The organism is Pseudomonas sp. KU43P, assembly GCF_033095865.1.
In the GTDB taxonomy this organism is placed as follows: domain Bacteria; phylum Pseudomonadota; class Gammaproteobacteria; order Pseudomonadales; family Pseudomonadaceae; genus Aquipseudomonas.
Window position 1 is genome coordinate 1,562,904 of the sequence record NZ_AP019365.1, and the last position, 57,112, is coordinate 1,620,015.

The 57,112-nt window shown below is 63.6% G+C and carries 51 protein-coding genes (2 of these 51 only partly in view); 26 read left to right on the forward strand and 25 right to left on the reverse strand.

The window, feature by feature from the left end; genetic code table 11:
* The 4 genes from KU43P_RS07185 to KU43P_RS07200 form a co-directional block, all read right to left on the reverse strand.
* Positions 1-150, reverse strand: partial view of an ABC transporter ATP-binding protein gene (locus KU43P_RS07185; RefSeq protein ID WP_317661856.1) — the beginning only. 1,683 nt of this gene lie to the left of the window's left edge; only the first 150 of its 1,833 coding nucleotides appear in the window; its start codon is at positions 148-150; the stop codon falls past the left edge of the window.
* Between the two features lie 62 nt (positions 151-212).
* The gene (locus KU43P_RS07190) at positions 213-770 is read right to left on the reverse strand and encodes a peptidylprolyl isomerase (protein ID WP_317661857.1); all 558 of its coding nucleotides are present in this window, start codon (positions 768-770) and stop codon (positions 213-215) included.
* The gene (locus KU43P_RS07195; protein ID WP_317661859.1) at positions 764-1,576 is read right to left on the reverse strand and encodes an alpha/beta fold hydrolase; all 813 of its coding nucleotides are present in this window, start codon (positions 1,574-1,576) and stop codon (positions 764-766) included. The genes KU43P_RS07190 and KU43P_RS07195 overlap by 7 nt, the downstream gene beginning before the upstream one ends.
* 13 nt (positions 1,577-1,589) lie before the next feature.
* Positions 1,590-2,513 carry a LysR family transcriptional regulator gene (locus tag KU43P_RS07200; protein ID WP_176517752.1) on the reverse strand — a complete coding sequence of 308 codons (924 nt, stop codon included), beginning with the start codon at positions 2,511-2,513 and terminating at the stop codon, positions 1,590-1,592.
* Between the two features lie 48 nt (positions 2,514-2,561).
* On the opposite strand from KU43P_RS07200, the gene KU43P_RS07205 reads away from it, so the two are divergent.
* From KU43P_RS07205 to KU43P_RS07220, 4 genes are all read left to right on the forward strand, one after another.
* Entirely contained in the window at positions 2,562-2,876 is a 315-nt protein-coding gene (locus KU43P_RS07205; protein WP_317661861.1) for a 3-phosphoglycerate kinase, read from the forward strand.
* A 109-nt stretch (positions 2,877-2,985) separates the two neighbouring features.
* Complete coding sequence (locus tag KU43P_RS07210) at positions 2,986-3,585, forward strand: FMN-dependent NADH-azoreductase (RefSeq protein WP_317661862.1); 600 nt, start codon at positions 2,986-2,988, stop codon at positions 3,583-3,585.
* A gap of 267 nt (positions 3,586-3,852) precedes the next feature.
* Positions 3,853-4,728, forward strand: coding sequence for a carboxylate/amino acid/amine transporter (locus KU43P_RS07215; protein WP_317661864.1), 876 nt, complete (start codon positions 3,853-3,855; stop codon positions 4,726-4,728).
* A 1-nt stretch (position 4,729) separates the two neighbouring features.
* The gene (locus KU43P_RS07220; RefSeq protein WP_317661866.1) at positions 4,730-5,665 is read left to right on the forward strand and encodes an AEC family transporter; all 936 of its coding nucleotides are present in this window, start codon (positions 4,730-4,732) and stop codon (positions 5,663-5,665) included.
* 120 nt (positions 5,666-5,785) lie between these two features.
* Here the strand turns inward: KU43P_RS07220 and KU43P_RS07225 are convergent, their stop codons facing one another.
* A complete protein-coding gene (locus KU43P_RS07225) occupies positions 5,786-7,063 on the reverse strand; it encodes a mechanosensitive ion channel family protein (protein WP_317661867.1) in 1,278 nt (425 codons plus the stop codon).
* Between the two features lie 145 nt (positions 7,064-7,208).
* Here KU43P_RS07225 and KU43P_RS07230 point away from each other — a divergent pair, with 145 nt between their 5' ends.
* Entirely contained in the window at positions 7,209-8,531 is a 1,323-nt protein-coding gene (locus KU43P_RS07230) for a DEAD/DEAH box helicase (RefSeq protein WP_317661869.1), read from the forward strand.
* 82 nt (positions 8,532-8,613) lie between these two features.
* Here KU43P_RS07230 and KU43P_RS07235 read toward each other — a convergent pair whose 3' ends face one another.
* A complete protein-coding gene (locus KU43P_RS07235) occupies positions 8,614-8,886 on the reverse strand; it encodes a hypothetical protein (protein ID WP_176517759.1) in 273 nt (90 codons plus the stop codon).
* A 202-nt stretch (positions 8,887-9,088) separates the two neighbouring features.
* Between KU43P_RS07235 and KU43P_RS07240 the strand changes: the two genes are divergently transcribed.
* Positions 9,089-9,484, forward strand: a complete 396-nt coding sequence (locus KU43P_RS07240) for a transcriptional regulator (protein ID WP_317661872.1) — start codon at positions 9,089-9,091, stop codon at positions 9,482-9,484.
* A gap of 105 nt (positions 9,485-9,589) precedes the next feature.
* Positions 9,590-10,516, forward strand: a complete 927-nt coding sequence (locus KU43P_RS07245) for a DMT family transporter (RefSeq protein ID WP_317661874.1) — start codon at positions 9,590-9,592, stop codon at positions 10,514-10,516.
* Positions 10,517-10,643: 127 nt separating this feature from the next.
* Here the strand turns inward: KU43P_RS07245 and KU43P_RS07250 are convergent, their stop codons facing one another.
* Positions 10,644-11,816 (reverse strand): MFS transporter, encoded by a 1,173-nt coding sequence (locus tag KU43P_RS07250; protein WP_317661876.1) that lies wholly within the window; start codon positions 11,814-11,816, stop codon positions 10,644-10,646.
* Between the two features lie 108 nt (positions 11,817-11,924).
* On the opposite strand from KU43P_RS07250, the gene ptrR reads away from it, so the two are divergent.
* Both ptrR and KU43P_RS07260 read left to right on the forward strand, forming a co-directional pair.
* Positions 11,925-12,818 carry a putrescine utilization regulator PtrR gene (ptrR, locus tag KU43P_RS07255; RefSeq protein WP_317661878.1) on the forward strand — a complete coding sequence of 298 codons (894 nt, stop codon included), beginning with the start codon at positions 11,925-11,927 and terminating at the stop codon, positions 12,816-12,818.
* Positions 12,819-12,942: 124 nt separating this feature from the next.
* Complete coding sequence (locus KU43P_RS07260; protein ID WP_008090807.1) at positions 12,943-13,071, forward strand: PA1414 family protein; 129 nt, start codon at positions 12,943-12,945, stop codon at positions 13,069-13,071.
* 137 nt (positions 13,072-13,208) lie between these two features.
* Here KU43P_RS07260 and KU43P_RS07265 read toward each other — a convergent pair whose 3' ends face one another.
* Positions 13,209-14,588 (reverse strand): sodium:solute symporter, encoded by a 1,380-nt coding sequence (locus tag KU43P_RS07265; protein ID WP_317661881.1) that lies wholly within the window; start codon positions 14,586-14,588, stop codon positions 13,209-13,211.
* A gap of 212 nt (positions 14,589-14,800) precedes the next feature.
* The gene (gene speB / locus KU43P_RS07270; RefSeq protein ID WP_016391836.1) at positions 14,801-15,751 is read right to left on the reverse strand and encodes an agmatinase; all 951 of its coding nucleotides are present in this window, start codon (positions 15,749-15,751) and stop codon (positions 14,801-14,803) included.
* Positions 15,752-15,974: 223 nt separating this feature from the next.
* Between speB and KU43P_RS07275 the strand changes: the two genes are divergently transcribed.
* The 3 genes from KU43P_RS07275 to KU43P_RS07285 all read left to right on the forward strand — a co-directional run bounded on the left by KU43P_RS07275 (position 15,975) and on the right by KU43P_RS07285 (position 19,343).
* Positions 15,975-16,868, forward strand: coding sequence for a LysR family transcriptional regulator (locus KU43P_RS07275; RefSeq protein WP_317661883.1), 894 nt, complete (start codon positions 15,975-15,977; stop codon positions 16,866-16,868).
* Positions 16,869-17,006: 138 nt separating this feature from the next.
* The gene (locus KU43P_RS07280) at positions 17,007-18,572 is read left to right on the forward strand and encodes a methyl-accepting chemotaxis protein (RefSeq protein ID WP_317661885.1); all 1,566 of its coding nucleotides are present in this window, start codon (positions 17,007-17,009) and stop codon (positions 18,570-18,572) included.
* A 171-nt stretch (positions 18,573-18,743) separates the two neighbouring features.
* Entirely contained in the window at positions 18,744-19,343 is a 600-nt protein-coding gene (locus KU43P_RS07285; RefSeq protein WP_317661886.1) for a tRNA-uridine aminocarboxypropyltransferase, read from the forward strand.
* 388 nt (positions 19,344-19,731) lie between these two features.
* On the opposite strand, the gene KU43P_RS07290 is transcribed toward KU43P_RS07285, so the two are convergent.
* The 3 genes from KU43P_RS07290 to KU43P_RS07300 all read right to left on the reverse strand — a co-directional run bounded on the left by KU43P_RS07290 (position 19,732) and on the right by KU43P_RS07300 (position 24,833).
* The gene (locus KU43P_RS07290) at positions 19,732-21,087 is read right to left on the reverse strand and encodes an HlyD family type I secretion periplasmic adaptor subunit (protein WP_317661888.1); all 1,356 of its coding nucleotides are present in this window, start codon (positions 21,085-21,087) and stop codon (positions 19,732-19,734) included.
* Between the two features lie 162 nt (positions 21,088-21,249).
* Complete coding sequence (locus tag KU43P_RS07295; RefSeq protein WP_317663759.1) at positions 21,250-23,385, reverse strand: type I secretion system permease/ATPase; 2,136 nt, start codon at positions 23,383-23,385, stop codon at positions 21,250-21,252.
* 74 nt (positions 23,386-23,459) lie between these two features.
* Complete coding sequence (locus KU43P_RS07300; RefSeq protein ID WP_317661889.1) at positions 23,460-24,833, reverse strand: TolC family outer membrane protein; 1,374 nt, start codon at positions 24,831-24,833, stop codon at positions 23,460-23,462.
* A gap of 461 nt (positions 24,834-25,294) precedes the next feature.
* Here KU43P_RS07300 and KU43P_RS07305 point away from each other — a divergent pair, with 461 nt between their 5' ends.
* Entirely contained in the window at positions 25,295-32,245 is a 6,951-nt protein-coding gene (locus KU43P_RS07305; RefSeq protein ID WP_317661891.1) for a retention module-containing protein, read from the forward strand.
* 121 nt (positions 32,246-32,366) lie between these two features.
* Here KU43P_RS07305 and KU43P_RS07310 read toward each other — a convergent pair whose 3' ends face one another.
* Both KU43P_RS07310 and KU43P_RS07315 read right to left on the reverse strand, forming a co-directional pair.
* Entirely contained in the window at positions 32,367-32,732 is a 366-nt protein-coding gene (locus KU43P_RS07310) for a YbaN family protein (RefSeq protein WP_317661893.1), read from the reverse strand.
* Positions 32,733-32,739: 7 nt separating this feature from the next.
* Entirely contained in the window at positions 32,740-33,327 is a 588-nt protein-coding gene (locus KU43P_RS07315) for a YecA family protein (RefSeq protein ID WP_039602166.1), read from the reverse strand.
* A gap of 244 nt (positions 33,328-33,571) precedes the next feature.
* Here KU43P_RS07315 and recQ point away from each other — a divergent pair, with 244 nt between their 5' ends.
* A complete protein-coding gene (recQ, locus tag KU43P_RS07320; protein WP_317661895.1) occupies positions 33,572-35,716 on the forward strand; it encodes a DNA helicase RecQ in 2,145 nt (714 codons plus the stop codon).
* Positions 35,717-35,854: 138 nt separating this feature from the next.
* Complete coding sequence (locus KU43P_RS07325; protein ID WP_176511333.1) at positions 35,855-36,292, forward strand: MarR family transcriptional regulator; 438 nt, start codon at positions 35,855-35,857, stop codon at positions 36,290-36,292.
* Positions 36,293-36,323: 31 nt separating this feature from the next.
* Here the strand turns inward: KU43P_RS07325 and KU43P_RS07330 are convergent, their stop codons facing one another.
* Positions 36,324-38,510, reverse strand: coding sequence for a patatin-like phospholipase family protein (locus KU43P_RS07330; RefSeq protein ID WP_317661897.1), 2,187 nt, complete (start codon positions 38,508-38,510; stop codon positions 36,324-36,326).
* A 67-nt stretch (positions 38,511-38,577) separates the two neighbouring features.
* On the opposite strand from KU43P_RS07330, the gene KU43P_RS07335 reads away from it, so the two are divergent.
* Positions 38,578-38,859, forward strand: coding sequence for a SelT/SelW/SelH family protein (locus tag KU43P_RS07335; RefSeq protein ID WP_317661898.1), 282 nt, complete (start codon positions 38,578-38,580; stop codon positions 38,857-38,859).
* Here the strand turns inward: KU43P_RS07335 and KU43P_RS07340 are convergent, their stop codons facing one another.
* Entirely contained in the window at positions 38,860-39,750 is an 891-nt protein-coding gene (locus KU43P_RS07340; RefSeq protein WP_317661899.1) for a DMT family transporter, read from the reverse strand.
* Positions 39,751-39,922: 172 nt separating this feature from the next.
* Complete coding sequence (locus KU43P_RS07345; protein WP_317661900.1) at positions 39,923-40,696, reverse strand: helix-turn-helix transcriptional regulator; 774 nt, start codon at positions 40,694-40,696, stop codon at positions 39,923-39,925.
* 126 nt (positions 40,697-40,822) lie between these two features.
* On the opposite strand from KU43P_RS07345, the gene KU43P_RS07350 reads away from it, so the two are divergent.
* Positions 40,823-41,635, forward strand: a complete 813-nt coding sequence (locus tag KU43P_RS07350; RefSeq protein WP_317661901.1) for a UDP-2,3-diacylglucosamine diphosphatase — start codon at positions 40,823-40,825, stop codon at positions 41,633-41,635.
* A gap of 6 nt (positions 41,636-41,641) precedes the next feature.
* Here the strand turns inward: KU43P_RS07350 and KU43P_RS07355 are convergent, their stop codons facing one another.
* Positions 41,642-41,953 (reverse strand): DUF962 domain-containing protein, encoded by a 312-nt coding sequence (locus tag KU43P_RS07355; RefSeq protein WP_317661902.1) that lies wholly within the window; start codon positions 41,951-41,953, stop codon positions 41,642-41,644.
* Positions 41,954-42,106: 153 nt separating this feature from the next.
* On the opposite strand from KU43P_RS07355, the gene KU43P_RS07360 reads away from it, so the two are divergent.
* Positions 42,107-43,171, forward strand: coding sequence for an AraC family transcriptional regulator (locus KU43P_RS07360; RefSeq protein WP_317661903.1), 1,065 nt, complete (start codon positions 42,107-42,109; stop codon positions 43,169-43,171).
* Here the strand turns inward: KU43P_RS07360 and KU43P_RS07365 are convergent.
* Positions 43,128-44,582 carry a TrkH family potassium uptake protein gene (locus KU43P_RS07365; RefSeq protein WP_317661905.1) on the reverse strand — a complete coding sequence of 485 codons (1,455 nt, stop codon included), beginning with the start codon at positions 44,580-44,582 and terminating at the stop codon, positions 43,128-43,130. The genes KU43P_RS07360 and KU43P_RS07365 overlap by 44 nt on opposite strands.
* A gap of 102 nt (positions 44,583-44,684) precedes the next feature.
* Here KU43P_RS07365 and KU43P_RS07370 point away from each other — a divergent pair, with 102 nt between their 5' ends.
* The gene (locus tag KU43P_RS07370) at positions 44,685-45,242 is read left to right on the forward strand and encodes an NAD(P)H nitroreductase (protein ID WP_317661906.1); all 558 of its coding nucleotides are present in this window, start codon (positions 44,685-44,687) and stop codon (positions 45,240-45,242) included.
* 193 nt (positions 45,243-45,435) lie between these two features.
* On the opposite strand, the gene KU43P_RS07375 is transcribed toward KU43P_RS07370, so the two are convergent.
* The 5 genes from KU43P_RS07375 to KU43P_RS07395 form a co-directional block, all read right to left on the reverse strand.
* On the reverse strand, positions 45,436-46,773 hold the full coding sequence (locus KU43P_RS07375; RefSeq protein WP_317661908.1) for a HAMP domain-containing sensor histidine kinase: 1,338 nt from the start codon (positions 46,771-46,773) through the stop codon (positions 45,436-45,438).
* A 65-nt stretch (positions 46,774-46,838) separates the two neighbouring features.
* Positions 46,839-47,255, reverse strand: a complete 417-nt coding sequence (locus KU43P_RS07380) for a Spy/CpxP family protein refolding chaperone (protein ID WP_317661910.1) — start codon at positions 47,253-47,255, stop codon at positions 46,839-46,841.
* Between the two features lie 116 nt (positions 47,256-47,371).
* Positions 47,372-48,049: a response regulator transcription factor gene (locus KU43P_RS07385; protein ID WP_317661911.1), complete on the reverse strand. Its 678-nt coding sequence runs from the start codon at positions 48,047-48,049 to the stop codon at positions 47,372-47,374.
* Positions 48,050-48,129: 80 nt separating this feature from the next.
* Complete coding sequence (locus tag KU43P_RS07390) at positions 48,130-48,429, reverse strand: YciI family protein (protein WP_317661913.1); 300 nt, start codon at positions 48,427-48,429, stop codon at positions 48,130-48,132.
* 1 nt (position 48,430) lies between these two features.
* Entirely contained in the window at positions 48,431-49,024 is a 594-nt protein-coding gene (locus KU43P_RS07395) for a septation protein A (protein ID WP_317661915.1), read from the reverse strand.
* A 67-nt stretch (positions 49,025-49,091) separates the two neighbouring features.
* On the opposite strand from KU43P_RS07395, the gene KU43P_RS07400 reads away from it, so the two are divergent.
* The 6 genes from KU43P_RS07400 (at position 49,092) to KU43P_RS07425 (ending at position 55,600) form a co-directional block, all read left to right on the forward strand.
* Complete coding sequence (locus tag KU43P_RS07400; RefSeq protein ID WP_317661916.1) at positions 49,092-49,952, forward strand: PHP domain-containing protein; 861 nt, start codon at positions 49,092-49,094, stop codon at positions 49,950-49,952.
* A 13-nt stretch (positions 49,953-49,965) separates the two neighbouring features.
* Complete coding sequence (locus tag KU43P_RS07405; RefSeq protein WP_317661918.1) at positions 49,966-50,595, forward strand: L-threonylcarbamoyladenylate synthase; 630 nt, start codon at positions 49,966-49,968, stop codon at positions 50,593-50,595.
* Between the two features lie 125 nt (positions 50,596-50,720).
* Complete coding sequence (locus tag KU43P_RS07410; protein ID WP_317663761.1) at positions 50,721-51,446, forward strand: ScpA family protein; 726 nt, start codon at positions 50,721-50,723, stop codon at positions 51,444-51,446.
* Entirely contained in the window at positions 51,433-52,203 is a 771-nt protein-coding gene (gene scpB, locus KU43P_RS07415) for an SMC-Scp complex subunit ScpB (RefSeq protein WP_317661920.1), read from the forward strand. Before KU43P_RS07410 ends, scpB begins: the two co-directional genes overlap by 14 nt.
* A gap of 276 nt (positions 52,204-52,479) precedes the next feature.
* A complete protein-coding gene (gene rluB / locus KU43P_RS07420) occupies positions 52,480-53,544 on the forward strand; it encodes a 23S rRNA pseudouridine(2605) synthase RluB (RefSeq protein WP_317661922.1) in 1,065 nt (354 codons plus the stop codon).
* A 637-nt stretch (positions 53,545-54,181) separates the two neighbouring features.
* Positions 54,182-55,600 (forward strand): amino acid permease, encoded by a 1,419-nt coding sequence (locus KU43P_RS07425; protein WP_317661924.1) that lies wholly within the window; start codon positions 54,182-54,184, stop codon positions 55,598-55,600.
* A gap of 162 nt (positions 55,601-55,762) precedes the next feature.
* On the opposite strand, the gene KU43P_RS07430 is transcribed toward KU43P_RS07425, so the two are convergent.
* The gene (locus KU43P_RS07430; protein WP_317661925.1) at positions 55,763-56,647 is read right to left on the reverse strand and encodes a LysR substrate-binding domain-containing protein; all 885 of its coding nucleotides are present in this window, start codon (positions 56,645-56,647) and stop codon (positions 55,763-55,765) included.
* A 152-nt stretch (positions 56,648-56,799) separates the two neighbouring features.
* Here KU43P_RS07430 and KU43P_RS07435 point away from each other — a divergent pair, with 152 nt between their 5' ends.
* On the forward strand, positions 56,800-57,112 hold the 5' end (the start) of the coding sequence (locus KU43P_RS07435; RefSeq protein ID WP_317661926.1) for an FAD-binding and (Fe-S)-binding domain-containing protein. Its footprint extends 2,708 nt past the window's final position; 313 of the gene's 3,021 nt are visible here — the first part of the coding sequence; it begins with the start codon at positions 56,800-56,802; its stop codon lies beyond the right edge, outside the window.

Genomic DNA, 57,112 nt, shown 5'->3' on the forward strand with positions numbered 1-57,112 from the left:
GGCGAACAGGCCGACCACCAGCAAGGCAAGGAAGCTCGGCCACACCTGGCGCAGGTAATACAGGTAGAACGGCCACACTCGGGTGGGCGGCGATTCGCTCGGGGCGTCGCGGAAGATGTCGATCAGTTGCTCGAAGCGGCGGTACAGCATGGGTGACGAGACTCCTGTGCTACCCGACCTCAGAAGGTTTCACGTCCTTGTGAAACCTGCGGTCAGTCGATGCGTTTGGCAGACTTGATGAAGACCGGATCGGCCGGTACATCGCGCATGCCTTTCTTGACGGTGGTCGGCGAATTGACGATCTGGTCGACCACCTCCATGCCCTTGGTGACCTTGCCGAACACGGCGTAGCCACGGTCACGGCCCGGGTTGAGGAAGTCATTGTCGTTCACGTTGATGAAGAACTGGCTGGTGGCCGAATTCGGATCGGAAGTGCGCGCCATCGACAGGGTGCCGCGGGTGTTCTGCAGGCCGTTGCTGGCCTCGTTACGGATCGGGTCACGGGTCTGCTTCTGCACCATCTGTTCGGTGAAGCCACCGCCCTGGACCATGAAGCCCGGGATCACGCGATGGAAAATGGTGTTGTTGTAGAAACCGCTGTCGACGTACTCGAGGAAGTTCTTGGTACTGATCGGTGCCTTCTCGGCGTTGAGCTCGATTTCGACCTGGCCGAAGCTGGTGTCCAGCAAGACGTGCGGGGTCTTGTCGGAAGCCATGACGCTGGTGGCGAAGGCGACCGAGCAGGCGGTGAGCAGAAGTTTTTTCAGCATGGGCTCAAAGATCCTTGAGAGGTGGAAGCGGCTGCGAGGAACTGCAGCAATGTCTGGTTGAAGACCTCGGGTTGGTCGAGGGGGGTAGCGTGCCGGGAATCGTCGATGACTACCAGCTTTGCCTGGGGCATCAGGGCGACGTAGCGTTCTTTAAGTTGTACCGGGGTGTAATCGTGGTCGGCGGCGATCACCAGCGTGGGACAGTGGATCTGCCCGATGCGTTCCTGCACGCCCCAGTCGACGATGGCGTCGAAACTCTTGAGGTAGGCACGTTTGTCGTTGCGGGCCCAGCGCTGGGCCATCTTGTGCCGCAGCTCGGTTTGTTCAGGTTTGGGGAACAGGCGTTCGGCCAGGCCCTTGCCGACCGTCTCGACACTGAGGATGCGTGCCAGGCCCCAGCGCTTGGCCCACCAGATCCAGTCGCTGCGGGTGCGGCGCTTGACCTCGGGGGCGCTGTTGACGATGCACAGGCTGCGCAGCCAGTGAGGGTGGTCGACGGCGAACTGGAAACCGACCATGCCACCCATGGACAGCCCCACGAAATGCACAGGGCCTGTCTGCAGGTGTTCCAACAGGGCCAGCAGGTCTTCGCTGAAGGTGGCGATCTGGTAACCGTCGCGGGGTTTGTCGGAGCGGCCGTGACCACGGATGTCCATCAGGATTACCCGGTAGTGGCGGCTCAGCGCCGGTAGCTGCAGTTCCCAGTCCTGGCTGCTGGAGCCCAGGCCGTGCAGCAGTACCAGGGGTTCGCCCTGGCCGTATTCCTGATAATGCAGTGAGCATCCTTCATGTTCGAAATAGGCCATGGGCGCGGTCCTCTCAGGCTTGCGGGGGGGCTGCGAAGGGCACGTCCAGCGGCGCGGTGTCGAAATTGCGCAGCAGGTCGATGAGAATCTGCGTGGCCGGGCCCAGGGTCTTCTCTTTGCTCGAATAAAGGTAGAACAGTGGGTGGCGGCTGCCACCCTGATCCAGCGGCAATGGCTTGAGCACGCCTTCGCGCAGCTCGCGTTCGATCATGTGCCGCGGCAGCCAGGCGAAGCCCAGGCCGCTGCTGACGAAGGTGGTGGCGGTGCCCAGGCTGCCCACTGTCCAGCGCTGCTCGGCACCGAGCCAGCCGACATCGCGTGGCTGCGCGCGGCCGGAGTCGCGAATTACCACTTGCAGTTGGCTCTCCAGGTCCTGGAAGGTCAGTTCGCGGCCCAGGCGGTGCAGGCTGTGTTCGGGGTGGGCGACGGCGACGAATTCCACCGCGCTCAATTCGGCGCCCAGGTAGCCACCGATGCTGTAGCTACTGATGGCCAGGTCCGCGATGCCCTCATGCATCACTTCCTCGACGCCCGACAGCACCTCTTCGCGCAGGCGCACCCGGCAACCGCGGCTTTGCGGCATGAACGCGGCCAAGGCGCGCACCAGGCGGGCACTGGGGTAGGCGGCGTCGACGACCACGCGTACCTCGGCTTCCCAGCCCTGTTCCATGTGATGGGCCAGGTCTTCGAGCTGGCTGGCCTGCTTGACCAAGTGCCGCGAGCGACGCAGCAGCACATTGCCAGCTTCGGTGAGCACGGCCTTGCGCCCGTCGATGCGCAGCAGGGGTACGCCCAGTTGCTCCTGCATGCGCGCCACGGTGTAGCTCACCGACGACTGCGACCGGTGCAAGGCATCGGCGGCCTGGGCAAACCCTCCGTGATCGACCACTGCCTGCAGGGTTCGCCACTGATCCAGGGTTACGCGCGGCGCTTTCATCTTTGGCTCCTGTTGTCCTAAGCTGCGCTCTTTCAAGGAGAGCGCCCCATGAAGAAATGTTGTGCGGCAATATTGATGTGCCTGCCCCTGGGGGCCATGGCTTACCCCATCGATGTGGAGAAGGAACTGGCCGGGGTCAAGCTGGACTACACCGCCTATGACACCGCCTACGACATCGGTGCCATTACCCTGAACAACTATGGGCAAGTGCCAGCAGCCTGCAAGGTGACGTTCCGCAATGGCCCGGAAGCGCCCCGGGTACGCCGGGTCAACGTGCCGGCGGGCAAAAGCGTGGATGTGACGGCCAAGTTCAACCGGCAGATCATCAAACTGCGTATCGCGCTGGACTGTAAAACGGAATAAAACGGATAAATCGATAGGTTGAACCGACTTTTTACGCTTTTTTATCGATAGGTCAAGCCTTAATCTCACCTCCATCGAATCGCAACCTTTTTTGCCGATGGAGGCATCCATGTCCCGCGTACTCATCATCGAAAGCAGCGCCCGCCAGCAGGATTCCGTTTCCCGTCAACTGACCCGCGACTTCATCCAGCAATGGCAGGCGGCGCATCCGGCAGACGAGATCACTGTGCGCGACCTCGCCGTGACCCCGGTGCCCCACCTGGACGCCAACCTGCTTGGTGGCTGGATGAAGCCTGAAGATCAGCGTAGCGCCGCCGAACTGGATGCCCTGGCCCGTTCTAACGAACTGACCGATGAATTGCTGGCCGCCGATGTGCTGGTGATGGCTGCGCCGATGTACAACTTCACCATCCCCAGCACGCTGAAGGCCTGGCTCGATCACGTGCTGCGTGCTGGTATCACCTTCAAGTACACCCCCACCGGCCCGCAAGGTTTGTTGACCGGCAAACGCGCCATCGTCCTGACGGCCCGTGGCGGCATCCATGCCGGCGCCACCAGCGACCATCAGGAGCCGTACCTGCGTCAGGTGATGGCGTTCATCGGCATTCATGATGTGAACTTCATCCATGCCGAAGGCCTGAACATGAGCGGTGACTTCCACGAGAAAGGCATCAACCAGGCCAAGGCCAAGCTGGCTGCGGTGGCATGAGCGGTAACGAATTCCCAACCTTGACACCTTGTTTGCTCCTTTGGGTGTACCTGCCCGGCCTTCATGGCCGGGCTTTTTTGTGTCTGTTCCGGCCCTGTCGCCGGCAGGCCGGCTCCCACAGGTACAGCGCAAGCCTTGAAGGCTGAGGTGTCTCTGTGGGAGCTGGCTTGCCAGCGATGGGCTGCAAAGCAGCCCCCACATTCATCATGGTTGAACACCCCACCCGCAACCCGCTAAGGTCGCCGCCTTGATCCACGAGAGGCAACCATGGGCTACCTGATAATCGTCGCGCTGATCCAGGCGTTTTCCTTCAGCCTGATTGGCGAGTACCTGGCCGGGCACGTCGACAGCTATTTCGCCGTGCTTGCGCGCGTGGTGCTGGCTGGCCTGGTATTTCTGCCGCTGACCCGCTGGCGCCAGGTCGAGCCGCGTTTCATGCGTTCGATGCTGCTGATCGGCGCGCTGCAGTACGGCATCACCTATGTCTGCCTGTACCTGAGCTTCCGCGTGCTGACGGTGCCGGAAGTACTGCTGTTCACCATCCTCACCCCCCTGCATGTGACGCTGATCGAAGACGCTCTCAACCGGCGTTTCAACCCCTGGGCACTGCTTGCCGCGCTGGTGGCGGTGGCGGGCGCCGGAGTGATTCGCTTCGACAGCATCAGTGGCGACTTCTTCATTGGCTTCCTGCTGCTGCAACTGGCCAACTTCACCTACGCTGCCGGCCAGGTGCTGTATCGCCATCTGATCGCCCGCCACCCCAGCGACCTGCCGCACTACAAGCGCTTCGGCTACTTCTACCTGGGTGCCTTGATCGTCGTGCTGCCGGCCTTCCTGCTGTTCGGTAATGCCCAGCACCTGCCGAGCACCGAGGTGCAGTGGCTGGTGCTACTATTCCTCGGCCTGTGCCCGACGGCGCTGGGGCTGTACTGGTGGAACAAGGGCGCCTGCCTGGTTTCCGGAGGCACGCTGGCGGTGATGAACAACCTGCACGTGCCGGTGGGCTTGCTGCTCAACCTGCTGATCTGGAACCAGCACGAGCCCCTCGGCCGGCTGTTCATTGGCGGCGCGATCATCCTCGCGTCGGTGTGGCTGAGCCGCCTGGGCAGCCGCGCTGAAGCACCGCTGACGCACAAGGCCTGACATGCACACCATCTTCGTCATCGTGGCGCCGATCTTCGCCCTGATCCTGGTCGGTTATCTGTGCCGGCGCAGCAACAAGCTCGGCGACAAGGCCGCTGCCGAGATCAACAAGATGGTGGTGTGGCTGTGCCTGCCGGCCTTGCTGTTCAAGGTCACAGCCACCGCGACCTGGAGCGAGATCTGGCATCCCGGCTTCATCGTCGCGTTCGGCGCGGGGGCGCTGGCGATGTTCCTCGCGACCCTGGCCTGGCGCCTGTACAGCGGCCACGGCCTGGTGGCGGCGAGCATCGATGGCTTGAGCGCGGGGTATGCCAATACCGGTTACATCGGTATTCCGCTGTGCCTGTTGCTGTTTGGCCAGCCGGGTTTGCAGCCGGCGTTGATCTCGTCGCTGATCGTGGTGTGCCTGGTGTTTGCGATCTCGCTGACACTGATCGAGATCGGCCTGCAAGAGGAGCGGCAGATTGGCCGTGCAATCGTCGTGGTGGGCAAGGCGCTGGCGAAGAACCCGCTGGTGATCTCGCCGGTGGCGGGGGCGGGCTGGGCGATGTCCGGGTTGGGGTTGGCCGAGCCGGTGATGCATTTTCTCGACATGCTGGCGCTGGCCACCACGCCTTGCGCGCTGGTGTCGCTGGGGGCGTTTCTGGCCGAAAAACGCACGGGCGCGCAAGCCAGCCCTTGGCCGTTGGTGGCCATGAAGCTGGTGGGGCAGCCGGCGCTGACCTGGGTGCTGGCGTTCAAGGTGTTCAGCCTGCCGAGCATGTGGGCGGCGTCGGCGGTGTTGCTGGCGGCGCTGCCGACCGGGACCGGGCCGTTCATGCTGGCGGAGTATTACAACCGCGAGGCGGGGCTGATTTCGCGGACGATCCTGTTGTCGACGGTGGCTTCGTTGGTGACTTTGACGGGGTTGTTGTACTTGCTGGGTTATGCGGGGTAATTGAGGGCCCTATCGCCGGCAAGCCGGCTCCTACAGATACACCACAGTATTCGAAACTTGTGGTGTCTCTGTGGGAGCTGGCTTGCCGGCGATAGGGCCGCAAAGCGGCCCCCGGCAATCTCAAACCTCGCTCAACTCCTCAAGACGACGCCCCGCCAACCCCACGCGCATGTCACTGCCACTCGGCTGCTGATACAGGCTCAAGCCAAATTCCGGCAACACCGCCAGCAGGTAATCGAAGATATCCCCCTGGATCCGCTCGTAATCCGCCCACACCGTGGTGGTGGTGAAGCAGTAGATCTCCAGCGGCACGCCTTCGGCGGTGGTCTGCATCTGCCGGACCATGCAGGTCATGCCCGCATGCACATCGGGATGATTCTTCAGGTAGGCCAGGGCAAAGGCGCGGAAGGTGCCGATATTGGTCAGCTTGCGGCGGTTGGCCGCCAGCTCTGGCAGCGGCCCCAGCGCCTCGTTCCAGGCTTGCAGCTCCTGGCGCTTGGTGGCCAGGTAGTCGCCCAGCAGGCGCACCTGGCCCAGGCGGTGTTCCTCTTCCTGGGTCAGGAAGCGCACGCCCGCCGCATCGATGAACAGGCTGCGCTTGATCCGTCGCCCGCCCGACTGCTGCATGCCGCGGTAGTTGCGGAACGACTCGCTCATCAGGCGCCAGGTGGGGATGGAGACGATGGTCTTGTCGAAGTTCTGTACCTTCACCGTGTGCAGGGTGATGTCCACCACATCGCCATCGGCCCCGACCTGGGGCATCTCGATCCAGTCACCCACGTGCAGCATGTCATTGCTGGTCAGCTGCACACTGGCGACGAACGACAGCAGGGTGTCCTTGTACACCAACAGCAGCACCGCCGACATGGCACCCAGACCCGAGAGCAGCAACAGCGGCGAGCGGTCGATGAGGGTGGCGACGATGACGATCGAGGCGAAGATCCACAGCATCATCTTGGCCAGCTGCACATAGCCCTTGATCGAGCGGGTGCGGGCATGCTCGGTGCGCGCGTAGATGGCCAGCAGGCCATCGAGCAGGCACGACAGCGCCAGGGTCATGAACAGCAGGGTGAAGGCCAGGGCGACATTACCGAGGAAGTGCTGGGCGGTATCGGACAGCTCCGGCACCAGTTTCAGGCCGAACTGGATGACCAGCGAGGGCGTGGTCTGCGCCAAACGGTGAAAAACCTTGTTGTGACGCAGGTCATCGAGCCATTTGAGCGCCGGCTGACGGGCCAGCAGGCGGGTACCGTGAAGGATCAGAAAGCGCGCCAGGCGGCCGACCAGCAAGGAGATCAGCAGCAGAACGGCCAGGCCGAGGGCGGCGTGAAGCATGGGGTGTTGGTCGAGGGTGCCCCACAGGTCGAGGCTGTCACGCCAGATTTTTTGCATATCCATGAGCTTGAAAACTGTCTTTTCTTACGAAATGAAGGGCTATTAGAGCGCGGATGGTGACAAAGTTGCCAAAAGAAATTCGGCTCTTGCGGCAGAAAACGTTACCCTATGCAACTGAATTTCCCCGCACTTGCCTGAGGTTACCTCCGTGTTCTCCCAATTCGCCCTGCATGAACGCCTGCTTAAAGCCGTGGCCGAGCTTAAATTTGTCGAGCCAACCCCGGTGCAGGCCGCGGCCATCCCCCTGGCCCTGCAAGGGCGTGACTTGCGCGTGACCGCGCAGACCGGCAGCGGCAAGACCGCGGCCTTCGTGCTGCCGCTGCTCAACCGCCTGGTCGACCTGAAAGGCGGGCGCGTCGAGATCCGCTCGCTGATCCTGCTGCCAACCCGCGAACTGGCCCAGCAGACCCTCAAGCAAGTGCAGCTGTTCTCGCAGTTCACCTACATCAAGGCGGGCCTGGTCACCGGCGGTGAAGACTTCAAGGAACAGGCCGCCATGCTGCGCAAGGTGCCGGACGTGCTGATCGGCACCCCGGGCCGCCTGCTTGAGCATCTCAACGCCGGCAACCTCGACCTGTCCCACGTGCAGGTGATGATCCTCGACGAAGCCGACCGTATGCTCGACATGGGCTTCGCCGAAGACATGGAGCGCCTGTGCAAGGAGTGCGAGAACCGCGAGCAGACCCTGCTGTTCTCGGCCACTACTGGGGGTGCTGCCCTGCGTGACATCATCGGCAAGGTGCTGAAAGACCCAGAGCACCTGATGCTCAACAGCGTCTCGCAGCTCGCCGAAGGCACCCGCCAGCAGATCATCACCGCTGACCACGACCAGCATAAAGAAGCGATCGTGCAGTGGCTGCTGGCCAACGAGACCTTCGACAAGGCGATCATCTTCACCAACACTCGCGCACTGGCCGACCGCATCTACGGTCACCTGGTGGCCAAGGACGTCAAGGCCTTCGTGTTGCACGGGGAGAAGGATCAGAAGGATCGCAAGCTGGCCATCGAGCGCTTCAAACAGGGCAGCTCCAAGGTGCTGGTGGCCACCGACGTGGCCGCCCGTGGCCTGGACATCGACGGCCTGGACCTGGTGATCAACTTCGACATGCCACGCAGCGGTGACGAGTACGTGCACCGTATCGGCCGTACCGGCCGTGCCGGCGGCGAAGGCCTGGCGATCTCGCTGATCACCCACAATGACTGGAACCTGATGTCCAGCATCGAACGCTACCTCAAGCAGCAGTTCGAGCGCCGGGTGATCAAGGAAGTCAAAGGCACCTACAACGGGCCTAAGAAGGTCAAGGCGTCGGGCAAGGCTGCCGGCACCAAGAAGAAAAAGGTCGAGAAGAAGGGGGGGGACAAGAAGAGCACCGCCAAGCGCAAACCGACCGCCAAGCCGAAGGCCAATGCACCATTGGCCAGCTCCGACGGCCTCGCGCCGCTGAAGAAGCGCAAGCCAGCGGCCGAGTAATCAGCTGTCAGGCCCTATCGCCGGCAAGCCGGCTCCCACAGGTAGCTGTGCTTGCCGGCGATAGGGCCCTCGACACCCTCCATCAGTCAGCTTTTTTCTCGGCTGTCTTCAATTCCTTGATCCGCTGATCGATCAGCTGACACTTGTCGGGCAAGTCCTTGCTCGCCGTCCCCAGCTCCATCCCCTGGAGCTCATCATTGATTTCCTTGGCCTTCTGCGGGTTCTGCTCAGTGAGCTGACTGACCAGCCCAGCCAGTTCCTCACGTTTCTGTGTTGCTTCTTCCGGCGTGCAGGCCCAGGCGGGCAAGGCGCAGAACAGGGCGGTGGCACAGGCGATGCGCAGCAGCGGTTTCATCCTTAACTACCTCCGGCAGTGGTTATGCCTGGTGGAGGCGTGTGCGCCTGAGCAAGTTCAGTGCTGGCGACCGGTGGCGCTTTCCCGAAGGCGTCAGTACATGCAGGCACATCAGCAAGACCGTTGATTCTTTCGGGAACGCCCTCGACCCACCACGAGTCCCAAGCTGTGTACCCTTCGTCCACAGCTAGAGGCCATCGCCATGAGCATCACCTACGACTGGGACCTGATCGAGCGCTTGCTGCACGAGGTGCAGAACGGTGCCGGTCACAATTTCACGCCCCGCCCTTATGCCGAGCAGCACGCTGCGGCGTTAGCCGCCGAAGGGCAGCCGGTGGGTGACATCGACCACCTGAAAACCCGTGCCTGCGAGTACGAGAAGCTGCTGTTCGAGCGCGGCTTCATCGAGAGCCGGGCGCCGGAGGAAGGTGGCAATGGCGAGAATTTCGTGCTCACCGAGCGCGGTTCGCGGCTGCTGAGCCTGCTCGACAGCAGCATCCCGGGCTTCGAGCACCCACGCCAGGTGCTGGACGAACAGGACGATGCCCTGGACGAGGCCACCTTCGAGCGGGTGTCGGCCAAGGCGCAGATCGCTTGAGGTCGTATTGAGACTGGCAAGGGCGGCCCGGGAAAACCGATAATCGGTCTTTCTTGAACACTGCCGAGCCTTTTCCATGTCTACCAACACCCTAGAGGGCCGCCCATGAGTGCGGCTCGCAAGAACCCTGACGCCTTTGCCTTCCAGGTAATGCTGGGGCTGTGCCTGATCTGGGGTTGCCAGCAGGTATTGATCAAGACCGCCGCAGTCGATATCGCGCCGGTCATGCAGGCTGCCTTGCGCAATGGCCTTGCTGCGGTGCTGGTGGGCCTGCTGCTGTGCTGGCGCGGTGGCTGGGGGCAGGTGGGCAGCACCTGGCGTGCCGGCCTGCTGGCAGGGGGGTTGTTTGGCCTTGAGTTCCTGTTCATCGCCGAAGGGCTCAAGCTCACCTCGGCAGCGCACATGTCGGTATTTCTCTACACCGCACCGGTATTCACCGCGCTCGGCCTGCACTTCATGCTGCCCAGCGAGCGCCTGCGTTGGCTGCAGTGGATGGGTATCCTGCTGGCCTTTGGCGGCATTGCGACGGCTTTCGCCGGCGGCATGTCATTTGAACAGCTGGACGGTCGCATGCTGCTGGGCGACGCCCTGGGGGTGCTGGCCGGTCTGGCCTGGGGGGCGACTACCGTGGTGGTGCGCGGTTCGCGTCTGTCCGAGGCTCCGGTCACCCTTACCTTGTTCTACCAATTGGCGGTGGGCTTTGCCGGGCTGTTGCTGATTGCCTTGCTCAGCGGGCAGATCGGTGAGGTGGCAATGACCCCCTTGGCGGTGGGCAGCGTGCTGTTCCAGGGGATCATGGTGTCATTCGTCAGCTACCTGACGTGGTTCTGGTTACTGCGCAGGTATCTGGCTTCGAACCTCGCGGTGTTTTCCTTCATCACGCCGTTGTTCGGGGTGACCTTCGGTGTATTGCTGCTGGATGAGCCGCTGAGTGTGAATTTTGTGCTCGGGGCGGTGATGGTGTTGCTGGGGGTGATTCTGGTGAGTGCCGAGCCCTGGGTAAGGCAGCAGTTGCGCAAGTTTGTGGGTTGAGGGTTGCCAGTACCGGCCCTATCGCCGGCAAGCCGGCTCCCACAGGTGATTCACAATGTTCAAGCCCGGTGAGTGCCCTGTGTGAGCCGGCTTGCCGGGGATAGGGCCGGTACAGATCCACCTCGATTCATGAAGTTACCCGACCCGCAACCAGGGAGGCCTGGGGATTGCGCCTTCCCAAAAGTACCAGCACCCCCGCCAGCCCCAACCCGCCAGCCGCTAGCACCAACGCCGGCTGCAAGCTCCCGCTGTAATGGTTGCTCAGCGCCGCCAACAAAGGCCCACTCAACTGCCCCAGCGCGAAGCAGGCAGTCAGCAATCCCGCATTGCGCTGCGTCGTATGGGGCGCCAGCTCCCGCGAGCGCTGCATCACCAGCTGCATGCAGGCCAGGAACGGCGTGCCGCAGAGCACGACACCCAATGCCAGCCCGATACCCCCTCCCATCAGGCAGGCCACTACGCCCAGGCCTTGTAGCCACAGTGTGGCGGTCAGCCAGCTGGACGTGCGGCCAGCACGACGCACACTCACCATCACCACACCGAGCGCCGCGGCCAGCCCGAATGCCGGCCAGAACAGGTCGGCCATCCAATGGCCACGGAACTGCTTGTTGGCCATTTGCGACAGGAACGTGGCCGGCAGGATGTAGCCCACGCCATACAAGGCATACACCAGGCCCAGGCGGCCAATACCGACGCTGCGGGTCGCGCCCGGTTGCATGCCGCTCGGGGTCACGGCAGGCTCCATCGCGCGCGGCAACCACGGGCGCACGGCCAACAGCATGGCCAGCGCAGCCACCGCATACACCAGCCACAACGCCGCCGAGCTCAACCCCAACAGGTGCGCAGCCAGCGCCAGCAGGCCGGTAAGGGCAATGCCCACGCCGGGCCCGGCGCACACCAGTGCACCCAGGCTCTGGCGCTGGTTGGCATTGGCGATCTGCTGGCTGAGGCTGGTGATCATCACCAGCACCCAGGCACTGGCAACACCAGTACCGAAGCGCAGCAGCAGGTGGCTCCAGAAGCCGTCGGCAGCCCATGAGGCGAGCGTCAGCAGCACGCATAGCCAAAGACCGCCATGCAGGCGCAGCCTGACCTGGTTAGGCCGGCGGGCGAACATCGCATCTGCCGCGCCGATGAAGTAACCCAGGTAATTGGCTGCCGCTACCAGGCCGGCGGCGGTCAGGTCGAACTGGCCTTCGGCGATCAGTTGCGGCAGTTGCGGGGTGAGGGCGAAGCGGCCGATGCCCATGGCCATCATCAAGGCCACGGCGCTGGCCAGCAGTTGTACAAGCGGCGACATGGAAATACTCCTGCGCAAACATTCAAGCGATGGATGGCAGGTTAGGGTGGATTGACTTTCAATAAAATTGAATAATGATGATTAAGTTATTCAGTTTTGGAGAATGTCATGGAGTTCAGCCAGCTGCGTATCTTTCAGGCCGTTGCCCAGGAAGCTTCGGTGACCCGGGCTGCCGAACGCCTGCACCGGGTGCCGTCGAACCTGTCGACGCGGCTGCGTCAGCTCGAGGAGCAACTGGGTGTCGAGTTGTTCATACGTGAGCGCCAGCGCCTGCAGTTGTCGCCTGCGGGCAAGGTGCTGCTGGATTACGCCAACCGCCTGGAGGCGCTGCGTGACGAAGCGGTGGCGGCAGTGCAGGGTGGCCAGCCGGCGGGTAATTTCGTACTGGGCACCATGTACAGCACGGCGGCCATCCACCTGCCGGCGATACTGGCCCGCTACCACCAGGCGTATCCGGCGGTGAACCTGCAGGTACAGGCTGCGCCCAGCGGCGAGCTGCTCGAGGGTTTGCTCAGCCACCGGCTGGACGCAGCTCTGGTGGACGGCCCGCCGAGCCTGGCTGGGCTGGATGGTGTGAAGTTGTGCGACGAGGTGCTGGTGCTGATCACCAGTCCTGAGCACCCGGCAGTGCACAGTGCCCAGGATGTGGCCGGCAAGGCGGTGTTCACCTTCCGCCAGGGCTGCTCGTACCGCATGCGCCTGGAGGCCTGGTACGCACACGCACACACGCCCATGGGGCGGGTGATGGAAATCGAGTCGTACCAAAGCATGCTGGCCTGCGTGATCGCCGGCGCCGGGGTGGCGCTGATGGCGCAATCGATGCTCGACAGCTTGCCGGGCCGTGACCGGGTACGGGCCCATCGCCTGCATGCACCGTTCGATCAGGCGCAAACCTGGTTGATGTGGCGCCAGGGCATGTGCGGGGCGAATTTGCAGGCGTGGATCGATTTGCAACAAAGCGAAACGATTAACCAATCGTCGGAATGCGCCGTTTCCGCTTGATCCGCGTCAAACTCGACCCCATCTGTAGGAACAAGGGCATGCGTAATACAGGACATCGGGCTATGATCTGTATGAAACATCGCAGGATTGATTGACCGTGAGGCTGACCCGTCAAGGGGGCAATATGAAAAACCAAATGTTCAACTGGCTCCATGACTTGGCTGTCGCGCTGGGGCTGATACCACCACCCTTGCAGCCGGTGCCGATCCCGACTGATGAAGAGCAGCGCCGGCGCCAGCCGCGTCGCCGCTGAAAAGCAAAAGGCCGCCGCATCCGTATTGATGCCGCGGCCTTTTTTGGGCTTCGGATAATGTTGCTGCTTTTACCGGCCTCTCGCCGGCAAGCCGGCCCCCACAGGTACGGCGACGGACCTGTGGGGGCAATCATCCATCAGGCCAGCTTCACTTCACCCAGCGGCTTGCGCGACAGCAGGCTCACCATGACGAAGCTCACCAGGCCGACCGCCAGGCTGTAGTAGATCGGCGTGTTGGCATCCAGACCGTCCTTGAACATGAACAACAGCGCAGTGGCGAAGCCCAGCGACATGCTGGCGATAGCCCCTGCAGTGGTCGCGCGCTTCCAGAAGATCGCACCGATCAGCGGGATCAGCATGCCGCCGACCAGCAGGTTGTAGGCCAGGGTCAGGGCGCTGATCACATCGTTCACCGCCAGGGCGATGCCCAGCACCACCAGGCCGGTGAGCAGGGTGAACAGGCGGCTGACGCCCAGGCTCGATTGCTTGCCACCACGCAGCTTGGGCAGCAGGTCTTCGGTAATGGTGGTCGAGGCAGCCAGCAGCCCGGCGCTGGCGGTCGACATCATCGCTGCCAGGGCAGCGGCCATCAGCAAGCCGCGGATGCCGTCAGGCAACTGGCTCTTGATCATCTCGGCGAACGCATTGTTCGGGTTGGCCAGATCCGGCATCAGTACGTGCGCGGCCATGCCGATCAGGGCACAGGCCAGGCCGTACACCACGCAGTACACACCTGCGGTGGTGCCGGCGCGCTGGCAGACCTTCTCGTCACGGGCGGTGAACACCCGCTGCCAGATATCCTGGCCGATCAGGATGCCGAAGAAGTAGATCAGGAAGTAGGTGATGATGGTGTCCCAGCCGATGGTGGTCCAGCTGAAGCTGGCCGCTGGCAGCTTGGCGACCAGGGTGTCCCAGCCACCGGCCTTGTACAGGCAGATCGGCAGCAGGATGAACATCAGGCCAACGGTCTTGATCACGAACTGGACGATGTCGGTGAGGGTCAGCGACCACATACCACCGATGGTCGAATAGACCACCACCACGCCGCCGCCGAGCAGCAGCGACGCCCAGAAGGGCAGGTCGAGCAGCACTTGCAGCACGGTCGCCATGGCCAGGGTCGAGGTGACACCGATCATCAGCGCATAGGCCAGCATGATCGCCGCGCTGGCCTGGCGGGCCATCGGGTTGTAGCGGCGTTCCAGCACCTGGGTGACGGTGAAGATCTTCAGGCGCAGCAACGGTTTGGCGAGGAACAGGTTGAGGGCGATGATGCCCAGGCCCAGGGCGGCACAGAGCCAGAAACCGGAGATGCCGTGGACATAGCCCAGGCGCACGGTGCCAACGGTGGAAGCACCGCCGAGCACGGTGGTGGCCATGGTGCCCATGTACAGGGTAGGGCCCAGATTGCGCCCGGCCACCAGGTAGTCCTCGTGGGTTTTCGCGCGCCGCATGCCATACCAGCCCAGCCCTAGCATGCCGGCGGTATAGATCATTACAACAATGATGTCCAAGGCCATTGGGGGTCTCCCGATTATCTTTATTATGGCGAGATCGACCGCGCAGGCGTGTTCACGGCGCCCGGCGGTCTTGTCTTGTATTGGCGGGCCTCAGTGGCCCTCCCAGATGGCTCCTGCCTGGGTGTTTCTTCTGCCGCAGCGCGTTGGCTGCATCGCCGGCAAGCCAGCTCCCACAGGGGGGGAGGCTGGCTTGCCAGCGGCACATATGAGGGTCAGCGGCGCACCACGCCCGGCAGCACGCAGAGCATTTCGAACAACAGGTTGGCACCGAGCAGCGAGGTATTGCCGGTGGTGTCGTAAGGCGGGGAGACTTCGACCAGGTCACAACCGATCAGGTCCAGGCCGTGGCAGCCGCGAATGATCTCCATCGCCTGGATGGTGGTCAAGCCGCCGATTTCCGGAGTGCCGGTGCCAGGTGCCCAGGCCGGGTCGATGCCGTCGATGTCGAACGAAAGGTAAACCGGGCCGCCGCCGACTTTTTCGCGTACTTCGGCCATCAGCGGTTCCAGCGACTTGTGCCAGCACTCTTCGGCCTGCACCACGCGGAAGCCCTGGCGACGGCTCCAGTTGAAGTCGTCGGCGGTATAACCCTGGGCACGCAGGCCGATCTGCACCACGCGATCGCAATCGAGCAGGCCTTCTTCCACGGCGCGGCGGAAGGTGGTGCCGTGGGCGATCTTCTCGCCGAACATGTGGTCGTTGACGTCGGCGTGGGCGTCGATGTGCACCAGGCCGATCTTGCCGTGCTTCTTGTGCAAGGCACGCAGGATCGGCAGGGTGATGGTGTGGTCGCCACCCAGGGTCAGGGGGATGACGTTGTGTTCGACGATCTCGTCGTAGGCTTCTTCGATGATGCGTACGGCGTCGAGCAGGTTGAAGGTGTTGATCGCCACGTCACCGATGTCGGCGACCGACAGCGAATCGAACGGTGCGGCACCGGTGGCCATGTTGTACGGGCGGATCATCACCGATTCGGCACGGATCTGCCGTGGGCCGAAACGAGTACCCGAGCGCAGGGAAGTGCCGATATCCAGAGGCACGCCGATGAACGCGGCGTCCAGGCCTTGGGCACTTTGCAGGTGGGGGAGACGGAGCATGGTGGCGATGCCGCCGAAACGCGGCATTTCGTTGCCGCCCAGTGGTTGGTGGAGAACTTTGTCCACGGTGGGCCTCATCAGTCGGTCGATTGTTTTGTTTGTTCGAACCTGTGCCGCCGCGCGCCTTGAGTGTGCTTTAGCCGGCGGGCAGGGACATTTCGGCCAAGTCTGCGCAAGGTAGTGCCTGCGACAAATCGCTACAGGCAAATACTTACTTCATGAATTTCTAAACTAAAGCCCGCCCAAGCGGTTAGACTGCGCGCTACCAATCCTGCGGAACCGTTGCACCATGGCCTCGACCTTGCCCGACCTGAAACTGCTGCGCATCTTCATCAGCGTGGTGCGCCACCAGGGTTTCGCCAATGCACAGCGCGAGCTGAATCTTTCGACGTCGGCCATCAGCACCTATATGAGCCAGCTCGAAGGTGCCTTGGGCATTGTCCTCTGCCACCGCGGGCGTGGCGGCTTCAGCCTGACCAGCAAGGGCGAGCTGTTCCACCAGGAGACCTTGCGCCTGCTGGCCGAACTGGATGGCTTCGAGCAGTATGCCGCCGCGCTCAAGGGCGAACTGCGCGGCACGCTCAACCTCGGGGTGATCGATTCCACGGTCGGCGACCGGGCGCTGCCGCTGGCCGAGGCCATCGGTGCCTACAGCCAGGAACACCCGGCCGTGCACCTGCACCTGTCGGTGTCCAGCCCCTACGAGCTGCAGCTCGGGGTGCAGGACAACCGCCTTGATCTGGCCATCGGCGCGTTCTCCTCGCGCATGAGCGGCCTGGTCTACCAGCCGTTGTACCGCGAGCAGCATTGGCTGTACTGCAGCAGCCGACATGCGTTGTTCGCCGAGCGGCGCATTCCCGAGCCGGTGGTCACCCAGCAGCGCATGGTCGGGCGTGGCTACTGGAGCCAGGCCGAGCTTGCCCGGCACGGCTTCAAGCACAGCGCCGCGACGGTGGAGAGCATGGAGGCGCAGTTGATTCTGATCCTTTCAGGCGCCTACATCGGATACCTGCCTGAGCATTACGCTCAGGCCTGGGTCGACAAGGGGGATCTGCGCGTCCTTTCTCCGGCAACTTTCGGCTATCAGGCGCCATTTTCCTTGATCATCCGCCGCGGCCGTAGCCGCGAGCCATTGATTCAGACGTTCCGCGATCTGCTCAAGAGCCAGCTCAATGTCGGCTGATGCCGAGGTCGATTCGGTCATTCCGTCGGGATAATGATCTTTGCGACAAAACCTGACCTTCACGGTACTGGCATTCTGCTAAACCTCTACTTGCTTTGATGATTTTCCCCTTCATCTATACAAGCAAGGACCGCCCAGATGCGCATGAATTTGCCTGTCACTGAGCACGAAAGAACGTTTTCCAGCGACCAGCGTCTGATCTCCACCACCGACCTCAACAGCCGCATCACATACTGCAACGACGCCTTCGTGGCCATCAGCGGGTTCACCTACGACGAGCTGGTTGGCCAGACCCACAACCTGGTGCGCCACCCCGACATGCCGCCGTCGGTATTCGGCCACATGTGGGATACCATCAAGCAGGGCAAGCCGTGGATGGGCGTGGTCAAGAACCGCGCCAAGAATGGGGACTTCTACTGGGTCAGCGCCTACGTCACCGCCATTTACGAGAACGGCCGCATCAGCGGTTACGAGTCGGTGCGTTCGGTGCCGAGCCGCGAGCAGATTCGTCGTGCTGAAGTGCTGTATGGGCGTTTGCGGGGCGGGCGCTCCGCGGTACCTTGGGCGGCCCGATTGGGGCATGGTCTGGGGCAGGGGTGGCCATTGATCGGCGCTGGCCTGTTGTCTGCAGCGGCTTATATCTGGCTGCCGCCCTATGCAGCACTGGGTGTGCTGATGGCCAGCCTGCTGGTGGCCTGGTACCTCGTGGAAAACCGCCAGAGCCAGGCCATTCGCCGCACACTGGCGGAACACCCCAAGGCCTTCACCAGCCCCCTGGTGGCCCTGACCTACAGCGACAACCCCGGCCTGCGCGGCCAGCTCGACCTGGCGATCATCAGCGAGGAAGCGCGCCTGCAAACCGCACTTACCCGCCTGGTGGACGCGGGTATCGGGGTCAAGTCGCGGGCGGCGCAGTCGGCCGGCCTGTCCGATGCCCAAGCGCAGATGCTCGACCGCCAGCGCAGCGAAACCGATCAGTCGGCCACGGCCATCGCGCAAATGGCGGCGACCATCCAGGAAGTCACGCACAACGTGCAGAGCACCGCCCATGCCGCCGGCGACGCCGACCAGCTCGCCCAGCAGGGCAGCGAGTTGGCGCAGCAGAGCCTCAAGGCGATGGGCAGCATGAGCGAGGCGGTGAGCGACATCGGCCACGCGGTGAATGCCTTGGCCGAGCAGACCCAGTCGATCGGCAGCGTGGTCGACACCATCACCTCGATCGCCGAGCAGACCAACCTGCTGGCGCTCAACGCCGCGATCGAGGCGGCGCGGGCGGGTGAGCAGGGCAGGGGGTTTGCGGTGGTAGCCGACGAGGTGCGCTCGCTGGCCCAGCGCACGCGCTCGTCCACCGAAGAAATCCATCAGATCATCGCCTCGCTGCGCACCGGCGCCGAACGGGCGGTGAGCACGGCCAACCGCGGCGAGCAGATCTCCCGCGACAGCGTGCAGCGTGTCGAGGCGGTGCAGTCGGCGCTGGCCGGCATCGCCCAGGCGGTCAGCCGCATCACTGGCATGAGCCAGCAGATGGCGACCGCCTCGGAGCAGCAGAGCCACGTGGCCGAAGATATCAACCAGCAGATCGTGCGCATTGCCCAGTTGTGTGACCAGAGTGCAGGGCAGGCCAAGCAGGGGGCGGAAATCAGCCAGGACCTTGAGCGCATGGCCGAATACCTGCATAGCTTGGCGGAGCGGTTCAACCGCTGACGGCCCAGGGCTGCTTTGCAGCCCAATCGCCGGCAAGCCGGCTCCCACAGATTCTGCGCTGTGCTGAAGGGCAGTGCATTGTCTGTGGGAGCCGGCTTGCCGACGAATGGCCCGCAAAGCGGGCCCAAAGTGACGGGGTATGGCAAAATTCCTCTGATATCGGAGAAGCCCATGCCCAGACCCCGCTGCGAGCGCTGCCAGCGCCCGCTCGATCACTGCCTTTGCCCACTGATCCCCACCCTTGACAGCCGCACCCGCGTGGTCCTGTTGCAGCACCCCAGTGAAACCGCCCATGCCCTGAACACCGCCCGCTTGGCCGCGCTTGGCCTGGTCAATGCCGAGTTGCGCATCGGCGAAGTCTTCGATGACCTCGGCGAGTTACTGGGCACCCCGGGATACCGACCGGTACTGCTATTCCCAGGCGATCAAGCCAAGGTGCTGACCGCCTATGGCGAAGCGGATGACACACCGCTGCTGTTGGTCGTGCCCGATGGCACCTGGCGCAAGGTGCGCAAGATGCTGTATCTGAACCCGCTGTTGGCGGCGTTGCCCAAGGTGACGCTGGGCCAGGTGGCGCCCTCGCGCTATCGACTGCGCAAGGCGTCGGAGCCGGGGGCGGTGTCGACCATCGAGGCGGTGGTGCAGGCGTTGAGTGTGCTGGAGCAGCCAGCCAGTTTCGATGCGCTGCTGCGGCCATTCGAGGCATTGATCGAGGGGCAGATCAAGGCCATGGGCGTGGAGACGTTCGAGCGCAATCATGGTGAAAGCTAAGGGGTGATTACACCTGTTCCGGCCCTTTGGCGGGGCAGCTACAGAGTGCTCTAGATGAAATCTCCTACCGCCTTAATTCTTGCGATGGTTGCCATACGCGGATAATTCTCTCCGTCGCGGTAAATTCCGCGATCGGGTTTGGCGACCCGGATAACGTGGCGCAACAGCGCCCCGCACGATTGCAGGCGTTTTTTTTGCGCCCGCAGCCTCGTGCCATGGCGGCTGTGCGTGGGAGACCTTCTGGTCTGCCGGGTTCCAAGTTCTCGGTTCGCCAACCTGCGTACAGCTGTCGCCGGCAAGCCAGCTCCCACAGGTACGGCGGCGCTCTTGCGAACAGCGGTAAACCTGTAGGAGCCGGCTTGCCGGCGATAGGGCCGGTACAGACCACTCAGCGCTCGCGCAGTGCCTCGGTACGGGCCTTGAGCACGGGCTTGAGCAGGTAGTCCAGTACACTCTTCTGTCCGGTGATGATATCCACCGTGGCCACCATCCCGGGGATGATCAGCAGGGGCTTGTTATCCCCACCCAGGTGGTTCTTCTCGGTGCGCACCTGGATCAGGTAGAACGCATTGCCCTTGTCATCGGTGACGGTATCGGCACTGATCAGCTCAAGCTTGGCCTTCAACCCACCGTAGATGGTGTAGTCATAGGCACTGAACTTGACCATCGCCGGCTGCCCCGGGTGTAGGAACGCCACATCCTGTGGCCGCACCTTGGCTTCGATCAGCAGGTTGTCTTCGATCGGCACGATTTCCACCAGGTCGCTGCCCGGCTGCACCACGCCGCCGATGGTATTGACCTTGAGCAGCTTGACGATGCCGCGCACCGGCGACACCACCGTGGTGCGGTTGACCCGGTCGTCGATGGCGATGCTGGTTGCGGTGATCTTCGAAAGCTCGGTGCGTTTGTCGTTGAGTTCCTTGGCAGCATCGGAGCGGAAGCTTGCGTCGGACTCCTGGATCTTGCTGCGAATCTCCGCCACCGCAGCCTCTGCCCGCGGGATGGCCAGGCTGGTGGCATTGAGCTGGCCGCGGGCTTCGACCGTGCGTTGCTTGAGGCGCAGGATTTCCACCGGCGAGATGGCACCTTTGCTCACCAGTGGCGATGACATGTCCAGCTCCTGCTGCAGCAGGCCCACTGCGGAACGGTACTGCTCGACCTTGGAGCGGAACTCGGCGAGCTCCTGGGTCTTTTGCCGCAGCTGTTCATTGAGGGTCTGCTTTTCACTGGCCAGGCGGCGCTGACGCGAGTCATACAGGGAAGTCTCGTCTTCGGCTACCTGAGGCGCCTTGGCGCGCACTTCGTCCGACAGCACGAAGGGGCGGCCTTCGGCTTCTGCTGACAGCCGTTCCACCTGCGCGGTCAAGGCATAGCGGTCGGCCTCGCTTTCGCCCTTGTTGGACTTGAAGCGCGTGTCGTCCAAGCGCAACAGGGTGGCGCCTTTTTCCACCATCTGCCCCTCGCGCACGAAGATTTCGGTGACGATGCCGCCTTCAAGGTTCTGCACGACCTGAATCTTGCTCGAAGGGATAGCCTTGCCTTCGCCGACCGTCACTTCGTCGAGCACGGCCAGGCTGGCCCAGACCAGCGCTACCAGCAACAGCGCCGCCGCCAGCCATACGGTCAGGCGTGACAGTCGCGGTGAATCCTGCAGGGTGGCGCCGGCCAGTTCCGGCATGTAGTCGCGCTCGGCGCGCTTGTCGGAGCCTGTGTGGGAACTGCGCACGCTATGGCTTGGGTTCATGGCCTGACTCTCGTAGAACAGCACATAACTGAAGGACTCGGCGGTCCCTGGTGGGAGCCGGCTTGCCGGCGAACACCGGCGAAGCCGGTGCCATGCAGCGCAGTGCCTGCATCGCCGGCAAGCCGGCTCCCACAGAGGGTCTGCAAGTCGTCTGGCATCGGGCTAGAGCGCCGCGCCAATGCGGCCCTTGCGCAGGGCGTCGATGACCGCATCCTTCGGCCCGTCGGCGACGACTTTGCCGTTGTCCAGCACCAGCAGGCGGTCCACCAGGCTGAGCATCGAGGTGCGGTGGGTGACCAGCAGCAGGGTCTTGCCTGGCACCCACGCCGACAGGCGCTGGCGCAGTTGTTCTTCGCTGCTGTTGTCCATGTGGCTGGTGGGTTCGTCGAGGATCAGGATCGGCGGCTCCAACAACAGTGCACGGGCGAGCAATACGGCCTGGCGCTGGCCGCCGGAAAGCAGTTGGCCGCGTTCACCCACCGGGCGTTCGAAGCCGTGCGGGTGCTGCCGGGCCAGCTCGCTGACGCCGGTCAGTTCGGCCACTTCGAGCATGCGCGCATCGCTGATGTGGCGGGCGCCCAGGGTCAAATTGTCGCGCAGGCTCCCGGCCAGCAGCGGCAAGTCGTGGGCGACATAGCCAAGCTGGCTGCGCAGGTCGGCGATGTCCAGTTGGCGCAGGTCGAGGTTGTCGAGCAGGACCTGGCCATCGTCAGGATGATGAAAGCCCATCAGCAGCCTACCCAGGGTGCTCTTGCCCGAGCCGCTGCGGCCGATGATGCCGATCCGCTCGCCGGGCTTGATGGTCAGGGTCACATCCTGCAGCGCCGGGCTGGTCTGCCCGGGGTAGCGGAAGCTGACATGGCTCAGGGCCAGGCCACCCTTGAGCGCCGTGTGTTCCAGCGCTTGCTGCTCGGCCTGGCGCTCCTGGGGCAGGGCCATCAGCGCATCGGTGCTGCGCATGGTCAGCTGCGCCTGCTGGTAGCGGGTAATCAGCCCGGCAATCTGGCCAAGCGGCGCCAACACGCGGCTGCCGAGCATGTAGCTGGCGACCAGGGCACCGACGCTCAGGTTGCCGGCGATGATGCTGTACACCCCAGCGACGATGGTAGCCATGCCGCAGAACTGCTGGATGAACAAGGTGCCGTTGCTGGCAAGCGACGACAGATTGCGGGCGTGGGCGTCGAGCCGGGCGATGGCGCCGTTGGTGTGCTCCCACTGGTACTGACGCTCGCTTTCGGCGCCGCAGGCCTTGAGGGTTTCCAGGCCACCGAGGGTTTCGATCAGCAGCGCCTGGCGCACCGCGCCGAGGCTCAGGCTCTTTTGCACGGTGTCGCGCAGGCGGGCCTGGATCAGCAGGGCGAAGCCAACCGCCAGAGGGAAGGCGATCAATGGAATCAGCACCAGCCAGCCACCCAGCAGGCCGATCACCAGCAGCATCAGGGCCACGAACGGCAGGTCGATGATGCTGGTCAGGGTCACGGCGGTGAGGAATTCGCGCAGGCCCTGGAAGTCGTGGATGCTCTGGGCGAAGCCGCCGATGGTGGCGGGCTTGGCCTTCATGGCCATGCCGGTGATGCGTTCGAACAGGGTGGCGGAGAGGATCAGGTCGGTCTTCTTGCCGGCCTGGTCCAGCAAGTGGGCACGGACCATGCGCAGCACCAGTTCGAAAGCGGTGCCGATGAACAGCCCGGCGACCAGCATCCATAGGGTCGACAGCGCCTGATTGGGCACCACACGGTCGTAGGTCTGCATGACGAACAGCGGCACCATCAGGCCCAGCAGGTTGATCAGCAGGCTGGCCAGCAGTGCGTCGCCGTACAGCCAGCGAGAATGGCGCAGGGTGTCGCGGAACCAGGCGTCGACCCGTGGCAGCAGCGGCGCGCGCAGGTTCTCCAGGGTATGCCGAGGCCGTGCGAACAGGGCGTGGCCGCTGTAGGCCTGGGCCAGCGCTTCGCGCTCGAGCCACTGCTCGCCGCCGCCGGCCTCGCAGGGTAATACCAGCGCCCGGCCGTCCTCGCCCCAGCGTTGCAGCACAGCGCTGCGGCCGTCGTTGAGCAGCAGCAGCACCGGCAGGTTGAGGGCAGAGATGGCATCGAGTTCACGGGCCAGTACGCGACCTTGCAGGCCGGCGCGTGCCGCCGCCCGAGGCAGCAGCTCCGGGCCCAGGCGCTGCTGGGCCAGGGGCAGACCGCTGCTGAGGCTGGCGCGGCTGGCCGGGCAGCCATGCAGGCGGCACAGGATCAGTAAACCATCAAGCAGCGGGTCATCGACATCGGGGCGCGGCTGCGCACTTTGCATACTGGTCACGATGAACTACTCCCGCCTCGGTGGATGGGGTGACGCCTGGCGTCCGTGCCAGCTGCGCGCGGCGCTCAGCGCATGTCGGGCAGCTTCGCCTGGTTGCGTACTTCACTTTGGGCAATGGCTTCCGGCGGCAGTGAAACGCGCTGCTTGCTCAGCAGCTCGCCCATGGTCGCCAGTACCCGGTACATCGAATATTCCTCGGTGTAGCGCACCTCGGTGTAGCGGCGGTTGGCGTTGTACAGCTCGTTTTCACTGTCGAGCACGTCGAGCAGGGTGCGTTGGCCGAGGCCGAACTGGTCCTGGTAGGCGGCGCGCACGCGCTGGGTGGTTTCGGCGTATTCGCGTGCGGTCGGGGTTTGCTTGCGCGCGTTGTTCATGGCGTTCCAGGCCAGGCTGAGGTTCTCGGTCAGCTCGCGCAGGGCATTGTTGCGGATGTCCATGGCCTGGTTGATCTTGTGCGCGTCGGATTGCAGGCGCGCCTTGTCGCTACCACCGCGGAACAGGTTGTAGCTAAGCTCCACGCCGGCCTGCCAATCGTTGTTGCTGTGGCCTTTCTCGCCGCCGATGTTGTTGTTGGCACCGGTCGCCAGTACCGCATCCAGGCGCGGGTAGAAGGGCGACTTGGCTACTTCGTACTGTTGTTCGGCGGCGTTGACGTCGGCCTGGGCCGATTTGAGGTAGGGGTTGTTTTCCAGCATGCCCTGGCGTGCCAGGTCCAGGCCGGTGGGCACTTCGCCTTTGATCGTGACCGGGGTTTCCAGCTCATCGGGCATGCGCCCGACCACGCTGTAGAAGTTGGCCTCGGCGTCGGCCAGGTCGACTTCGGCGGTGTCCAGGTTGTTTTCCGCCAGGGCACGGCGGGCACGGGACTGGTCGAGGTCAGCGGTACTGCCGACGCCGCGTTCGCTGCGCAGGCCGATCTGGTCGTTGACCCGCAGGTGGGCTTGCAGGTTGTTCTTGGCCAGGGTCACCAGCTCGCGGCGCTTGAGCACTTCGAGGTACACCTCGATGGCGCGCAGGGCCACGGTTTCGGCGGTGGCCTGGGTGTAGTAGGCGCGCGAATTGGCAACAGCTTCGGTACGGCCAACCTCATTGGGGGTGTTGAAGCCGTCGAACAGCATCTGCCGCAGGCGCAGCTCCGACTGGGTGTAGTTGAGGGTTTCCTTGTTGTGGTTGGAGGTGCCGTCGGGGTTGAAGCCGCGGGTGTTGATGTTGTCCGAGCGTTGCCGGCCATAACCCGCTACCAGGTCGACCGATGGGTAGTAACCGCCACGCGCGAATTTCACATCTTCGTCGGCCGACAACCGGCTGTTACGGCTCGCACTGATCTCCGGGTGATGGTCCACGGCATTCTGGACCGCTTCATTGAGTGACATCGCCTGAACATTGGCGCACGCGATGGCCAACAGGATTGCGCTGGTGAGGGGGTTGATCACGCGCATGGGGTACTTCTCCCTGGTCTCAAAATGATCCTGCTAATCGTCAAAAAAGTGACGATAAATGTTGTGCAAACCGTTTCATGTTTGTAACAACAGAGCTAAGAACATTTAACGCGCGAACTAAGAAGATTTTTTCATAAAGCCTATGCGAAAAAAAACTTATGCGGACTATCGAAACCAAGACATTGTTTCATTCAGGCAAATTTGAACGCCGCTGCAGGACGCGGTTTTCAAGCTTCCGGGAGAGTTCCAGAATTTTTACGGCTAAGGATGCGGGATGAAGAGGTGAAAGCGGAATTTGGCGACAAAAATTTGGCAATAGTTGATGGCCAAATTACATTATTACTATCGCCAAAGTAGCTTGAGAGAACGATTCTCACCGTTGAGACAGTACTCCAGGCGCTGAGCCCCCACCCGCGATGTCGTTAGCTGATAAGCGAATCGGTAAGGGGAGGCGTGCGCTCATGGCTAAACTAGTCGGTGTGGTCAGCAAGGTGGTTGGTCAGGTCTTCGCCGTTGCCGGCGATGGTAGCCGCCGCCCCTTGATCGAAGGTGACCGTCTGTTCGCGGGTGAACAATTGCAGACCGGCGCAGCTGGCGCGGTGGCCGTGCACCTGCAGAGCGGCGCCGAGCTGACACTGGGGCGCGACAGCAGCCTGCAGATGACCCCGGACCTGTTGGCCGGCCAGGCCCCCCATGCACACACCCAGGATGGCCCTCCGAGCGATGCGCAACTGAGTGATGTGGCGCGTCTCCAGGAAGCGATCGCTGCCGGTGCCGACCCCAGCGAGGCCGGCGAAGCAACGGCTGCGGGGCCCAACGGTGGCAGTGCCCCCGGCGCGCTGGGCGGCGGACACAGCTTTGTCATGCTGACCGAAGTGGCGGATCGGGTCGACCCACAGGTGGGCTTCCCTACTGCCGGTTTCAATGCCATCCCCGAGCTTGCCCATCGTGAGATTGGTGGTCTGCAGAACGATAATGGCCGAGGCCTGCCAGGGGAGGGCATAGACCCTGTCGATCCCAATCCGCCCGTCGACCCGAATCCTCCGGTCGATCCCAATCCCCCGGTCGATCCCAAACCGCCCATAGACCCCAACCCGCCCGTGGACCCCAACCCACCCGTCGATCCGAATCCACCGGTCGACGAGAACCATCCGGTTGAGCTGCACGGGCTGTCGCTTGACCCTGGCGATCCGGGGCTGGACGAGGCAAACCTGCCCCAGGGCTCGGCAAGCAACCCGGCAGCCTTGACCCAGCACGGCAGTTTCACCGTGGTGGCGCCGGACGGCGTGTTCAACCTGAGTGTGGGCGGTATCAACGTGGTGACCGCGGGCGTGGTCACGGGGGTTGGCCAGTCGATCACCACGGGCTTGGGCAATACGCTGACCATCACCGGCTACAATCCGGCCACCGGTGTGGTGACCTACAGCTACACCCTCACGGGTGCCGAGCAGCATGCCGACGCCGCGGGTACCAACTCCCTGCATGAAAACCTGCCGGTCATGGTCAGCGACACCGATGGCGATGCAGCCCAGGGTACGCTGGTCGTCACCATTCGTGATGACGTGCCCAGGGCGGTGGACGACAGCAACCCGACTACCGCCAGCGAACAGCACACCGAGTTGACTGGCAATGTGCTCGCCAATGACATCCAGGGCGCCGACCGCGTGCCGGGCGGCCCGGTCATCGCCGGTACCTACACCGGTACCTACGGAACCCTGGTGTTGGCAGCTGACGGCTCCTACACCTACACCCTCAACAGCAACGACCCTGATTTCAAGAACCTGGGCGGTGGTGGCCATGGGGTGGAAACCTTCACCTACACGATCAAGGACGCCGACGGCGACACCAGCAGCGCGACCCTGACCCTGAACATCAGCAACCTGAACGACCCCGTGCACCTTGACGGCCTGGACGCGCAGGGCGGCAACCTCACCGTCTACGAAAAGAACCTGCATGACGGCAGTGCCCCCGATGCCGGCGCGCTGACCCAGCAAGGCACATTCAAGGTGACAGCGCCGGACGGCCTGCAGAGCCTGACTGTGGGCGGCATCAGTGTGGTCAGTGGCGGTGTAGCGGCGGGCTTCCCGCAGTCGGTCGTCACGCCCGAAGGCAACACCCTGACGATCACCGGCTATAACCCGAGCACCGGCGAGGTGAGCTACAGCTACACCCTGGTAGACAACGAGCAGCACCCTTCCGGCCAGGGCAGCAACAGCATCAGCGAGCACTTCCAGGTGGTGGCTCAGGACGTCGACGGCAGCACGGCCAGCGGCAATCTGCACGTCACCATCGTCGATGACCTGCCCACGGCCAACAGCGATGAAGTCAGCGTGGCCAAGGGCGATGTGGTGCGCGGCAACGTGATGTACAACGACGTGGTCGGTGCCGATGTTCGCGCGGACGGCCATTACGTGGTTGGCGTACGTGCCGGCAACGACACTTCGACCTCGGCCGTCGGCCAGCTCAACACCCAGGTCAACGGCCAGTACGGCTACCTGACCATCGATGCCCAGGGCAACGCCGAGTATCACTCCAACCCCAACGTCGTGTCGCCACGCGATGCCACAGACACCTTCGTCTACACCATTCGCGATGCCGATGGCGACGAGAGCACCACCACCATCACCATCAACGTGCACAACGGTTTGATGGCGTGCGAAGACCGTGATGTCACCGTGTATGAAAAGGCCCTGGACCTGCAGAAGGACGGCAACGACCTGGCCGGTGGCACGGTGGTCGGCAGCGACCCTGGCTCAACCCACGAAACGGCTTCCGGGACGCTGGTCGGCTCGGCCAGTGGCGGCGTCGGGGCGCTGACCTACAGCCTGGTCGGCAATGCCACGGGGCAGTACGGGCAGATCCATCTGAACGCCGATGGCTCCTACACCTACACCCTGACCTCACCGGCCAACTCGACGCCCCCTGCCAACGATGGGCCGAACACGGTCACCGAAACCTTCACCTACCAGGTGCACGACTCGGTCGGCAATTCGACCACCAGCACCATCGTCATCACCATCGTCGACGATGTGCCGACGGCCCATTGCGATTACGCCAGCGTGGCCAAGGGCGATGTGGTGCGCGGCAACGTGATGTACAACGACGTGGTCGGTGCCGATGTTCGCGCGGACGGCCATTACGTGGTTGGCGTACGTGCCGGCAACGACACTTCGACCTCGGCCGTCGGCCAGCTCAACACCCAGGTCAACGGCCAGTACGGCTACCTGACCATCGACGCCCAGGGCAACGCCGAGTACCACTCCAACCCCAACGTCGTGTCGCCACGCGATGCCACAGACACCTTCGTCTACACCATTCGCGATGCCGATGGCGACGAGAGCACCACCACCATCACCATCAACGTGCACAACGGTTTGATGGCGTGCGAAGACCGTGATGTCACCGTGTATGAAAAGGCCCTGGACCTGCAGAAGGACGGCAACGACCTGGCCGGTGGCACGGTGGTCGGCAGCGACCCTGGCTCAACCCACGAAACGGCTTCCGGGACGCTGGTCGGCTCGGCCAGTGGCGGCGTCGGGGCGCTGACCTACAGCCTGGTCGGCAATGCCACGGGGCAGTACGGGCAGATCCATCTGAACGCCGATGGCTCCTACACCTACACCCTGACCTCACCGGCCAACTCGACGCCCCCTGCCAACGATGGGCCGAACACGGTCACCGAAACCTTCACCTACCAAGTGCACGACTCGGTCGGCAATTCGACCACCAGCACCATCGTCATCACCATCGTCGACGATGTGCCGACGGCCCATTGCGATTACGCCAGCGTGGCCAAGGGCGATGTGGTGCGTGGCAACGTGATGTACAACGACGTGGTCGGTGCCGATGTTCGCGCGGACGGCCATTACGTGGTCGGCGTGCGTGCCGGCAACGACACTTCGACCTCGGCCGTCGGCCAGCTCAACACCCAGGTCAACGGCCAGTACGGCTACCTGACCATCGACGCCCAGGGCAACGCCGAGTATCACTCCAACCCCAACGTCGTGTCGCCACGCGATGCCACAGACACCTTCGTCTACACCATTCGCGATGCCGATGGCGACGAAAGTACGGCAACCATCACCGTCAATGTGCGCAGCGCCTTGATGGCCTGCGAGGACCATGACGTCACCGTTCACGAAAAGGCGCTGGACCTTCACAAGGATGGCAACGACCTGGCAGCGGGTAGTGTCACCGGCAGTGATCCAGGTTCCACCCAGGAAACGGCTTCCGGCAGCTTGGTCGGTTCCACCAGCGGCGGCGTCGGGGCGCTGACCTACAGCCTGGTCGGCAACGCCGTAGGCCAATATGGGCAGATCCATCTGAATGCCGACGGCTCCTACACCTATACCCTGACTTCACCTGCCGACTCGACGCACCATGCCAACGATGGGCCGAACACAGTCAGCGAAACCTTCACCTACCAGGTGCAGGATTCGCAGGGCCATTCGACCACCAGCACCATCGTCATCACCATCGTCGACGACGTGCCGACAGCCAACAGCGATTATGTCAGTGTCGGCAAGGGCGACGTGGTGCGCGGTAACGTGATGTACAACGACGAGGTAGGCGCAGATGTCCGCAGCGATGGCCAGTATGTGGTCGGCGTGCGCGCCGGCAGCGATACCTCCACTTCGGCGATCGGCCAGCTCAACACCCAGGTACACGGCCAATACGGTTACCTGACCATCGATGCCCAGGGCAACGCCGAGTATCACTCCAACCCCAATGCCGTGGCGCCGCGCGATGCGCTCGACAGCTTCGTCTACACCATCCGTGATGCCGATGGCGACGAGAGCACCACGACCGTCACCATCAACGTGCACACCCACTCGCTGCAGCCGTGCACCGACGGTGGCGTCAAGGTGTACGAGAACGCCCTGGACCTGTACAAGGACGGCAACGACCTGGCCGCAGGCACCGTTACCGGCAGTGACCCGACCTCGCCGCGCGAGACTGCCAGTGGCAGCCTGGTGGGGCAGGTCGCCGGTGGCGTTGGCGCATTGACCTACACCTTGGTCGGCAATGCCGTAGGCCATTACGGTGAAATGCACCTGAACGCGGACGGCTCCTACACCTACACCTTGACCTCGCCGGCCAATTCACCGACGCACGCCAACGACGGTGCCAATACCGTGACCGAAGCGTTCACCTACCGGGTGGAGGACACGGTGGGCAACTGGACCACCAGCACCGTGACCATCACCATCGTCGACGATGTGCCGCAGGCCCATTGCGACTACGTCAGCGTGGGCAAGGGCGACGTGGTGCGTGGCAACGTGATGCATAACGACGTGGTCGGGGCGGACACCTTGAGCGACGGAGCCTACGTGGTCGGCGTGCGTGCAGGCCACGACACCTCCACTTCGGCTATTGGCCACCTTGGGGCCCCTGTCTACGGCCAGTACGGCTACCTGACCATCGACGCCCAGGGCAACGCCGAATACCACGCCAACCCCAATGCCGTGGCGCCGCGCGACGCGCTCGACAGTTTTGTGTACACCATCCGTGATGGTGATGGCGACGAGAGCACGGCGACCGTTACCATCAATGTCCACGATCACTCGCTGAACCCTTGTGGGGATGGTGGCGTGGCTGTGTACGAGAAAGCCCTGGACCTGAATCAGGATGGCCACGACCTGGTACCCGGCAGCGTTACCGGCAGCCAGCCTTGCTCCACCGCAGAAACCGCTTCGGGCAGCCTGGTCGGGCAGGTCGGTGGTGGGGTGGGTGCGCTGACCTACACCCTAGTCGGCAATGCCATAGGCCAGTACGGGCAGATCCACCTGAATGCCGATGGCTCCTATACCTACACCCTGACGTCACCGGCGAACTCGCCGGTGCATGGCAACGACGGTGCGAATACGGTGACGGAATCGTTCATCTACCGGGTTGAGGACACGGTAGGCAACTGGACCACCAGTACCGTCAACATCACCATCGTCGATGACGTGCCGCAGGCCCATTGCGATTTTGCAAGTGTCGCCAAGGGTGACGAAGTGCGTGGCAATGTACTGGTCAACGACGTGATCGGCGCAGATGTGCCAAGCCACTGTGGCTATGTGGTCGGAGTGCGAGCCGGTGGCGACACTTCCACCTCGGCCATCGGCCAACTGGGTACCCACGTGAGCGGGCAGTACGGCTACTTGACCCTGGATGCCCGAGGCAATGCGGTGTACCACTCCGACCCCAATGTCGCCGCACCGCGCGATGCGATCGATAAATTCGTCTACACCATCCGCGATGGCGATGGTGACGAAAGCACCACTACCATCACCATCAACGTGCATGACAACTCGATCGCGGAATGTGGCTATGGCCGAGCGCAGGAGCCTCGGACGGTGGATCGGAGTGCGTTCACCCTCGATGCCAGCAGCATGACTGCCGCGCTGGTGGTGCTGGGCTACCTGGGGGCGATGGGCAGCGCCCAGGGCAACAGTGAGCAGGTGCTCAACATCAGCCTGCATAAAGGCGAAACCTTGCAGTTGAACCACGATGCGCACGACGGCAACTTGCTGATGGAGTGGAAAGACTCGGCTGGCAGCTACCAGGCCATTGCCGCTGGCGACAGCATTACGGCCAGCCATGACGGGGTCTACAGCATTCACCTGAGCAACCCGGGCGCTGCGGAAAGCTACAAGCTGGGCCTGGTGCTCGACTACGCCGATGCGCAACAACCGGCTGCGCATGACAAGGGAAGCGATGACCATGGCGCTGCGGGCCTCTCCAGCCTGGTGGATGTCGCTTCGCTGGAAGGCCATGAGTCCGCAGGCCACCTGGACCATGACACGGCCAACTTCGCCCAGGCCAAGGGCGCGGTCACCATCGACCTCGGCCATGAAGGGGCGCAGGACACGGGGGGAGCAGGTATCCAGACCTTGAATGGTATCCATAACCTGGTCGGCTCCGACTACGGCGACACCTTGATTGGTGATAGTGGCGACAACGTGCTCGAGGGTGGCAAGGGCAACGATGTGCTCAAGGGAGGGGATGGCAACGACATCCTGATCGGTGGGCCAGGCAACGATACGCTGACTGGCGGCAACGGCAATGACACCTTCGTCTGGCAGAAGGGAGACAGTGGGCATGACACGGTCACTGACTTCACCCCGGGCAGTGACAAACTCGACCTGTCGCAGCTACTGCAAGGCGAGCATGCCACGGCAGCCACGCTGGATGATTACCTGCACTTCAAGGTCAGTGGTACGGGCACCAATGTGGTATCCACTATCGAGGTCGCCAGTGCGCCGGGCGCGGCACCGATCCAGACCATCGACCTGGCGGGGGTCGATCTGGCCCAGCATTATGGCGTGACGGCGGGGGCGGGTGGGGTGATATCGGCGGGGCATGACACGGCGACGATCATCAATGGGATGCTCAATGATCATTCGTTGAAGGTTGATACGGTATGAGGAGTTAGGCCTGGATGTTTCGCTGAAGCCATTGGCCCTATCGCCGGCAAGCCGGCACCCACAGGTGTGGCTGCGCGCTCCCTGTGGGAGCCGGCGATGGGGCCAGTGCGGCCAACAGCACTCAACCAGGCTTGCGCAAGGTCTTCTGCCTGAGAATGTACAAGCTCACCAGCACCGCACTGGTCAGCATGAATGCTCGCGCCCAGAACAAAGGCACCAGGTAGCAGGACAGGCCGATGCTCGCCCACATCAGGCCGATGGCGTAGACCTTGCCCTTGAGCGGAATCCCTTCGCCATTCAAATAGTCACGAATCCAGGGCCCAAGCCTCGGGTGATTCACCAGCCAGTGATGAAAGCGTGGCGAGCTGCGGGCGAAGCAGGCAGCCGCCAGTAGCAGAAAAGGGGTGGTGGGCAACACCGGCAGGAAGATCCCCAGCACCCCCAGCGCGACGCTGAGCCAGCCGATGGCCAGCAACAGGTAGCGCATGGCCGACTCAGTGGTGGCGTGGCTTGAGCAGCGCCGGCTTCTCGTCAGGAGCGTGCAGCAGCAGGAACAGCGCGCTCAGCGCCTCGGGGATCTGCACGATCATGTCGTCCTGCAGGTTGGCATTGCTGGCGATGTCGGCGAACTCTGGTTGCTCGTCGAACAGGCCCGAACCGACCATGATCGGCAGCAGCATCTCGCTGACTTCCTCTTCGGCGTTCTCGAACCAGGCTTCCTCGCGCAGGAACACACCTTCCATGAAGCCGATGCACCAGCCGCGCAGATCGGAATCGTCCGGCTCGTCGGTCAGGTCCAGCTCGCACGGCAGGTCGAACTCTTCGTCGCTGGCCAGCTGGCGGGCGATGTGGCCCTTGAGTGCCACCAGGGTCGCTTCGATTTCGGTGCGCTGGGCATCGCTGGCGTAATGGGGTTCTTCGGCGAACAGCGCGTCGATCCATTCACGCTCGGGGACGTCTTCCGAGCAGATCGACAGCGCGGTCAGGTAGCCGTGGGCGGCGACGTAGTCCAGCGCTTCTTCGTGCAGCTCATCGGCGTCGAGGAAGGCTTGCAGGCGGGTCAGTTGCTCGGCGAAGGACATTACAGGGCTACCTTGGGGAATAAACGATAGTGAATTCTAGCACCTTGCGGCGACGGCGGTGCAAAGGGAACGTCTGTCACCCGGGCATCCTGTGTAAAGCGGCACTGCGGTATACTCCGCGGTTTTTCATGCAGGGGCGGGGTTTCCCGGTCTTCTGGCAAAAGCCGCTTACGCATTCGGCGTGTGCGGAGCGGGTTTTTCGTCCAGCCTGTGTCCAGGATGGTACGGCGATTTGGAGTTGCACATGCTCGAACAGGCTCAGCGCGTTCTCAAGGATATCTTCGGCTACGACAGTTTCCGTGGGCGCCAGGCAGCGATCATCGAATGCGTGGCCAGCGGCGGCGACGCCCTGGTGCTGATGCCTACCGGTGGCGGCAAGTCGCTGTGCTTCCAGGTGCCGGGGTTGCTGCGCCCGGGGCTGACGGTAGTGGTGTCGCCGCTGATCGCGCTGATGGATGATCAGGTCGCCACGCTGGACGAGCTGGGTGTCGCCGCCGCGGCGCTGAATTCCACCCTGAGCGCGGAGCAGCAACGTGACCTCGCCGCGCGCCTGCGCCGTGGCGAAGTGAAGATGCTGTATCTGGCACCGGAGCGCCTGGTGCAGCCGCGCATGCTGGAGTTCCTGCGCGGGCTGGACATTGCCCTGTTCGCCATCGACGAGGCCCACTGCGTATCGCAATGGGGCCACGACTTCCGCCCTGAATACCTGCAACTCGGCCAGCTGGCCGAGCTGTTCCCCCATGTACCGCGCATCGCCCTGACCGCCACCGCCGACATGCGTACCCGCGAAGAGATCGTCCAGCGCCTGCATCTGCAAGGCGCCGAGCGGTTCCTGTCGAGCTTCGATCGGCCGAACATCTTCTACCGCATCGTGCCCAAGGAGGCGCCGCGCAAGCAGCTGATGGCCTTCCTCGGCGAGCGCCGTGGCAATGCCGGCATCGTCTATTGCCTGTCACGCAAGAAGGTCGACGAGACCGCCGCTTTCCTGTGCGAGCAAGGCTTCCCGGCGCTGCCGTATCACGCAGGCCTGGCCGCCGAAACGCGTGCCGCCAACCAACACCGTTTCCTCAACGAGGAAGGGTTGATCATGGTCGCCACCATTGCCTTCGGCATGGGCATCGACAAGCCCAACGTGCGCTTCGTCGCCCACCTCGACCTGCCCAAGTCGCTGGAAGCCTATTACCAGGAGACCGGCCGCGCCGGCCGTGACGGCCTGCCGTCGGACGCCTGGATGGCCTACGGCCTGCAGGACATGGTGATGCTCAAGCAGATGCTGCAGAACTCCGAGGGTGACGAGCGCCACAAGCGGGTCGAGCAGCACAAGCTCGATGCCATGCTGGCCTTGTGCGAAGAGACGCGCTGCCGCCGCCAGTCGCTGCTGGCCTACTTCGACGAAGTGCTCGAGCAGCCGTGCGGGCATTGTGACAACTGCGTCGACCAGATCCAGACCTGGGATGCCACCGAACCTGCGCGCCAGGCCCTGTCGGCGGTGTTCCGTACTGGCCAGCGCTATGGGGTGGGCCATCTGGTCGACGTACTGCTGGGCAAGGACACCGAAAAGGTGCGCAACTTCGGCCACGAGAAACTTTCGGTGTTCGGCGTCGGCAACGCGCTCGCCGAGGCCGAATGGCGGTCGCTGTTCCGTCAGTTGGTGGCGCGCGGCCTGGTGGACATCGACCTGGAAGGGTATGGCGGCCTGCGCCTGGCCGACAGTTGCCGGCCGTTGTTGCGTGGCGAGGTGAAGCTGCAACTGCGCCGCGACCTCAAGCCGCAGACAGTGGCCAAGGCCTCTACCAGCGGCGGCAGCCCGGCCAGCCAGCTGGTGCGTGTCGAGGAGCGCGAACTGTGGGAGGCCCTGCGCACCCTGCGGCGCAAGCTCGCCGAAGAACACAGCGTGCCGCCCTACGTCATTTTCCCCGACTCCACCTTGCTGGAAATGTTGCGCAGCCAGCCGACCAGCCTCAGCGACATGGCCCAGGTCAGTGGTGTGGGCGCACGCAAGCTGGAGCGCTACGGCCAGGCCTTTCTCGAAGTCCTCAATGGCGCGGGTGGCACCGAGGAGGCGCCGAAAGTGGTACTCGACCTGCGCCATGAGCTGGTCAGCCTGGCCCGCGCCGGCATGACCCCGGCGCAGATCGCCGGGCAGCTCAAATGCAGCGAAAAGAACGTCTACAGCCTGCTGGCCGAAGCCATCGGCCGCCAGGAGCTAAGCCTGGAGCAGGCGCTGGACCTGCCGGAAGACCTGATGATGGAGGTGCAGGACGCGTTTCTCGACGGTGAAGGAGAATTGCCGCCGGTATCGGCCATCGCACCCTTGTTCGGCCCACGGGTTCCAGAAGGGGTGCTGTACTGCATTCGTGCGGCACTGGCGGCGGAGTTCGAGCTGTAATTGAAGACATTTCGGACAACTGCTGACCTTTGTCATCCTTTTTGACGAATTGCGAACGTTTGCGCGGCGGGCAGCCTTGCTTGATGGCACGGGACATGATTAGCTGACTAATAATTAGTTCTAGTTCATGAGTTGCTTATGCCCCTGACCGACAACCAACACCGCTTCGGCATGCAGCTGGCCCAGATGTCCCGGGGCTGGCGTGCCGAGCTGGATCGCCGCCTGGCCGGGCTCAACCTGTCCCAGGCACGCTGGCTGGTGTTGCTGCATCTTGCCCGTTTCGAAGAGGCGCCCACCCAGCGTGAGCTGGCCCAGAGCGTCGGTGTCGAGGGCCCGACCTTGGCGCGCCTGCTCGACAGCCTGGAAAACCAGGGCCTGGTACGGCGCCAGGCGGTGATGGAGGATCGCCGTGCCAAGAAGATTTTGCTGTGCCCGCCGGCCAAACCGTTGATCGAGCAGATCGAGACCATCGCCAATGCCTTGCGCCTGGAGCTGTTCACCGGGGTGGATGAGGCAGACCTCGAAGTGTGCATGCGGGTGCATGCGAAGATTCTGGCCAACCTCGAAAAGTCCTGAACTTCTGGGCCCGCAAGGCGGGCCCGGCAATCTAGAAGGTATGCCCCAGGTTCAGATACACGGCCTGCTCATGCGCACTGTTGGCCCCGTAACTCAAGTTCAACGGCCCCAGCGGCGTCTCCAGCCCCAGGAAGACGCTCGCCGCGTTGATATATCCACTGTCGAACTCGTTGTCGTTGTTCCAGGCTCGCCCCCGCTCCAGCGACCCTCCGATATACAGCGGGAAGTCCAGCGGCAGGTAGGCCCGTGGCGTCAGTCGGCGGTAGTAGACCATGCGCATCAGGCTCACGTTCTGCCCCGACACCGAGTCCTGGCGAAACCCTGAAAGCTCCCGTGCGCCGCCAATCACGAAGCTCGACGTCACTACCTCTGTGGCATCCAGCGTGCGCCCGTAACGCCCTCCCAGCACCCAGGTGTTCGGCCCGTAGCTGAAGGCCTTGTCCAGGTTGAGCAGCCATTGCCGGTATTCGTCGTCGGAGTCCAGCGACTTGTCGTACTTGCGCAAGGTCAGGCCGATGTCTTCGCCGCTGTGCGGGAAGTACACGTTATCGAGGGTATCGAACGAGTACTTCAACTCGTAGAAGCCTTCATTGAAGCTGACCTTGGGCAGGTCCTGATCGCCGATTCGCACATCCGCTTCGCCCCAGGCTTTGCCTGCCCCCAGGCGCACTTCGCCATAGGTGCCGATCTGCCGGCCGAAATTGAGGCCGAAACCGTAACGCTCCAGCCGGTATTCGGCGACCGGGTCGTTGTCCAGGGTCGCTTCGATGTTTTGTGACCCGAAGTCCAGATAGGGCGCGATGAAGTAGCGCGAGCCCACGTCCAGCGGTTGGTAGAACTCGCTGTACAGCTCCTGTTGATCGCCAATCTGCGCGCGCGTCAGCCACTCGGCGCCGAGCTGGTTGATGCCGTTGACCCGATAGCTGGCGCCCAGATTGAAGGCGCTGTCGCCGCGCAGGTCATCCGACAGGTTCAGGCCCAGGCGCAGGTAGTCGGTGCCGCCACGCTTGCCGCGGGCGTTGATCACCAGGGTGTTGTCATCGCCCTTGTGCACCACGCGGTATTGCACCCGGTCGAAGTAGTCCAGGCCATACAGGGTGCCCATGTCGGTCTGCAGGCGGTCGAGTTCCAGCGGCTCGCCGAGGGGCTGACGGATGTAGTAGCGGATCACGTCATCACTGACCTTCGAATCGTTCTCCACCCGGATCGCGGTGATCACCGGCGTGCGTTGGCGCGGCGAGCGGGCCACCGCCAGTTCGGCATCGCCCTCGGGCTGACGCAGCGCGGCCAGGCGCGGTTCGAGCAGGCGCGCGGCGCGGTAGCCGGCTTCGATCATGTCGCGGGCGCGGCCGAAGTCGGTGACACCGAAGGCGGCCAGTTGCGGTTGGATGAGAATATCGTCGCGGTGCAGGCTGGCCAGTTGTTCCTCGGAGTTGCGCCGGGTCATCAGGGTGATCGATTGGTTGAGCACGTCGACCACCGTGGCCAGTTGCTTGCGGTCACGTAGCGGGGTACCGATGTCGACCACGATGGCCATGTCCACCCCCATCTCGCGTGCCACGTCCACGGGGATGTTGTCGACCATGCCGCCGTCTACCAGCAGGCGGCCATCGAGTTCCACCGGTGCGAACACGGCGGGGATCGACATGCTGGCGCGAATCACCTGGGGCAGGTGGCCGCGGCTGAATACCACTTTCTCGCCACTGGCGATGTCGGTGGCCACGGCGCGAAAGGGGATGGGCAACTTGTCGAAGTCGCGGGTATCGGCGGTATGAGCAAGCTTGCTTTCCAGCAGCAAGGCCAGGTTCTGGCCCTGGATCACGCCCAGCGGCAGGCCCAGGCTGCCATCATCGCGAAAGCTCAGTTTCTGCTTGACCAGAAAGTCGCGGTCATCCTGTTTGCGCCTGAACGGTACGTCCTTGCGGGGCGGAGCGTCGGAAAGCGCTTGCTGCCAGTCCAGGGTGGTGGCCAGTTTTTCCAGTTCCTCGACGCTGTAGCCGGACGCGTACAGTCCCCCCACCACCGCCCCCATGCTGGTGCCGGCAATGGCGTCGATGCGCACACCCTGTTCTTCCAGGGCCTTGAGCACGCCAATATGGGCCAGGCCGCGGGCCGCGCCACCCGAGAGCACCAGCCCGACCTTCGGGCGTGCGGGTTCGGTGGCGAGCGCGGTGATGGACGTGAGCGTCAGCAAAAGGCAGAACAGCAGGCGGTGCATCGTGAGTCTCAAACCCTGGGCTAAAGATCGCTAGTATAAGCGGCCCCTTACCTTCAGAGACTTGACCATGGCCCACACCAAGCCAGAAATTGTCATCACCTATTGCACCCAGTGCCAGTGGCTGCTGCGCGCGGCCTGGCTGGCCCAGGAGCTGCTCAGCACCTTTTCCGACGACCTGGCCCGGGTGGCACTGGAGCCTGGCACGGGTGGTGTGTTTCGTATCACCTGCCAAGGCGTGCAGATCTGGGAGCGCAAGGCTGACGGCGGCTTCCCCGAGGCCAAGGTACTCAAGCAGCGAGTGCGCGACCAGATCGACCCGCAGCGCGACCTGGGCCACAACGATCGCTGATCAGGCGCTTTCGGCCATTGCGCGCGGTTTGCTCGGCTGTTCGGCGGCCAGGCGGCTGGACAGCACGATGGCAAAGATGATCAGCGCACCGCCCAGCAGCATGCGCACGGTCGGTGTTTCGGCGAACACCACCCAGGCCACGGCGATGCCGTAGACCGGCTCCATGCCGAACACCACGGCCGCGGTGCGTGCTTTGATCACCGCCAGGCTGGCGACGAACAGGCTGTGGGCGACACCGGTGCAGAAGATGCCGAGCAGGGCGATCCACAGCCAGTCTTGGGGGGCCACCGCGGACAGGCCTGGGGCGGCTACGGGCACCAGGCACAGCCCCACCACCAGGTTCTGCCACAGGGCTGCCTGCACGGCGGGCAAGCGTCCGGAGCCGGCGCGGTTGGTCAGCGAAAGCAGCGAGAACAGCAGGCCCGAGAGCAAGGCCCAGAGCAGGCCGCCGGTAGCTTCGCTTGCCAGGTCGAAGGACGGCGTCACCAGGATCAGCCCGATGCTTACCAGCAGCACCAGCAAGGCTTCGTTGCGGCGGATACGTTCACGGAACAGCACGCCTTCGAGAATCACGGTAAATGCTGGGAAGCTGGCAAACCCGAGGGTGGCGATGGCCACGCCGCCGACTTTGACGGCAATGAAGAAACTGACCCAGTGGCCGGCCAGCAGCACGCCGCCCAGTACCAGGCGGCGCACATCGCGCCCGCTCAGGCGTTGCCAGCCGGGGCCGGCGAGGCTGGCGAACAGGGCCAGGGCGAGCACGGCGAAGGCGGCGCGGCCGAAGACGATGATTGCCGGGCTGGCGCTGGCGGCCAGCTTGCCGAACACGCCGGTCAGGCCGAAGAACAGTGCGCCGATGTGCAGGGCCCCGAGGGCGGTGCGGTGGTTCATTGTGGTCCTTGGGGGTCTCGTTGTATTGGCGGGCCCTATCGCCGGCAAGCCGGCTCCCACAGGTACACCACAGTTCTCAAGCTAGTGGTGTACCTGTGGGAGCCGGCTTGCCAGCGATAGGGCAGGTACAGGCACAGTGTAAAGCGCCAGGCAAACATGATCTGTCGCCAGCCTAGCGCCCGTTATCGCCGGACTCTCGCCGCAACGCCATCGGGGTGCATCCAAACGCTCGCAGCATTGCTGCCGAAAACGCGCTTTGCGAGCTGTACCCCACTTGCGCGGCTATTTCCCCCAAAGGCAAAGATGTCTGGGTAACCAACTGCCGCGCCTTGAGCAGCCGCCGCTGGCGGATGTAGTCCATCGGTGTCATCGCGCATTCGGCAGTGAAGCGCGCATGCAACCGCGCAGCGGACAACCCGGCGATACGCGCCAGGTCGGCGACCTGCAGCGGGTACGCGGCGTGCTGATCGATATGGCTATCGAACGCTGCATAGGGCAGCCGATGGCTGGGCGCGACGAGGGCCGAAGCGGTGGGGTTGAGGCTGGCCAGTAGCAGCACCGCACCTTGCCGGGCGATCAGCGGGTCATCCACCGGGCTGGCCGCCAGCCAGTCGACCAGTTGCTGCTGGCGGTTGTCCAGGCCTAGGGCGGCCGGGCGGTCCAGCAGTCGCCGGCTGGCATCGGCATGCTCACCCAGTTGTTCGTGCAGCCAATGCTCGCCCGGCACATCGAGCACCAGGCAGTGGCTGCCGGTGTCACTGCCACAACTGTGATGAGTACCGGCGGGTACCACCATCAGGGCCTGGCGGTCGAGCCGCGCACTGTGCCCCTGTACCTCGAAATCTAGGCGGCCACCCAGGCCGAACACCAGTTGCGGGTGTTCGTGGCTGTGGGCGATCAGGTCGTGGCGGTAATGGCGCAGGGAAAGGATCGGGCCGGCGGTCATGGGGCTTCCTCGCGGGGCAGGCAATCATTGTGCCCCATTCCTCACGGTCCATCACCCGTCACATTGCTGCCACCAACCTGTCATCTGCGCCTGCCAGTCTCCAGCAAACAGCGCCGGAGCCCGCCCATGACCCACGCCGAACTCTCTCGCCCGTCACGCAAGCAGCGCGTGCGCACGCTGTGGATTTCCGATGTGCACCTGGGCACCCGTGACTGCCAGGCCGAACACCTGTCGCAGTTTCTCAAGGGTTACCAGGCCGACCGTATCTACCTGGTCGGTGACATCATCGACGGCTGGAAACTGCGCAGCGGCATCTACTGGCCGCAAGCGCATACCAACGTGATCCGTCGCCTGCTGACCATGAGCAAGCGCGGCACTGAGGTGATCTATGTCACGGGTAACCACGACGAATTCCTGCGCCGCTATTCGAAGTTGCTGCTCGGCAACATCCAGTTGGTGGACGAGGCTGAGCACCTGACGGCGGACGGCCGCCGGCTGCTGGTGATCCATGGCGACCAGTTCGACGTCATCACCCGCTACCACCGTTGGCTGGCCTTCCTCGGCGACCGTGCCTACGAGTTCACCCTGGTGCTCAACCGCTGGCTCAACCATTGGCGAGCGCGCTACGGCTATGGCTACTGGTCGTTGTCGGCCTACCTCAAGCACAAGGTCAAGGGCGCGGTGAACTTCATCAGCGACTTCGAGGATGCCATTGCCCACGAATGCACGCGCCGTGGCTTTCACGGGGTGGTGTGCGGGCACATCCACCATGCCGAGATCCGCAGGGTCGGCGAAGTGGAATACCTCAATTGTGGCGATTGGGTCGAGTCGTGCTCGGCGTTGATCGAGCACTGGGATGGCAGCATCGAGCTGTACCGGCTGGCCGATGCACAGGCGCGGCAAGCCGAGCAGGCTGCCGCGCTGCGCGAACCTGCCTGAGGCGCGTTAGAGGCTGATCTTGCCCCGCAAGATGTCGCGGAACATGGCGAAATCGCCGATCAGGCTGTACAGCGGATGCTTGAAGGTGGCCGGCCGGTTCTTCTCGAAAAAGAAGTGGCCGACCCAGGCGAAGCCATAGCCGAATAGCGGCACGGCCAACAGCAGCAGCCACTTGCCACTGCCGATGGTATAGGCGAGCAGGGCAATGACCAGGCTGGTGCCAACAAAGTGCAGGCGCCGGCAGGTGGGGTTGCTGTGCTCGCCCAGGTAATAGGGATAGAACTCGGCAAAACTGCGGTACTGCGCTGTGCTGTTCATCGCAATGCTCCGGGATTATCACTTTTTGACAGGATACACGGCGTGGAGCCTGAATCGAGTCTAGAGTCATTGGCGGAGCCGGCCAGTGACAATGGGCGCCAAATGAGTATCCTTAGGTTCACCGCATGAAGCGGTCAGCATAAGAAGCCTGTCATGAGTGAGAGAACCACGTCAGCCAGCTGGGCATCAGGGATCGTCAAGGCACTCGAGCTGGAAGGGCTCGATTGCCGTGCCATGTTCAAGCAACTGGGGCTCGACTTCGCCGCCCTCGACGACCCGGACGCACGTTTTCCTCAAGACTCCATGACCCGCCTGTGGCAGTTGGCGGTGGAGTTGTCCGGCAACGAAGCCATCGGCCTGAACATGGCGCGGGTGGTGCGGCCGGCCTCGTTCCATGTGGTGGGCTACGCGTTGATGTCCAGCCGTACCCTGGCCGAAGGCTTCGAACGGCTGGTGCGCTACCAGCGCATCATCGCCGAAAGCTCCGATCTGAGCTTCCGCCTGGGGCCTGAAGGCTATTCCCTGATTCTTACCGTGCATGGCGACCATCTGCCGCCGACCCGGCACAGCTCGGAAGCGTCGCTGGCGTGCGCGCTGGCGCTGAGCAAATGGCTCAGCGGCCGCCCCATCCAGCCCAGGCGTGTGATGATTCAGGGGCCGCAACCGAAAGACATCGAACCTTACAAGGTGGCGTTCCATTCACCTCTGGTGTTTGGCGCCCCTCACGATGCGCTGATTTTCGAACGCGCCGACATGGAGGCGCCGCTGCCAACTGCCAACGAGGCCATGGCGGTGCTGCATGACCGTTTTGCCGGCGAGTACCTGGCGCGTTTTTCCGAAAGTCGGGTTACCCATCGGGTGCGCCAGGTACTATGCCGCATCCTGCCCCAGGGCGAGCCCAAGCGGGAAACCCTGGCCCAGGCCCTGCACCTGTCCCAGCGCACCCTGCAGCGGCGCCTGCAGGAAGAGGGCACCAGCTTCCAGGCACTGCTGGACGATACTCGTCGCGAGCTGGCCGAGCAGTACCTTGCCCAACCGGGCATGACCCTGCTGGAAACCGCCTACCTGTTGGGTTTTGCCGACCCCAGCAATTTCTACCGGGCCTTCCGCCGCTGGTTCGACGTGACACCGAGCGAGTACCGCGCCCGCCTGGGCGGGGCGGAACCCGCCGTCCTCAATGACGCCAGAACGCCGGCATACATAGCACCAGCACCGTGATGATCTCCAGGCGGCCGAGCAGCATGCCGCAGGCCAGGATCCACTTGGCGGCATCCGGCAGCGAGGCATAGTTGCCCGAAGGGCCGATCACTTCGCCCAAGCCAGGGCCCACGCCCGAGACGGTACCGGCAGCGCCAGTCAGTGCGGTCATCCAGTCCACGCCCAGCAGCGACAGCAGCAAGGCCATGACGCAGATGGTAATGGCGAAGAAGAACGAGAAGGTCAGGATCGAACGCACGATCTCTTCGTCGAGGCGGTGGCCGTTGTATTTCTGCTTGATCACAGCACGCGGGTGGATCAGCTGGTTCAAGCTGGCCTTGAGCAGAATGTAGGCCACCTGGAAGCGGAAGATCTTGATACCGCCTGCGGTGGAGCCGGAGCAGCCGCCGACGAAGCCCAGGTAGAAGAACAGCATCAGCGAGAAATTGCCCCACAGGCTGTAGTCGCCCAGGGCAAAGCCGGTGGTGGTGACCACGGAGGTCACGTTCAGCGCCACGTGGCGCAGGGCATCCAGCCAATGCAGGCTGGTCGTGGCCCAGTACCAGGTGCCCAGCACCAGCCAGGTGACCACCAGCATGCCGAGCAGCCCCTGCACCTGCTGGTCGCGGATCAGCGCCTTGCGGTTGCCGCGCAGGGTCGCCACGTAGAGGGTGAACGGCAGGCTGCCCAGGATCATCACCACCACCGCTACCCAATGCACCGCCGGGATGTCCCATTTCGCCAGGGATTGGTCGGAGGTCGAGAAACCGCCGGTTGAAATCGCCGACATCGCGTGGTTGATGGCATCGAACGGGCTCATGCCGGCCCACCAGAAGGCCAGGGCGCCGAGCACCGAAAAACCGACGTACACCCCGACGATCGACTTGGCGACCATGTGCGAGCGCGGCATGACCTTTTCCGAGCGGTCGGACGATTCGGTCTGGAACAGGCGCATGCCACCGATGCGCAGCAGTGGCAGGATCGCCACCGCCATGGCGATGAAGCCGATACCGCCGAGCCAGTGCAGCATCGAGCGCCACATGAGGATCCCGGGCGACATGTTGTCCAGCCCGCTGAGCACCGTGGCGCCGGTGGCGGTGATGCCGGACATGCTTTCGAAGAAGGCGTCGGTATAGCTGATGTGCTGGGTCAGCAGGAAGGGCAGGGCGGCGAACACGCATACCACCAGCCAGCTGCTGACGGTGAGCAGGTACATGTCGCGCGGGCGCAGGTGCACATGCTCGGGGCGGCCCTGCAGGACCATGGCCAGCCCGGCGATGAAGGTGATCAGGCTCGACCAGAGAAACGACGGCATGTCGCCGGTACGTTCGAAGATCACCAGGGTCGCCATGGGCACGACCATGCTGACTGCCAGGGTGATGAGGAAGATGCCGATGATGAAACCAATGATCCTTAAGGTCGGCAACGCCATGTGATCTGCTCTGACTCTGAACGGAAGGGCGCCATTCTACCTATGGGTCTGGTGATGTAAACGCTAGAATGCCCGCACATTCACCTGCCAGGAGGGTAGCCGATGGAGGCTCTCGACGCATTGCTCAACCGTGTTTCCGTGCCACGTCTGACCGAACCGGCGCCTAATGCCGCCCAGCGCGAGGCGCTGTTCCAGGCGGCGCTGCGGGCACCTGATCACGGCCAGTTGCGGCCGTGGCGCTTTCTGACCATCGAGGGTCAGGGCCGCGAGAAGCTCGGAGAGCTGTTCGCCGAAGCGCTGCAGCGCAAGGGCGAGGCGAGCCAGGCGGCGTTGGACAAGGCCCGTGCGATGCCATTGCGCGCGCCGTTGTTGATCGTGGTGATTGCCAAGCTGCAGGAGCACTTCAAGGTACCCAAGTCGGAGCAGCGCCTGGCAGCAGGCTGCGCGGCCCACGGTATCCTGATTGCGGCCCATGCCCAGGGTATCGGCGCGGTGTGGCGTACCGGCGACATGGCCTTCGATCCCTTTGTGCACAAGGGGCTGGGGATGGCCGAGAACGAGGAAGTGATCGGCTACCTGTATGTGGGGACGCCGATGGCCGAGCCGCGCACGGCGCCGGTGCTGGAGACCGCTGAGTACGTCAGCGCCTGGGGCGAGTAATGTACGGGGCCGCTCTGCGGCCCATCGCCGGCAAGCCGGCTCCCACAGGTACGGCTCTGGCCGTGAAACCTCTGCTATCACTGTAGGAGCCGGCAAGCCGGCTCCCACAGGTACGGCGCTGGCCGTGAAACCTCTGCTATCACTGTAGGAGCCGGCTTGCCGGCGATGGGCTGCGAAGCAGCCCCAATACCCATCAAATGGTCGTAACCCTCACAGGCAACTCCAGCCGCGCTACAAAACCACCCTGCGGATGATTTTCCAGGACCAGGCTGCCGCCGTGGCGCTCCGCCGCCTTGCGCGCAATCGCCAGCCCTAGTCCATGGCCAGCCGCATCCTGTCCCGGTGCCCTGAAGAACGGCTCGCCCAGCTGCGCCAGATGCTCCGCTGCCACCCCCGGCCCATGGTCGCGCACGCTCACCACGATCCGATCCTGCTCACGCCCGCCGCGCACCTCGATCGGCTGCCCCTGTGGGTTGAAGCGCAAGGCATTGCGCAGCAGATTGTCCACCGCCCGCTCGATCAGTGTCGGCCAGCCCTGCAGGGTCAGGCCAGGCTGGGCCTCCAGCCTCACTTCCTGCTCCGGTGCACTGAGCTGGGCATCCTTGCGTACGCTGCCCAGCAAGGCATTGAGGTCGACAGGTTCGGCATGGGCCTGCTCGGCATCGACCCGGGCCAAGGTCAGGATCTCGCTGATCAGGTCTTCCAGGCGGTCGCATTCGCGGGTCAGGCGTGGCCACAGCGCCTGACGTTGATCGGCCTCGGCCCGCTCGGCCAGCGCCAAGGCGATGCGCAGGCGGGCCAGGGGTGAGCGCAGCTCGTGAGATACGTCGCGCAGCAACTGGCGCTGGCTGCCGATCAGGCTCTGCAGGCGGGCACCCATCTTGTTGAAGTCCTTGGCCAGCACGCCAAATTCATCACGCCGGGCGGCCAGTCGCGCCAGGCTGTTCTGCTGGTAGCTGGCTTGGCCGAGGTCATGGACCGCACCGCGCAGGCGGCTCAGTGGCCGGGTGATGGACAGGGTCACCAGCAGGCTGAACAGGGTCAACACTACCAAGGCGATCCCCAGGGCGCTCAGCGGCCAGAGCAGGCTTTCGCGGTGCCAGGCGTCCAGTTCAGGGTGGGGGATCCGATAGATCAGCAGGTAGGTTTCACCGCTCTCGGGGCTGGTGTATTCCTCGGTCAGGCGGCGCCACGGCAGGCGGCGTTGGTCGTTGTGCTGGCGGGCTTCGAAGGCTGCCGCTCGGCGCGGGAAGGTGCCGGGCACCACGGCGGTGCCGCTGTCGTCGAGCACCTGCACGTCGATCTTGTAGCGCTGCTTGCGGCGCTCCAGGAACGCCTGCGAGGCTTCCAGGCCGTCCTGTTCATAGTGCTTGGCCCAGTGGCTGGCCAGGGTGTTCAGGCCAGGGTGGCGGCTGAGGATCCAGGCGTCCTGATTGAGCATGTGGCCCAGCAGGATCGACAGGCCGGCGACCAGGGTGATGGCCAGCCAGAAGCTGGCCAGGATGCGCCAGAACAGAGAACGCAAGAGCACCTCCTGTAAACGGGAAAAGCCCGGCCCGCTGGGGAAGGCGGGCCGGGCGTCGAGGGGTGGACAGCTTACTGGGCCTTGCCGGCTTTTTCAGCTTTCCAGGCCTGGAATTCCTTCCATTCGGCCTTGCGTGCTTCACGCTCTTTCTGCAGTTCGTCGAACTTCTTCTGCTGGTCAGGCTTGAGCAGCGCGCGGACCTGGGTGTCGGTCTTGTCGTGGCTGGCCTTGAGCTCGTCTTTCATGGCTTTCTGGTCGGCGGCCGGCAGCTTGGACAGGTAGCGCTCGGTGATGTCGCGGCGTTGCTTCATCTGTTCGCCCATCAGCTTGCCGATCTGTTGGCGCTGGTCGCGGCTCAGGTCCAGTTGGGCGAAAGGCGCGTCACCGCGATGATGCGGGCCGTCATGGCGCGGGCCGCCTTCAGGCATGGCCATGGCCACAGTCGGCAGGGCGGCGGCGAACATCAGGGCGATAAGGGTCTTGCGCATGGTGTCTCTCCTTTCAAGGGCCGGTGGTTACCGGATGAGCTCAGTCTAGGGAGATCAAGGTCAAGCGCAGTCAGGGGAGGGTAAAGGCTCGGTAAAGATGGACGGGGCTGTATAGGTTACAGACTGTAGTAATAACCGCGGCTGCGCAGGGCGACGATGCGCGGGCGACCATCGGCGTGCGGGCCGATCTTCTTGCGCAGGTTGCTCACGTGCATGTCCAGGCTGCGGTCGTACAGGGTCAGCTTGCGGCCCAGGCCGATCTGCGCCAGTTCCTGCTTGTCCAGCGGCTCACCCGGTTGGCGCAGCAGGGCTTCGAGAATGCGGCTTTCGGACAGGGTCAGGCTCATTTCCCGGCCATCGATGCTGACCACGCCACGGACCGGGCTGAAGGCCAGGTCGCCGATCTCGACTTGTGTGGTGGTGGCGGTCGGGTGGCTGCGGCGCAGCACGGCACGCAAGCGAGCGGTGAGTTCACGAGGGTCGCAGGGCTTGGCCAGGTAGTCGTCGGCGCCCAGTTCCAGGCCGAGGATACGGTCCAGGGGCTCGCCGCGGGCCGAGAGCATCAGCACCGGCAGGTCGGCATGCTCGCTGCGTAGCTGCTTGAGCAATTCCAGGCCACTGCCGTCGGGCAGCATCACATCCAGTACCACCGCTGCCGGAGCGTGCTCGGCCAGGGCCTGGCGGGCGCTTTGGCCATCGTGGCAGGCGCGCACGGCAAAACCTTCCTGGGTCAGCCAGCTGCCGAGCAGCTCGCAGAGTTCCTGGTCATCATCAATCAGTAACAGCTCGCTCATGACTCACTCAATTCAAATCGACGGCGTCTGACGTGTCCGCCAGTGGCAAAGATACAGCAGACACCGCAAATTTTTTTCGATTATGGCAAGACTTGCTTGAAAGGCTTGACGATGACCTTGTCATACACGCCTGCAGCAATGTACGGATCGGCATCGGCCCAGGCCTTGGCGGCGGCCAGCGAATCGAACTCGGCGACGATCAGGCTGCCGCTGAAACCAGCTTCGCCTGGGTCGTTGCTGTCGATGGCCGGGTGCGGACCGGCCAGTACCACGCGGCCTTCGGCCTTGAGCTGTTGCAGTCGCTCGATGTGCGCCGGGCGGGCGGCCAGGCGTTTTTCCAGGGAGTTCGCGACGTCGCTGGCGATGATGGCGTAGAGCATGTCAATCCTTGGTCTTGGAGGTGGAAGGGTCATCGTGCAGGTGGCGCGACAGGTAAACACCCTGCGCCACCAGGAAGATCACGGTCATGCCCAGGCTGCCGAACACCTTGAAGTCGACCCAGAAGGCCTGGAAGGTGAAGGCGACGAACAGGTTCGCCGCGCCGCAGAAGATGAAGAAGGCGATCCACGCCAGGTTCAGGCGCGTCCACACCGCATCGGGCAGGGTCAGGGCATGGCCCATGATGCGCTTGATCAGCACCCGGTCACCGATGAAGTGGCTGCCGGCAAAGCCCAGGGCGAACAGCCAGTTGACCACCGGTGCTTTCCATTTGAGGAAGGTCTCGCTGTGGAAGGTCAAGGTCAGGCCGCCGAACACCAGGCAGGCGATCAACGTCAGCCACTGGCCCTTTTCCAGCTTGCGCTGGCGCAGGAACAGCGCGCCGTATACCAGCACCGAGCTGACGATCAGCATTGCCGTGGCGCTGTAGATGCCGCCGAACTCGAAGCTGTGGCCGGCGACTTCCAGGGGGCGTGGGTCGAGCTTGTAGACAATGAAGAACAGCAGCAGCGGGATGAAATCGATGAATTGTTTCACAATGGCAGCCAGAATCGGGATGTGACGGCATAATAACAAACATCGATTCCAGCGAAAGCGCTCCTCCATGAATGTTGATCTGCACTGTCACAGCACGGCCTCCGATGGCGCCCTGTCGCCCACGGTCCTGGTCGCCCGGGCCCATGAGCATGGGGTGCAGACGTTGGCCCTGACCGACCACGATACCCTCGAAGGCCTGGCAGAGGCGCGCCAGGCCTGTGCCGAGCGAGGCATGCGCTGGGTCAGTGGGGTAGAGCTGTCGTGCACCTGGGGTGGCGCGACCATCCATGTGCTGGGTTACGACTTCCCGCTCGACGCCGCGCCGCTGGCCGAGGCCATCGAGGCCTTGCACCGTGGCCGCTGGCTGCGCGCCGAAGAAATCGACAAACGGCTGGCCGCCAAGGGCATGCCTGGCACGCTCGAGGGCGCCCGCGCCGTGCAGCAGGCGCTGGGCGACAGTGGCAACGCACCGGCTCGCCCGCATTTCGCCGAGTACCTGGTGCGTGCAGGCCACGTCAAGGACCGTGGCGAGGCGTTTCGCAAGTGGCTGGGGGCGGGCAAGCTGGGCGACGTCAAGCTGCACTGGCCAACTCTGGAAGAAACTGTCGCCACCTTGCGTCAGTCCAACGCGTGGGTGAGCCTGGCCCATCCCATGCACTACGATCTGACGCGCAGCAAGCGCAGGCGGCTGATTGCCGACTATATTCAGGCAGGCGGGCAGGCACTTGAAGTGGTCAACGGAATGATGCCGGCCGAGCAGGTGGGCACGATGTCCATCCTCACCCGTGAGTTCGGCCTGCTGGCAAGCGCTGGCAGCGATTTCCACGGCCCCGGCACCTGGGGCGAGATCGGTGCCTACCGGCCATTGCCCGAGGACTTGCCACCTCTGTGGCGCCGATTCAGCCATGAACAGCCTTTGGCGGTATGAACAGGACGACTACGTGAGCCAATTTTTCCAAATTCATCCGGAGAACCCGCAGCCGCGGCTGATCCGCCAGGCGGTGGAGATCATCCGCAGGGGCGGTGTGGTGGTGTACCCCACCGACTCGGCCTACGCCCTGGGTTGCCAGATTGGCGACAAGGCAGCGGTCGAGCGGGTGCGGCGCCTGCGTGGGCTGGACAAAACGCACAACTTCACCCTGATGTGCTGCGACATGTCGCAGCTGGGGCTGTATGCCAAGGTCGACACTGGCACCTTCCGCTTGCTCAAGGCGCATGTGCCCGGCCCGTACACTTTCATTCTCAACGGCACCCGCGAAGTGCCGCGCCTGTTGCTGCACGAAAAGCGCCGCACCATCGGCCTGCGTGTGCCGGACCATGCGATCACCCTGGCGTTGCTGGCTGAGCTGGGCGAGCCGCTGATGAGCGTGAGCCTGATTCTGCCGGGCGACAGCGAGCCGATGACCGACCCCTACGAGATCCGCGAACGCCTGGAACACCATGTCGACCTGGTCATCGACGGCGGGTTCGGCGACCTCAAGGCCTCGACCATCATCGACTTGTCCGGCGACGAGCCTGAGCTGATCCGTGAAGGTTGCGGCGACCCCACGCCCTTCCTGGGCACCGTGTGAGTCAGGTGGACGCGCCCGAGGCGCCGGTCGAAACGGTCGGTGCGCCGCAGCAGTTGCAGTTGGCGCTGGTCTACGGCGAAGCCCTGACCGAAATGCCGGTGGACCTCTACATTCCACCGGATGCCCTGGAAGTCATCCTTGAAGCCTTCGAAGGCCCGCTGGACCTGCTGCTGTACCTGATCCGCAAGCAGAACATCGACATCCTCGACATCCCCGTGGCGGAGATCACCCGCCAGTACATGGGTTACGTCGAACTGATGAAGAGCGTGCGCCTGGAACTGGCCGCCGAATACCTGGTGATGGCCGCGATGCTGGCCGAGATCAAGTCGCGCATGTTGTTGCCGCGCTCGGCCGAGGTCGAGGAAGAAGAGGGCGACCCGCGTGCCGAACTGATTCGCCGGCTGCAGGAGTATGAGCGTTTCAAGGCGGCCGCCGAGGGCATCGATGAGCTGCCGCGGGTCGGCCGTGACGTCGTCGTGCCGCGTCTGGAGGCGCCGCAGGCCAAGGTGCGCAAGCTGCTACCGCAGGTCAGCCTGGAGGAGCTGCTGGTGTCCATGGCCGAAGTCATGCGCCGCAACGACTTGTTCGAGAGCCACCAAATCACCCGCGAGACCCTGTCGACCCGCGAGCGCATGGGCGATGTGCTGGAGCGCCTGAAAGGCGGTGGTTTTGTGCCCTTCGTCGAGCTGTTTGGCGCCGAGGAAGGCAAGTTGGGCGTGGTGGTGACCTTCATGGCGATTCTCGAACTGGTCAAGGAATCGCTGATCGAACTGGTGCAGAATGAGCCTTTTGCGCCCATCCATGTGCGGCTTCGCGCCGAGTCTGTCGAAGAAACCGATGAACCTGAATGACCCCCGCGACCTGGCGTCGCTGATCGAGGCGTTTCTGCTCGCCTCGGGTAAACCGCAGTCCTTGGAGCGCCTGTACGAATTGCTTGAAGAGGCCGAGCGCCCCGAGCCCAAGGTGTTCAAGAAAGCCCTGGAATTGCTAGGCAAGTCCTGTGCGGGCCGGGCGTTCGAGCTCAAAGAGGTGGCCAGCGGCTACCGCCTGCAGATCCGTGAGGACTACGCGCCCTGGGTAGGCCGCTTGTGGGAAGAGCGCCCGCAGCGTTATTCCCGTGCGCTGCTGGAAACCATGGCCTTGATCGCCTACCGCCAGCCGATCACCCGTGGCGAGATCGAGGATGTGCGTGGCGTGGCGGTCAACAGCAACATCATCAAGACCCTGATGGAGCGCGAGTGGATCCGTGTGGTCGGCTACCGCGAGGTGCCAGGCCGGCCGGCGATGTTCGCCACCACCAAGGCGTTTCTCGACCACTTCAACCTCAAGAGCCTGGACGAGCTGCCAGCCCTGGCCGAATTGCGGGAAATGGAGCCAGAGCCGTTGCCCGACCCGGATGATGCGCCGGTGCCGGCGCACCTGCAGGCGTTGGCCGATGCCAGCCTGGGTGAGGAGGAAGAGATCGGCGAGCCGAAGGAGGAGACCAGTTTCCGCAGCTTGCTGGTGGAGCTGGATGCCATGGAAGAGGGCTTGAAGACCGATTTCGATGATTTGCGCGAAGATGAGCCTGAGGTTCCGGTGGAAGAAGAGGGCAAGACACAGCCTTGAAATGTGTATCGGCTGTATTGGCCTCATCGCTGGCAAGCCAGCTTCCACCGGAAGATCACAGCCCTTGAAACCTGTGCGGTCCCTGTGGGAGCCAGCTTGCCGGCGATAGGGCCGGCAAAGGCAGCTAGGGACCACTGAGCAGATAATCCCTCCCACCCCAACAAAACCCACTACCCTCCAGTGCGTTCCCCCACCGAACCGCGTATGATGCGCGGCCTTTTGGCGCTTGCGTCGCCAGAAACCTGATTTTTCATTCCTACACCGGGAGGTGCCCAGATGAGTGAGCAAGACCTGCAATCTACCGAAATGACCCCGCCAGCCGGCGAAAAGCTGCAGAAAGTGCTGGCGCGCATCGGCGTGGGCTCGCGCCGCGACGTCGAAGCCTGGATCAGCCAGGGCCGCATCAAGGTCAACGGCGTCGAGGCCACCCTCGGCCAGCGTGTCGACCTGCATGACGCCATCGCCGTCGACGGCAAGCTGATCAAGCGCGAAGAGGCCGCCGAGGCCACTCGCCGGGTGATCATGTACAACAAGCCTGATGGCGAGATCTGCACCCGTGACGACCCGGAAGGCCGCCCGACTGTGTTCGATCGCCTGCCGCGCCCGAAAGAGGGCCGCTGGATCAACATCGGCCGCCTCGACATCAACACCACCGGCCTGCTGCTGTTCACCACCGACGGTGAGCTGGCCAACCGCCTGATGCACCCGTCCTACGAGATGGACCGCGAGTACGCGGTGCGTGTGCGTGGCGAAGTCGACGACGAGATGATCGAGCGCCTGAAGGCGGGCGTGATGCTCGAAGACGGCCCGGCCAAGTTCACCGACATCCAGAAGGCGCCCGGTGGCGAGGGCTTCAACCACTGGTATCACTGCGTGGTGATGGAAGGTCGCAACCGCGAAGTACGTCGCCTGTGGGAATCCCAGGGCATGGTGGTCAGCCGCCTGAAGCGCGTGCGCTTCGGTCCGGTGTTCCTCAACTCCGACCTGCCGATGGGCCGCTGGCGTGAAATGAGCCAGGGCGAGATCGACATCCTGGCCGCCGAAGTGGGCCTGCAGCCGGTAGCGCTGCCTGCCATGAACCTCAAGGCCAAGGACAAGATGGAGCGCATGCAGCGCAAGTCGTCCCGCCCGATGGGCCGTGGCGAGCGCGTACGCAATTTGCGCCCGGCACACGAGGGCGGTGCTGCTGCCGAGCGCCCAGCACGCCAGCCGCGTGAGGAAGCACCACGCAAGAGCCGTGGCAGCACCGTTGCCGAGCGCCCAAGCGATATGCGCAAGCGCCCAGGCAAGCCTGGCACTGACAAGCCGGCAGGTCGCGGTCGCGGCAAACCGCGCGACTGATCTGCTCTGGCAGTGACGAAAAGCCAGCCTTCGGGCTGGCTTTTTTGTGGGAACTGGCTTGCCGGCGATTGGACGCAAAGCAGCCAAGATATTGAGGAAAAAGAATTTTTCGGACGACTGGCAAGTTTTCAAACCGCCATGTAAAGAAATCTGTACAAATTACCCAGGTTTCCTTGAGGGGCCAGGTTTTCTGTAAACAGAACTTGCCGCGCTCGTCCTCGGTATCCCCCCTCCCGCCCCGCCCCCCTATTGCCCAAACCCCCGTCCCCACGCTGTTATAGCCACCATTGCCGTGTGCATTAGCCCGTCCTCAGCGTCGGGCAGACAAAACAACAAATGGAGGCGCCATGTACGCCGATCACTTCGCCCTTGATGGCTCTCACCACAGGATCGCTGCGTTTTTCCCCCGGGAATTGACGCAACGCGTTGACGCCTGCGCGCTCGCAGGGGTATACAGTGCGCCGCGTTTTACCTGTGACCCCTTTGCGTACCGCGCACTCTTGCTCACCCCCGGTTGATCCGCCCTGCGGCGCCGCTGGCAAGAAACCCAAGGTAACCACCTTGCCCATTCCGCTGCGCCACGAGCGCGGTGGGTCCGATTCCGTCACAGATAAAAACAATGCAGGTGACTTCGTTCATGAGTGGACAAAACATGCATTCAGGCGAGCTCAAGCGGGGCCTGAAGAACCGCCATATCCAGTTGATCGCCTTGGGTGGTGCGATTGGTACCGGCCTGTTCCTCGGCTCGGCAGGCGTGATGAAATCCGCCGGCCCGTCGATGATCCTCGGCTACGCCATCTGCGGCTTCATCGCTTTCATGATCATGCGCCAGCTTGGCGAGATGATCGTCGAAGAGCCGGTGGCCGGCTCGTTCAGCCACTTTGCCCATAAGTACTGGGGCGGTTTCGCCGGATTCCTGTCAGGCTGGAACTGCTGGGTGCTGTACATCCTGGTGGGCATGTCGGAGCTTTCGGCGGTCGGCAAGTACGTTCATTACTGGTGGCCGGAGATCCCGACCTGGGTCACGGCGGCAGGCTTCTTCCTGCTGATCAACGCCATCAACCTGATGAACGTGAAATTCTTCGGTGAGGCCGAGTTCTGGTTCGCCATCATCAAGGTCGCCGCCATCGTCGGCATGATCGGCCTGGGTGCCTACCTGCTGACCAGCGGCAGCGGCGGCCCGGAAGCCTCGGTCACCAACCTGTGGGCCCATGGCGGCTTCTTCCCGCATGGTGTCAGCGGGCTGGTCATGGCCTTGGCCTTCATCATGTTCTCCTTCGGTGGCCTGGAAATGCTCGGCTTCACCGCAGCCGAGGCCGACAAGCCGAAGACCGTGATCCCCAAGGCGATCAACCAGGTCATCTACCGCATCCTGATCTTCTATGTCGGTGCCCTGGTCGTGCTGCTGTCGCTGACCCCATGGGATAGCCTGGTCGCCAGCATCGATGCCTCCGGCGGCAGCTACGGCAGCAGCCCGTTCGTCCAGGTGTTCTCGCTGCTGGGCAGTGATGTAGCAGCCAACCTGCTGAACTTCGTGGTACTGACCGCTGCGCTGTCGGTGTACAACAGCGGTACCTATTGCAATGCGCGCATGCTGCTGGGCATGGCCGAGCAGGGTGATGCCCCGGCAGCGCTGGCCAAGGTCGACAAGCGTGGTGTACCGGTGCGTTCGATCCTGGTATCGGCAGCCGTGACCCTGATCGCGGTGCTGCTCAACTACCTGATGCCGCAAAACGCGCTGGAGTTGCTGATGTCGCTGGTGGTCGCCACCCTGGTGATCAACTGGGCGATGATCAGCTACTCGCACCTGAAGTTCCGCCAGCACCTCGACCGCACCGGCCAGAAGCCGCTGTTCAAGGCGCTGTGGTACCCGTATGGCAACTACCTGGTACTGGCCTTCGTGGTGCTGATCCTGGGTATCATGCTGATGATTCCGGGTATCCAGGTGTCGGTGTATGCGATTCCGGTTTGGCTGCTGGCGATGCTGCTGGCCTACCTGCTGAAGGGTAAACGCCGGTCGCAGGCCAATGGCGCTGCCGGTACCGTGGCCAAGTAAGGGCTGCGGTGGGTAATAGAGAACCCGATGTCAGGTGACTGGCATCGGGTTTTTTGTCGGCTGTACCGGCCCTATCGCCGGCAAGCCGGCTCCTACAGGGGCAGCGCTGATCCTGTAGGAGCCGGCTTGCCGGCGATAGGGCCGGTACAGGCAGAAAAACGTTCAGATCTGCTCCAGCAACCAGCTGCGAAACGCCCGCAGCGAAGGCAGCGCCTCGTTCCTGGGCGGATAGATCAGGTAATAACTGCGCTGACTGGCAAACGCCGCCCCTGGGCTGAACAACTCGCCCTTGGCCAGTTCTTCTTCCACCAGAATCCGCGGAACCAGCCCGATACCAATCCCGGCCCTCACTGCCTGGATCAGGTGAGAGGTCAATTCGAAGCTCGGCCCCAGGCGCATTGCCCGGTGCGCCAGGCCATGGTGCGAGAACCATTCGCCCCAGGCATGGGGGTTGTTGGCGACGTTGAGCAGCACCTCTTCGCTGATGCGTGCTGGCGGCCAGCCGTGGGCTTCGGTACGCGCCTGCGGCGGCAGGATCACCACCAGCTCCTCGGCATGCAGGCGATGGCAGACCAACCCTGGCAGGTCATGGCTGGCCACGCCGATGGCGGCGTCTATCTCGCTGGTGTCGAAGTTGATGGCTTCGATCCGTGAATGAATGTGTACCAGCATGCCCGGGTGGGCGTTGTAGAACGCATGCAGGCGCGGCAGCAGCCACTTGGAGCCGAAGGTGGGCAGGGTGGCCAGGCGCAGGGTGCCGACCCCGGACTGGTAGGCCAGCGCCTGCAGGGTGGCGCTGCGGATGCGCCCCAGGGCTTCGCTCAGCTCGCGCTGGTACAGCCGGCCGACATCGGTCAGCAGTACCTGGCGACCTTCGCGGCGGAACAGGGTCAAGCCCAGTTGCTGCTCCAGCGCTTGCACCTGCCGGCTGACCGCGCTCTGGGTCAGAGACAGCTCGGCGGCGGCGCGGGTGTAGCTTTCATGCCGGGCAGCGGCCTCGAAAGCCAGCAGCAGTGACATGGAGGGGGTGAGGTGGCGGTAATTCATTCACAAAAGTCATCGATAGCGGCAGGATTATCCGTTTGCCCCTGGGGCGAAACTACAGGAACATTGGCCTATACGTCATCCCTGCCTGCTTAGACCCATGCCGGAATGACAGGATTCCCGTGAATTAGCCCATATCAAGAGGCCATCCTTCGATGATCGCCCAGCTGCCGACCCTTGCGCCGACCGCCGCCTACCCCGAATTTCTCGAAGCCCTGCGCAACAGCGGCTTCCGTGGCCAGATCAGTGCCGACTACGGCACCCGCACGGTGCTGGCCACCGACAACTCGATCTACCAGCGCCTGCCCCAGGCCGCCGTGTTTCCGCTGGATGCCGACGACGTGGCGCGGGTCGCCACCCTGATGGGCGAGGAGCGCTTCCGCGAGGTCAAGCTGACCCCCCGTGGCGGCGGTACCGGCACCAACGGCCAGTCGCTGACCGATGGCATCGTCGTCGACTTGTCGCGGC

Bases quoted from the DNA above. Each gene is read 5' to 3' on its own strand.
- KU43P_RS07190 (WP_317661857.1), bottom strand. From the start codon at position 770: ATGCTGAAAAAACTTCTGCTCACCGCCTGCTCGGTCGCCTTCGCCACC.
- KU43P_RS07195 (WP_317661859.1), bottom strand. From the start codon at position 1,576: ATGGCCTATTTCGAACATGAAGGATGCTCACTGCATTATCAGGAATAC.
- KU43P_RS07200 (WP_176517752.1), bottom strand. From the start codon at position 2,513: ATGAAAGCGCCGCGCGTAACCCTGGATCAGTGGCGAACCCTGCAGGCA.
- KU43P_RS07205 (WP_317661861.1), top strand. From the start codon at position 2,562: ATGAAGAAATGTTGTGCGGCAATATTGATGTGCCTGCCCCTGGGGGCC.
- KU43P_RS07210 (WP_317661862.1), top strand. From the start codon at position 2,986: ATGTCCCGCGTACTCATCATCGAAAGCAGCGCCCGCCAGCAGGATTCC.
- KU43P_RS07215 (WP_317661864.1), top strand. From the start codon at position 3,853: ATGGGCTACCTGATAATCGTCGCGCTGATCCAGGCGTTTTCCTTCAGC.
- KU43P_RS07220 (WP_317661866.1), top strand. From the start codon at position 4,730: ATGCACACCATCTTCGTCATCGTGGCGCCGATCTTCGCCCTGATCCTG.
- KU43P_RS07225 (WP_317661867.1), bottom strand. From the start codon at position 7,063: ATGGATATGCAAAAAATCTGGCGTGACAGCCTCGACCTGTGGGGCACC.
- KU43P_RS07235 (WP_176517759.1), bottom strand. From the start codon at position 8,886: ATGAAACCGCTGCTGCGCATCGCCTGTGCCACCGCCCTGTTCTGCGCC.
- KU43P_RS07240 (WP_317661872.1), top strand. From the start codon at position 9,089: ATGAGCATCACCTACGACTGGGACCTGATCGAGCGCTTGCTGCACGAG.
- KU43P_RS07245 (WP_317661874.1), top strand. From the start codon at position 9,590: ATGAGTGCGGCTCGCAAGAACCCTGACGCCTTTGCCTTCCAGGTAATG.
- KU43P_RS07250 (WP_317661876.1), bottom strand. From the start codon at position 11,816: ATGTCGCCGCTTGTACAACTGCTGGCCAGCGCCGTGGCCTTGATGATG.
- ptrR (WP_317661878.1), top strand. From the start codon at position 11,925: ATGGAGTTCAGCCAGCTGCGTATCTTTCAGGCCGTTGCCCAGGAAGCT.
- KU43P_RS07260 (WP_008090807.1), top strand. From the start codon at position 12,943: ATGAAAAACCAAATGTTCAACTGGCTCCATGACTTGGCTGTCGCGCTG.
- KU43P_RS07265 (WP_317661881.1), bottom strand. From the start codon at position 14,588: ATGGCCTTGGACATCATTGTTGTAATGATCTATACCGCCGGCATGCTA.
- KU43P_RS07275 (WP_317661883.1), top strand. From the start codon at position 15,975: ATGGCCTCGACCTTGCCCGACCTGAAACTGCTGCGCATCTTCATCAGC.
- KU43P_RS07280 (WP_317661885.1), top strand. From the start codon at position 17,007: ATGCGCATGAATTTGCCTGTCACTGAGCACGAAAGAACGTTTTCCAGC.
- KU43P_RS07285 (WP_317661886.1), top strand. From the start codon at position 18,744: ATGCCCAGACCCCGCTGCGAGCGCTGCCAGCGCCCGCTCGATCACTGC.
- KU43P_RS07290 (WP_317661888.1), bottom strand. From the start codon at position 21,087: ATGAACCCAAGCCATAGCGTGCGCAGTTCCCACACAGGCTCCGACAAG.
- KU43P_RS07295 (WP_317663759.1), bottom strand. From the start codon at position 23,385: ATGCAAAGTGCGCAGCCGCGCCCCGATGTCGATGACCCGCTGCTTGAT.
- KU43P_RS07300 (WP_317661889.1), bottom strand. From the start codon at position 24,833: ATGCGCGTGATCAACCCCCTCACCAGCGCAATCCTGTTGGCCATCGCG.
- KU43P_RS07305 (WP_317661891.1), top strand. From the start codon at position 25,295: ATGGCTAAACTAGTCGGTGTGGTCAGCAAGGTGGTTGGTCAGGTCTTC.
- KU43P_RS07310 (WP_317661893.1), bottom strand. From the start codon at position 32,732: ATGCGCTACCTGTTGCTGGCCATCGGCTGGCTCAGCGTCGCGCTGGGG.
- KU43P_RS07315 (WP_039602166.1), bottom strand. From the start codon at position 33,327: ATGTCCTTCGCCGAGCAACTGACCCGCCTGCAAGCCTTCCTCGACGCC.
- recQ (WP_317661895.1), top strand. From the start codon at position 33,572: ATGCTCGAACAGGCTCAGCGCGTTCTCAAGGATATCTTCGGCTACGAC.
- KU43P_RS07325 (WP_176511333.1), top strand. From the start codon at position 35,855: ATGCCCCTGACCGACAACCAACACCGCTTCGGCATGCAGCTGGCCCAG.
- KU43P_RS07330 (WP_317661897.1), bottom strand. From the start codon at position 38,510: ATGCACCGCCTGCTGTTCTGCCTTTTGCTGACGCTCACGTCCATCACC.
- KU43P_RS07335 (WP_317661898.1), top strand. From the start codon at position 38,578: ATGGCCCACACCAAGCCAGAAATTGTCATCACCTATTGCACCCAGTGC.
- KU43P_RS07340 (WP_317661899.1), bottom strand. From the start codon at position 39,750: ATGAACCACCGCACCGCCCTCGGGGCCCTGCACATCGGCGCACTGTTC.
- KU43P_RS07345 (WP_317661900.1), bottom strand. From the start codon at position 40,696: ATGACCGCCGGCCCGATCCTTTCCCTGCGCCATTACCGCCACGACCTG.
- KU43P_RS07350 (WP_317661901.1), top strand. From the start codon at position 40,823: ATGACCCACGCCGAACTCTCTCGCCCGTCACGCAAGCAGCGCGTGCGC.
- KU43P_RS07355 (WP_317661902.1), bottom strand. From the start codon at position 41,953: ATGAACAGCACAGCGCAGTACCGCAGTTTTGCCGAGTTCTATCCCTAT.
- KU43P_RS07360 (WP_317661903.1), top strand. From the start codon at position 42,107: ATGAGTGAGAGAACCACGTCAGCCAGCTGGGCATCAGGGATCGTCAAG.
- KU43P_RS07365 (WP_317661905.1), bottom strand. From the start codon at position 44,582: ATGGCGTTGCCGACCTTAAGGATCATTGGTTTCATCATCGGCATCTTC.
- KU43P_RS07370 (WP_317661906.1), top strand. From the start codon at position 44,685: ATGGAGGCTCTCGACGCATTGCTCAACCGTGTTTCCGTGCCACGTCTG.
- KU43P_RS07380 (WP_317661910.1), bottom strand. From the start codon at position 47,255: ATGCGCAAGACCCTTATCGCCCTGATGTTCGCCGCCGCCCTGCCGACT.
- KU43P_RS07385 (WP_317661911.1), bottom strand. From the start codon at position 48,049: ATGAGCGAGCTGTTACTGATTGATGATGACCAGGAACTCTGCGAGCTG.
- KU43P_RS07390 (WP_317661913.1), bottom strand. From the start codon at position 48,429: ATGCTCTACGCCATCATCGCCAGCGACGTCGCGAACTCCCTGGAAAAA.
- KU43P_RS07400 (WP_317661916.1), top strand. From the start codon at position 49,092: ATGAATGTTGATCTGCACTGTCACAGCACGGCCTCCGATGGCGCCCTG.
- scpB (WP_317661920.1), top strand. From the start codon at position 51,433: ATGAACCTGAATGACCCCCGCGACCTGGCGTCGCTGATCGAGGCGTTT.
- rluB (WP_317661922.1), top strand. From the start codon at position 52,480: ATGAGTGAGCAAGACCTGCAATCTACCGAAATGACCCCGCCAGCCGGC.
- KU43P_RS07425 (WP_317661924.1), top strand. From the start codon at position 54,182: ATGAGTGGACAAAACATGCATTCAGGCGAGCTCAAGCGGGGCCTGAAG.
- KU43P_RS07430 (WP_317661925.1), bottom strand. From the start codon at position 56,647: ATGAATTACCGCCACCTCACCCCCTCCATGTCACTGCTGCTGGCTTTC.